The sequence below is a fragment of the Paenisporosarcina macmurdoensis genome (genome assembly GCF_042658845.1).
Taxonomy (GTDB): domain Bacteria; phylum Bacillota; class Bacilli; order Bacillales_A; family Planococcaceae; genus Paenisporosarcina; species Paenisporosarcina macmurdoensis.
In genome coordinates this window covers 1-45634 of the sequence record NZ_JBHSRI010000015.1, presented here as the reverse complement: position 1 = coordinate 45634, position 45634 = coordinate 1, and the positions used below count along the sequence as shown (strand labels likewise).

Below are 45634 nucleotides of genomic sequence, written 5' to 3'. Positions count from 1 at the left end.
ACCACTTGTTTTTTAAACTCGGTTGAAAATGTTCTTCTTTTTTTGGACATAGTAGATTCTCCTCACTGGTTGTGTATTATTCTACTTGCCCTTAATTTCGTTGTCCAACTAATTGTATCCTATCCACTTTTTTTGAGAGGAAATATGCGAAGAACCCCAAACAATACATGCTAACTCTTAGCGAAGGGGTACTCATGTTACTCGCTATAGTAATATTCATTCAATTTAATTTTAGTTTATTTATTTCACAATAATACAGCTTAATGTGGTTCCTAAGTCAGTAAGTCCTATTGAACTCCCATGAAAATTAAAATAGCAAATTAAATTTGGCCCAGTTAAAAAACTGAGCCTTGTAAGATAGACTATTAATTTATGAAATTGACTCAATTTATGACGATATAAAAAATAAAATGATTATGGGGTATTGCCTGTTTACATAGGGTTTAATTCTTCTTTTGAAACAACATGCCATCCATTTGCTTCAAGTTTCTCTATATAGACATCCACTGTGATTTCCTCAAGTTCTTGCACAAGTGGTGTTAGTGAAACAAAGCACTCATTTGAAGCGTAACTGATCGTAACTTTTACAATCTCATATCCATTATGAAACCCGGAATGAAATCCTGGATCATCTATTATGTCTCCTTTAACAGGACGAATATCGGATTCAAATGATTTCATCATCATTTCTTGTCTAGTATTTTCTGCTTTTTCTTGAACTGAGGTAATAAAAATCAACAAATGTATGTTCATATCATGGTCTCCTTCTTTACACACTTTTTTAACAGTATATATGAAGGCTACGGCTACGGCACCATCGTTCATCGACCACCACAATCTGTTCTTAGCGCATGGATACCAGAAACTTGTCCTTTAATTTTAAGGGAAATGGATTCAGTTGAAGTTTGATATTTGAAAGGGGTGTCGTTTTGTTAAAGCAAGCAGTAGGTATTGGATTGGTTTTTGGTGCAGGAATGGGGATAATCATCAGTGTGTTATTTTCTTTAAACCTTGGTTTATCCATAGGGATAGGTTCTGGAGTGGGTCTTATAGTAGGCATTGTCATTGATAATTTCAAAGACTAAAAGTTAAAAAAACCATAAAAAATAGTCATCTAATCGTGCTGCTAATAGGACTAATTGAGTTTTTATGTAGGAGAAGTGATTAAATACTGAACGGCTTAGGACCGACTAGCTGGTCCTTTTTTTCATTAGATAAAAAGGAGTTAGCTGATTAAAGGTGAATGTATAGTACATGAGGAAAACTAATGTCATTAAAGGAGAATTAAAATAGTATGGAAATTCAAGTAAATACGAAATTAAAAATAGCAAAGCCAGTTAACGAGGTATTTGAAGCACTTGTAGATCCTACGAAAATGGCCAATTATTGGTTTTCATCGGGTTCAGGAAGACTGGAGCAAGACAAAACGATTACATGGAGATATGAAGAATACAATGCAGAAGTTGAGTTAACAGTACTAGAAATCCAAGACAATCAGAACATCGTATTCAAATGGGGTGCACCTGGGGACGAACATGTGGTTACGATTACGTTGAACGAATTGGATCATACGACGACTATTATCGAAGTCAACGAAAAAGGTTGGAACGAAAACGATAATGATTTAATAAGTAACTTGTTAGGAAATAAAGAGGGTTGGGTTTATATGTTGACTTGTTTAAAAGGGTATTTAGAAAATGGAATAACTAATTTGAGAGCAGCAATCGTCTTCTAATTGCCAAAAGAATGTCACCAGTATAGTTGTACAACCGAATGGAGTAATGTTCATGCCATTTTTAGCTACTGTCTTTTTAAACGTGATCTTGCCAATCCTGATTCTTTTAGTCATTGGTGCAAGTTTGCAACGGAAATTTAATTTTGATTTAAAGGCGCTATCCAATTTGATTACGTATTGTTTTATGCCAGCAGCTGTTTTTATGAATATTTATGAAACCGATATCGACATTCAAGTTCTTCTGCAAATCATTGGATACTTAGTGATATTCAGTGTCTGTTTAATGATTGTTGGTTCCGTAGTAAGTAAAATTCTGAAACTGGATAAAGGGGAATCGGGTGTATTTAATAATAGTGTAGTGCTGATGAATTCAGGGAATTATGGAATTCCGGTTAGCCAGCTAATATTTCAAGCCAACCCACTGGGTATATCCATTCAAATTATTATGGTGGTCTTTCAAAATATTCTTACCTATACATATGGTTTATACAACTTAATCTCTGCAACCAAGTCCGGACTAGATATATTGAGAGCACTCTTGTTACTGCCAATCATTCATGCAATGATTCTCGGTGCGCTTTTCAATGCATATCATATCACCATGCCAGATTTTATTTGGATTCCAATCAACCAACTGGCCAATGCATTCATCGCTATAGCCCTGATTTTATTGGGTGCACAACTAGCGAAAATCCAATTTAGAACCCTCTTTAACAAGATGATCGTCGTTAGCAGTATCGGCAGATTAATAATCGGTCCAAGCATCGCACTCTTGCTGATTTACATCATGGGGCTAGACGGGGTAGTCGCTCAGTCACTATTCATCGGAAGTTCATTTCCAACTTAAGAAACAGTGCAACACTTGCCTTAGAATATGATGTGTATCCAGATATAGCAGCTCAAACCGTGTTGTTTACGACCGTATTAAGTAGTATTACGGTCACAATTGTCGTGTATGTATCATCGATATTGTTTGTTTGATCAAGCTATGAGATTCCAATGAGATTGTAATTTTTCAAACATGGAGGGGGTTGCATATGAAAACGATAGGTCTAATAGGCGGTATGAGCTGGGAGTCTTCAGCTAAGTATTACCAGCTAATCAACCAAGAAGTAAAAAAGCAATTGGGTGGATTACATTCCGCAAAGTGCATTTTATTTAGCGTGGATTTCGCAGAGACTCAACGTTATCAAGCCGCGGGGGAGTGGGAGAAAGCTGGACATTTATTAGGGGATGCTGCACTATCTTTGGAAAAAGCGGGAGCAGATTTTATTATCATTTGTACCAATACCATGCACAAAGTAATTGAATATGTTGAAGAAAAGATCAACATCCCTATTTTACATATTGCTGATGCCACGGCAAATGAAATTCTAAAGTCAGATGTACGCACGATTGGCTTACTCGGCACTAAATATACAATGGAGCAGGACTTTTACAAATCACGTATAGAATCAAATGGGATTAAGGTTTTAGTACCCAATAGTGAGGATAGACAAATCATAAATCGAGTGATTTTTGAAGAATTGTGTTTAGGAGAAATTCAGCCATCATCACTGGAAAGTTATCAAAAGATTATCAAACGATTAGTTGATGATGGGGCTGAAGGCATTATCTTAGGGTGTACAGAGATTGGGTTATTAGTAAAACAACAGGATTCAGAAGTTCCCTTATTTGATACAACCAACATACATGCTCTTGAAGCCGTAAAGAAGGCATTGGAATAGATCAGTAAAGTTAAATCGAGAGGGGGCTTCCAACTAGGAAGTCCCCTTTTCAATTCCCGACGAAGTAGTAAGTAGTTAATTAATATCGGGTCTTCTTATTTGGTCGATGAATTGATGTACGAGTTTAATTTTTTTTGTATCGATATGTAGTTGGTTGTAAATAAAATATATGTGTTTTCCTTTGTGATGATAACGACTCTGTCTGTAGTGCCATACGGCATTCCAATTCTAATTGCCTTTTTTTCTTCACCGCCATAAGTGTCATCTGTGGTAACTCTTAAAATATCAGTTATTGGAATTGTTATCTTTGATAATAGCCATCTAATCACGATGTCAGATTTAACTTTTTTCACAAATATCTCAAACATAATATCCCTTCCTCCTTCGTATTAGTTAATTCATTTTAACTTGATGAATGGTTTGTAAATAGTTTACGATACATAATCATTTGTCCTATTAGATTATCTAATATTAATACGTGCCAATGAATAAAAAGTTCCAATTATCTGTCAACATAATACTTTGTTAAAGTATCATGTTGTTCATCGTAAATTTGCTCGCCAAATCAAAAGTATTCTTTAATATAATTTTTTTCAAAAGGACTCCATTTTCCATAAAAGAAAAGAGGATTTCTAATTAGTGCCTAATATAAAATAAGCGTAGACAAATAAGTATTTTTTCTACGACTACATTTGAAGTTATAATTGTCTGTTCTGCACATTATGAATGGTTGATTGGAGTGGAAGACGGCAAAAAAGACTGCTCCTGCGGTTACTCGTCCAATATCTTTCCAGCGGGAATAGCATGAGCCGAAGACCCCACAGGCAACAAGTTGTGGTTGCACAACTTGTTTGCGACGAAGCTAGCGTAGCGATGCAGGAGCAGATGTTTTTTGCTCGTCGAAGAGGCTGAGGACATGCCCCGCGGAAAGCGTCCGTTTGGAACGGAAATCAACCTCTACTAATAAGAAAAACGGGGCTGTTCTAGAGTCATATTTATGACTCTAGGACAGCCCCGTTATGACGACCATATTAAGTTCCTTCATCGATTAAATAAGTACTTCAACTATTGTAATAATCGCCAAAGGTAGAATGGAAGCCACAATAAAACCTACTGCGATAGAAGTCGTTACATAAAACAGTAACCGAGAATACGTAATCTGCTTTTTTTGGTAGGCTAAAGTGAACAACTTGATCAGATAATAAACAGTGGAAATCGTGATGAAAATGGTGAAGATACTTGTAAGGAATACTACCATTCTAACCCAACTTTCTTGAAATGGTGGTAACTCTCCAATGGCGAATAGTTATAATTCAAGAGGAAGACTTAATTGCCAAGAAACGCCGAACTTATCATTGATCCATCCGAACTTTGAACTAAAAGAATATGCAGCGAGAGGCATTAAAATTTCTCCACCTTGAGATAATTTTGCGTAAGCCACATCAATTTCTTCTTCAGAATCACATGTAACAAACATAGATATAGATGGGGTAAAGGTAAAATCGTGTTTCACATTGCTATCACTAGCCATAAACTCTTGTCCTTTTATTGAAAACGTTGCGTGTAAAACTGAACCCTCAATACCAGATTCATCTGGTCCATAATGAATCATACTAATAATCTCAGATTGATCAAATAGTGAAGTATACGTAGTCATTGCTTCTTCAGCCGTCCCTTCAAACATTAAAAAGGAATGGATTTTTTGTTTGGTTTGTTCCATTTTTATCTCTCCTCATCTTTAATACCTGTACTATTATGGTTCTACACCAATTAAAAAATTCCTTTATTAATTCAACGGTTCATTTGAACATGTCATCTTTACCTAGTGATTTGAACATAGTTTTGGAAAGCTTCATATGTTAACAAAAAAGGAGTGATTTTTATGCCCTGGCAGAAGAAAATCAGATTCTTAATTGGTCAACCAATTGGAATTTCATTTGCGAATGGTCAAGGAACTTCGGGCATATTATGCAATGCTTATGATGGTCAACTTTACATCTTGGAGTACTTATACCAGTCTCAGTTTGCACTCAAGCATTATGATTATCAAACCATTCAAGATATAAACCCATTTCCTAATTGCCAATAAACTCAAGCACCACTATATTAATTAGGAAATAATCTTCATTTGGTCACCGCCAAAAATAACTGACGGTGAATAGAAAAATGGGATAAGCCATTCTGCTTTTTTCATACCTTCATGATACAATTAAAGCAATTGAAATGGAGGAAGTTAAATGTCTTTACCGGTACAAAAAAACGACCGCATCACGGTTTCTATAGAAGATCTAACGCATGACGGAGCAGGTGTCGCAAAAGTAGACGGTTATCCGTTATTTATTGTGGGCGCACTGCCTGGTGAAACAGCAGAAGTACATGTCTTAAAAACATTGAAATCATATGGTTTTGCCAAATTAATTGAAATTATTACACCATCTGAACACCGTGTAGCACCACCTTGTCACGTGTTTGATGAATGTGGCGGATGCCAAGTCCAACATCTATCTTATGAAGGACAATTGATGTGGAAACAACAACTGGTCAAAAATGCAATGGAACGTATCGCGAAGTTACCGCATGTAACCGTTCATCCTGTAAAAGGAATGGACAACCCTTGGCGTTACCGTAACAAATCTCAAATTCCATTTGGCATTCAAGATGGCCGAGTAGTCGCAGGCTTTTACCAAACCCGTTCACATGAAATTGCAGACACCGATGTTTGTATCATTCAAACGGAAGAAGCTGACGAAATCCTTCGTGAAATGAAAAAAGAATTAGGCCGACTGGGCATTGCTCCATATAACGAAAAAACGAACCAAGGTATGCTGCGTCACGTGGTCATCCGTAAAGGACGCGCAACCGGCGAAGTCATGGTCGTACTAATCACCAAGAAAAAGAAATTCCCACAAGAAGTTGAAGCAGTAGCAGCGATCAAACGAATCTTGCCACAAGTCACTTCAATTGTACAAAACGTTAACGAAGAAAAAACAAATGTGATATTTGGCGAAAAAACCAACACACTTTGGGGCAAAGATGTCATTGAAGATTTAATCGGAGATGTGCGATTTGAAATATCAGCTCGTTCATTCTATCAAGTTAACCCAGAACAAACAGAAGTGTTATACCAACAAGCACTAGACTATGCTCAATTAACCGGGACAGAAACCGTCATTGATGCCTACTGTGGAATCGGAACCATTTCTCTGTTCTTAGCGAAACAAGCGAAGCAAGTCTTAGGAGTAGAAATCGTGCCACAAGCGATTGAAGACGCGAAACGAAACGCTGAAATCAATGGACTACACAACACCTATTTCGAAGCGGGCCCAGCAGAAGTCGTCATACCTAAATGGTACAAAGAGGGCAAAACAGCTGATGTACTAGTAGTAGATCCACCTCGTAAAGGCTGCGACGAAGCATTGCTTCAAACGATACTCGAACAAAAACCGAATCGGATTGTCTATGTATCATGTAACCCAGCAACACTTGCGAGGGATTTACGCATATTAGAAGATGGTGGCTATGAAACGAAAGAAGTTCAACCTGTTGATATGTTCCCACAAACTACGCATTGTGAAGCAGTGGCTTGGTTAGAGTTAAGGAAATAATGAAAAGGAAGTCCAGAATCTATAATGGATTCGAGGACTTCCTTTGTGTTAATGACTTATATTATACTGCCTCAAAAGTACCCGTATTTAATAGACACTTCTCAAAAAAATTAACATTTCCCATTTAGGACGGATTTTCGTTAAACTAAACATGTTTGATGTAACAATAGATATCCGAGTGTAAAAAGTTAGTAAGCATGATATAGGTGAAAAAGAAGTGGAACATTGGGCTTTATATTTTTGAGATGAGAGTTTGAAGTTGTATCCATAGTGAGAGGATTGAGTTTGAAATGACAGATAATTTTTGGCGTGATTTACCACGACCATTTTTTGTGCTTGCACCAATGGAGGATGTGACAGATGTTGTTTTTCGTCATGTAGTAAGTGAAGCGGGTCGACCGGATGTGTTTTTCACAGAGTTTACAAACTCGGATAGCTATTGTCATCCTGAGGGCATGAACAGTGTGCGTGGCCGTTTGATTTTTACAGAAGATGAACAGCCAATGGTGGCACATATTTGGGGGGACAATCCCGAACATTTCCGTCAAATGAGTATTGGCATGGCAGAGCTAGGATTTAAAGGCATCGATATTAATATGGGCTGCCCTGTACCGAATGTGGTATCAAGGGGGAAAGGTAGTGGACTTATTCTGCGTCCAGACGTTTCGGCAGAACTTATTCAAGCAGCAAAAGCGGGCGGACTGCCTGTCAGCGTGAAAACACGACTTGGCTATAAGGATGTAAACGAGTGGGTGGAGTGGCTAACGCATATTTTAAAACAGGATATTGCTAACCTTTCTATTCATTTACGTACAACAAAAGAAATGAGCCAAGTAGATGCGCATTGGGAGCTAATTCCAGAAATCAAAAAATTACGTGACCGTATCGCACCAAATACGCTACTAACAATCAATGGAGACATTCCTGACCGTCAAACTGGGCTGCAACTTGCTGAACAATATGGTATAGATGGAGTTATGATCGGGCGAGGTATTTTTAAAAATCCTTTTGCTTTTGAAAAAGAGCCAAAAGAGCATAGCAGTAAAGAATATCTTGATCTTTTAAGACTGCAGCTTGATCTTCAAGATCAATATGCGGAAGCACTGCCACGGTCAATCACAGGGCTACATCGCTTTTTCAAAATTTATGTCAAAGGATTTCGTGGAGCTGGTGAATTAAGAAATCAATTGATGAACACGAAATCAACAGATGAAGTGCGTGCATTGCTTAATAACTTTGGAAAAGATGTTGATGGGACGGGGACAGTCTGATATAACTTTCAAAATGTTAGATTTTGAACAATAAACTTCCGTATTAAGACGATATTTGAAAGAAATTCAGCATAAATAAGCTCCACATACTGTTGGTTGAGAAGTCTTCCAGTTGTTTTGGACGGAGTAAACACGGTGGGTGGAGGTAAATATGAATAATCCGATTATAATTGTGGGGGCCGGTTTAAGCGGTCTTCGTGCTGCATCTTTGCTTATTTCACAGGGTATCGAGTGTAGGGTACTGGAAGCGCGAGGCCGAATTGGAGGTAGAGTTTTAAGTGAGACTGTCGTGGATAGGCCTGACCTCGGTACGTTTGATTTAGGACCAACATGGTTCTGGCCACAACATGAGCCTAGTATTTCTAGTCTTGTTAGCGAACTCGGTTTACAGACATTCGCACAGCACACTGAAGGAGCAATACTTTTTGAACAGTCTAAGAGTGAGCCTATACAACGACATGTCCTACCGGAAGGAACTGTTGAGAAGTCAGTTCGGATCATTGGAGGTGTTCGGTCACTCATTGATGCCGTATCTGCTACTCTTCCTCCCGGGACAGTTGAATTAGACACACGTGTAACGGCGATTCGTATGGATGAAGAAGGAACGATTACTGTTGATGCAGACCTCGCTGAAGGAAAGAAGGAAAGTATAGGCGCAAGAGCTGTAATCTTAGCATTACCTCCGCGCATCGTTGCGCGTCACATAGCATTCTCGCCTTCGCTCCCTGTTGAGCTTATGACGAGCTTAGTAGACAAGCCCACTTGGATGGCAGGACAAGCTAAGGTAGTTGCGATTTATAATCGACCATTTTGGCGAGAAGATGGACTTTCCGGTCAGGTAACGAGTTGGGCAGGTCCTTTGCAAGAAATCCATGATGCGTCACCCGATACAGGTTCAGGAGCACTCTTTGGTTTCTTTGGGATACCTGCAAAGATGCGCCAAGAGTTAGGGGAGGAACGAGTTCTAAAACTTGTCGTCGATCAGTTGACTAGGCTCTTTGGGCCTTCCGCTGAAAAACCGATTTCCCTCCTGTATAAAGATTGGTCTAGTGATCCCGATACTGCGGTTGATGAAGACGCCGAACCGCTAAGGGAATTTCCAAACTATGGTCAACCGAAAAGTACCAGTGAGTGGAATAAGAAAATCTTTTTTGCTGGCACAGAAACCTCTTCTGAACTTGGAGGACATCTTGAAGGAGCACTTCGGTCAGCTGAGCGTGCGGTATTAGAAGTTTGAATTTGAGTAAGCACGATGTTTAATAAGTTTAACCTGGCAATATACCCATTCATATATCACTGGTGGGAAAGAATTAAAATCAACTTCACATGACAGAAAGTTCTTTTATATTTTAATCTTTATTAATTGTATTACACTGTGATAGGGATATAATTGAATCAGAAAAGGTATGTGACTTCAAAGCAGGAGTGCTTAGATCCTTTCTGCAATTTTAGGGTAAAAGGATGGTAAAAATGAGTAATGTAGAAACTAATACAGACGTCATCTTGATTGGTGCCGGAATTATGAGTGCGACTTTAGGGACACTTCTGAAAGAATTAAACCCGGAATGGAACATTAAAGTGTTTGAGAAGCTCGACAATGCAGGAGAAGAAAGCTCTAACGAATGGAATAATGCCGGAACAGGGCATGCGGCACTGTGTGAGCTAAACTACACAACTGAACAATCAGACGGATCTATAGATATTAGCAAAGCGATAAAAATTAATGAACAGTTTCGGCTGTCAACTCAGTTTTGGGCACATCTAATAAAAAATGGGCTGATAAATAATCCTGAAGATTTTATCATGCCATTGCCTCATATGAGTATGGTTCAAGGGGAACAAAATGTGGAGTTCTTAAAGAAACGTTTTGAAGCCCTATCAAAAAATCCTCTGTTCCAAGGAATGGAATTTTCAGATGACCCAGCAAAACTAATGGAATGGATTCCGCTTATTATGCAAGACCGCCCTGCGGATGAAGTGATAGCGGCAACCAAAATTGACTCTGGAACGGACGTCAACTTCGGTGCTTTAACGCGCATGCTGTTTGACCACTTACAAAATAAGAATGTCAGTATCAACTATAACCGAAATGTTGATAATCTGTACCAGAACGGCGATAGCTCATGGTCATTAAAAGTGCGTAATGTTTATAGCGGTATCGTGGAACACCATCGTGCAAAATTCGTCTTTATCGGAGGCGGAGGCGGAAGTGTCCATTTACTGCAAAAGTCTGGTATTCCTGAAGGGAAACAAATTGGTGGATTCCCAGTAAGCGGGATTTTCATGGTATGTAATAATCCAGCTGTTATTGCTCAAAATAATGCAAAAATATACGGAAAAGCTAAAGTTGGTGCTCCACCAATGTCTGTTCCGCATCTTGATACTCGTTATATCGACAATAAAAGAGCGTTGCTATTTGGACCATTTGCCGGTTTCTCACCGAAGTTCTTAAAAACAGGATCAATGTTCGATCTAGTGACCTCCGTTAAACCGAATAATGTCTTAACCATGTTGGCGGCAGGTGCAAAAGAGATGTCACTGACAAAATATTTGATCCAACAAGTCCTGTTAACGAAAGAACAGCGCCTGGAAGAATTACGAGATTTTATCCCGAATGCCCAGAGCGAGGATTGGGACTTAGTAGTAGCTGGTCAACGTGTACAAGTTATCAAAGATACTCCTGAAGGCAAAGGAACTCTTCAATTTGGAACCGAAGTTGTTAGTGCCGCAGATGGCTCGATTGCTGCCTTACTAGGAGCTTCTCCGGGTGCATCTACTGCTGTTCACGTGATGCTTGAGGTTCTTAATAAATGCTTCCCTCAACATATGGAAGAGTGGGAACCAAAAATTAAAGAAATGATTCCTTCATATGGTGTGTCACTTATGGAAAATCCTGAGCTTCTACAAGAAACTAATACTTCATCAAATGAAATTCTTGGTCTAAGTGAAAAAGAAACGATCAATATGGATTCTTCTGACATAGTTACACCGATTCCAACAGAGATTAATAAAGATGATGAAATTGACAAGACAAAAACTGAATAAAAGATATGCGGAGCTGTCCTAAAAGTCATGATATGACTAAGGGCAGTTCCCTTTTTATTTTAGTGAGTCAATTTCATAACTCATAAAACCGGATGTAAACAAGAAGATTCTAAAACAGAGATTCTGTGATTTCCGTTACGGGCGGACGCTTTCCGCGGGGTGGTCCGTGTGCCTCCTCGTTCGCTTTCGCTCTCTGTGGGGTCACACCTGGACACACTTTTCCCGCTGGAGTCGCCGCCCTTCACTCCAATCAACCATAAGTTCTTCATGGCAGAACAGACAATTAAAACTGGTTGTTCAAACGGAGGCGCAAAAAAAATACTCATATTTCTCAACGGGTTTTCTCTTCTGAAGTATAAACATCGAATTAACAGTACAAGCTCTTTGGAAGGTAAATTAGCACACAAAAAAGGCTTGGAGACGTATGTCTCTAAGTCTTTTACTTATAGGGCATTCTTGAACTAAAGCACTTTTAATTCCTGTTATCTAAATCATCATCTAGAAAAGATTTTTTATCTTCTTCAGTTCCATTCTTTTTTTCAAGAAATTGCCCAACTATTGAACTGTTAATACCACTTCTGACTGCTGCTTCTATAATTCCATAAAGAGCTAATAATGCACCAATAGAAACTACGCTAAATATTACAATAAGCATATTAAATTCCATAAAAATCCCCCTAAAATTCTAATGTTTAATTTCACTAACCTGCCGGGTTAATGAAATAAGAAAAAAGGCTTAACTCCTTATCGAAGTAAAGCAGCTGTTAGTATAAAGTCCGAGGGCTATCAGACATCGTATTAACAAGAATTAAATAAATAATTATATTAGCAGGTAAAAGAATAAATATTAATCTAACTGCAAAAGAAGATATACCGAAATATTCAGCAAGACCACCACAAACTCCAGCTAGAGACTTATCGGATGATGATTTTCTTAATTTGTTTTTCAAGTGAATTCCTCCTATCGTTTATCAATCTCATTATAAGAATTTCATCATTAAAAACCAATATTCCATCTTCAACTTTCCAGCTGCTTTAGTTGAAGATGGAAATAGACTTTTCTCCGTGTTGAAGTAAAGCACCCGTTAGTGGAAGAAGAAGAGGTATTTTAAGTTACCACTTTACTTAAAGTCATTTACCCAAAACCAATATCGACCAGTGTTTATATTATTGTTTGCTATAAATAATATAATAGGAATAATGGCTAAGATAATATATAAAGCGAAAAATGTTGGTGTTTGTAGAATTTCTAATTTTTCAACTATTGTCATACAAATTATTAATGTTCCTGTAAATAAGTTTGGAAAAACTAACCCTTTCTGATAAGGTTGAAACTTTTCCTCACCTAAAAGAATTCTTGTTTTTTGGGGTAAGAAATAGTCACTCTTCATTAGATGGCTAAACCCAAAAATTATCATCAATATTCCAAAAACCATTTAAATCCCCCTTTTTTTATTCAACTAAACTGCTGCGTTGGTTCAATGGAAAAGGATTTACTCCTTCTTGAAGTAAATTGCGTCGTTAGTGAAAAAAGTCTTTATCTATTATTAATACTATTATCTCGTTTAAATTTTTTAGTTAATAAAATACCTAGAAGTATTATGGATATTACCATAACTGTCCATATCATAAAATGTACCCATTGTTCACTCCAAACAAAATAATAGGTAAATAGTAACGTTCCGATAATACTTATAATTTGAAGTATGAGATAGAAAATCCTTTTATCCATAGATATCTCCTCCATTTTTATTTACTGGAATATGTTTAAATATTTCACTAACCTGCCTCCTTAGCCACCCATTCATCGCAAAATCAGCACTGCACTGAAGTTGATGAAAATGTATGTAGGATTTGAATTTTCATGTGAGTTCAATAAGTTCTCTTTTATTTTAACATAAATATCCAATTAACCTTCTTGAAATTAGAACCTATTAGCATCATATTTCTCCACTTATTTTATATTAGGGACTTATTAGATAGCCTCTTTTCGATGCAAAGTCCATAGAAAGTACCTTTCCTAAGTTTTTAAATCTTCCTTCGTAAGGTCAGCATGCTGAATGAACAACGATTTCATTAATCTGGAAAATTAATTTCTGCATATCTTCTGCACAATTCAAGTGAAGTTTTCTTCCCATATTTACAGGAAAACTTAATAATAATGATCCACAAATGGTAGGATATTTATAAACTGTGCGAACGAGAAAGACTGAGTTTAGGTGAATAGAGAGGAGTACATATGAAAATAAATCGATTAATTGCCAATAATATTAACCAATTAGATGCGGTTCTACCTGAAAATCAATCGCTAGGTATTGCAGGTTTATCTGGGTCTGGTAAAACTACTTTTTCTCAAACCATTGGTGAAGAGTCTAAAAAGCGCCTTGTTTCTTTGTTGCCTAAGGCTGAATACCAGTATTTGTTTTCTAATATCATGGAAACGAATTTTAGTGCGATCAAAATGGAGGACATGCCTTTAGTGCTTTTTCTAGGAAAAGCTTCGATTTCTTCTAATCCACGGTCTACCATCGGCACGCATACTGGCATTTTTAAAGAGGTTCGTGTGTGTCTAGCTGAAAATTTTGATCTATCTCCAGAAGTTTTTTCTTTTAATAATGGATTAGGATGGTGTCCGGATTGTAAAGGGCGGGGTACTACAAAGAACGTGGAATGTAAAAAGTGTAAGGGTCAACGATTTAATGAAGAGGTTGAGCAATACACGATTGAATTATTTGAAAAACCATATAGTATTTCTGATATTAATGACTTAAGCATCGAATCCATTTTGTCATTAGCTGAAACATTACATATAAGTGAAGAAAAGCAACATATGCTCCAAAATATTATCAATATGAATATTGGTTATTTATCGATCAATCGAATTATGGGAACTTTGTCAGGTGGGGAATTAACTCGACTTTTCTTGGCAGAATTCATGGCTGCGAGTGAAAACACCGTTATTATTATTGATGAAATCTCCGTTGGTCTTGATCATGAAACATTATTGAAAATTTTAGAACAGATTAAACAATTAGGATATAAGAATCAAATTTGGCTAATTGATCATTCTGATACGGTGCTCGATACAACTGATGAGCAATTGTTCTTTGGACCTGGAAGTGGTAAGTATGGTGGGAAGATCGTGGAAGAATCACCACGTCCAAAACCAATTATCTGGGATCGAAATCAAGCAATACTGACAGAATACTATCAATTTAAGGAACTCTACTGTCGTAATATTCAAATGGCAGAAATTAAGATTCCTAAAAATAGACTAGTCACTTTTACTGGTGAGTCTGGTTGTGGTAAATCTACTCTTGTTAGTGAGTGTATAACCAAAGATTTTTTGAAACGATATCCAAAAGATAAATTAGTTATGGTTGGGCAAGATCGAAACCATTCGATTACCAGCCGGTCGACCGTTGCTACATTTCTTGATATTAAAAAGAAACTGACAAAATATAGTGAGGAGATCGATGATATTTTTCAACGCTCGATTGAAGATATCATTGTTGAACTTCCAAATGAAGATATCGCTCATAAACGCTTGAGTTTATTAATTAAACTTGGACTTGGTTATTTGACGTTAGAAAGAAAAACCCAAACCTTATCAACGGGTGAATTTCAATGTGTTCATTTAGTTTCTGAGTTGTTTTCGAACGCCAAAAATCCACATACACTATTTATTTTTGACGAGCCTTCAAAAGGGTTATCGCAAAATATTTTAAACCAATTTATTGATAGTGTGAGGGTTATTCTAGAGAATGACTCTGTCTCCATCTTGATGATTGAACATAATGACTATATGCTGAGAAGCTCTGATTTCATCGTTGATTTTGGTAAAAGACAACTTGCACCTGTTCAACATCTTGAAGTGGTCAGTCATGAAGATTATTATCGTCAAAAAGATAGTGGAGATAAAGTTGCTCCTTTGCAAATTTCTTCAACACTCAAACAACAAAAGGGTGTTCACTACTTAGAAGAAAATCATCTGAATTATTTTAAAAAGGCAGAAAACGTTTATAAGGGCGGCATTTTAAAAAGTTTATCACCAATGGCTCGTTTGATTTATGGAGAATACGAATCTGACACCATCGCACCCGTGATCGCCATTGATCTCGAAAGACACTTGTATAGTCAATTTACATTTCTCTATGAAATAGGAGGGGTAATCAACCATATTGTGGCTGCTCATCCGACGAATAAAGATACAAGAAGCTTCGATTTCTATTATCAAGAAAACCATTGTCCGTGTTGTTCTGGACGTCGTGTCATAGAGAAATTTGATTTTGATGTTGTCATTCAAGACAAAACAGTACCATTCTGGGAGGGCTTCCTGCATCCAGACGTAATGGAAGTACTAAAATATTATCAATATCCAAAATTACAATTCTTATTTGATGAGATAAAAAATGAGCTTGGTCAAGACATTAGTAAAAGCTATAACGACATGACAGAAGAAGAAATGCAAACCTTCTTATACGGCTATTGGGACAAGTCATTTTACGATAAAGCAGGTAAGGCGAGAAGAACATGGGAAGGCTTTAATTTAATCATTGGGCGTTATATGTTTATTTCGAAATCAATCATTAAAGATCATATGAAAGCATCAAAAGAAATGATTAGCTGTCCAGTTTGCGAAGGAACGATCCTAAATCATCGTAAAAAACTCATATTTGGTAACGTAGACATTCGCGAAATCATTCATCAACCGATAGATCAAGTCATTAAATCAGTTGGGAAATTACCACAACTGGAAAAACTAAAAGCGATTGTTGGCGGAGATATGGCACTAACAGAAGATGTTTCCTTGCTTCCTAGGAAAATACAAGTAGCACTCAAAATGTTTGAACTTCAACAAGCAAGCTTTGTAGGCTATGAAATGGTGTTGCAAAATGTTTATCCATTCTTGGACAATATTCAAGGAGAAATCGAAGCCATAAGTAGCAAAAATCAGATCACAATCTGTGATTTTGCCAATATTACTGAGACGAGAGAAGCCATTATTGAAAAGTATTTCACTAATGGAAAATACAAAAAGCTTACTTATGTTTATGAAGCATTTGGTTACAAAAAAATTGTTACCCTAATCAATAAAGTGAAAGCAAGTCATCCTTGTCCATTCTGTAAAGGGAAGAAAGTTATTTCGGAAGATGGTCTACATGATGGCGTACAAAAATTATCGGTGCCATGTGTGAGTTGTTATGCCAGTGGTATCAATGATGAAGGGCGTAAAGAAATCGTCGAGGGCATCGATGTGCAAACCTGGTTAACAGGTAAAGTAGGTCATGTTGTTGATGAAAGCTTACTTACGGATATGGTTGTAGATATTCCGATGTTCAATCGGATTCGTGAGTTGGACAAAAGAGATATGATGTCTGTTTATCAATGCCTTGAACAAAATAACTAAATTCGAATATTGAAAACAAAAAAAGGAGAAAGCTTAAAATTCAAGCTTTCTCCTTCCTTATATCAAATGGTTGTTCGTTACTACCTATTTAAAATAAGAAATCTTTTTCAGTGCAATAGCAACAGGAATGGCTACCAGGATCCCGACAACATTTTGAACGATGTTTCCAGGAATAGAGGCCATTGGTGCAATCCAGTTATTATATAGAATACCTTCACAAAGGTAATAAACTGCTAACATCACAGGAATAGAGCTGATAGTAGCGATTATATTGAAAGCAATACTGCTACCATTCCGGCCATTGGACCAAGCAATTTTTCCAACTATGTATCCTTGTAAACCGCGAGCTACAATAGTGAAGGGTGCCCACAATGTCCAACCAGCGACTAAGTCGAATAACCCCATCCCAACAGCACCAGCGATGGCTGCTTTTTTAGGACCAAATAAGATGGAGGCAATAAAGAGCATAGCCGTTCCAAGATGAACTAAACCGCCATTTGCCGTAATCGGCAGTTTGATGTTTAATAATAGTGTAGCAACGAATACGAGTGCAATTAACATCGATGTTAGAATTAAATTAAACGTATTAGTGCGTGAACTAGAGTAACTTTGAGTTTTTTGCATAGTCAAAACCATCCTTACTTTTTAAAATCTCTGCTAACATTAGCAAAGAACTGGCATATTTAAAAGTATCAGTTTAGCTTAAAATGTAGGGGTCAGTTTGCTGGTAGAGTCGAGAAGGTCATAATTGGAAGGACTCATCGATGTCCCTTAAGTGTAGAATCATGATCACATACGACACAATGGCTACCATTTATGAGAATTTTGGAGTAATCGTTTTGAACTTATTGATTGAACGCAAAAGGAACGAAAACTAAATGCCAAAAAGGAGACTTAACATGAACAAATTTTCAACCACCACTTTAACCATGACAAGAAATTTTGATGTAGCATCAGAAAGAGTTTTTGATGCCTGGCTGAACCCTGAGATGATGAGAAAGTGGTTCTTTACTTTAGAAGGAACAAATAAGGTGGCACAAAGTAATCCTCATGTGGGAGGTGCTTGGGAAATTATTGACCAACGATATGGAACAGAATATCGTGCGATAGGAGAGTACCTAGAAATTGACCCTTTAAAAAAGTTAGTATTTACTTTCAAAATGCCACAGTTTAGCGACTTAGAAGATACGATTACAGTTGAGTTAAAAGAACGTCAAGCAGCCTGTGAAATGACATTTTCACAACATATCGTCGTTCCCCACGAAAAAAACTGGACAAAAGATGATATCGAAAATGCCATTAAAGAGTCTCACGAGGGATCTGAAGATGGTTGGAATCTAATGTTCATGGGACTTAAGGAATTAGTTGAGACTGGAAAAGTCAGCTATACAGGATAAAAAGAGTAATTTACTGGAGAGTCAGCAAATTCGATTATGGATAAATGAACACTCAGGATTTTGCTGAACGAGATATCTTGTATTTTGGGAGGAAACAACATGGAAGTTTTTGCAGAATTTTTAGCGAAAATTGATAACCCGCAACATCGGGACCGAACGGAAGAAGTTTTAATTTGGATAACGAAGAGATTTCCAAATTTAATGCCGAAAATAGCGTGGAATCAGCCTATGTTTACCGATCACGGCACATATATTATTGGCTTTAGCGTAGCCAAACATCATTTGGCTGTTGCCCCTGAATTGGCAGGAATTACTCATTTCTCCGATGAAATTGTGCAGGCTGGCTATGATCACACCAAGCAATTGGTACTTATCAAGTGGGATAGTCCGGTGGATTACTCATTACTTGAGAAAATGATCGACTTTAATATGTTGGATAAGGCAGACTGTTCAACGTTTTGGCGGAAATAAAAACAATTGTAGTCTAGGTATAGAAATGTTTAACAAGTTACTACAGATCTATATTAGTTGAAGAGAACCTTATCTTAAGTAAGTGAAGTTTTTAAACGAAATCATACAAGTGAGATATTAATCCAACAAACTTATAACTTGAAGATGTTGTTTGAAAAGGAAAGGCAAATGTTTATTTAAGGCAGAGTGGAGTTTATGCAATGATAAATTCTGCTCTGCCAATTTTTGCAGAAACTTTTAAATAATTATTGACGTAGAAAAAATGACCAATCCTTAATATGGAATTGGTCATTTTCCTGTCGATGCCTGCGACCACCACGTTAATTATCTACGAGTCTTTTCAGGCCATAAGTATGTTTGGCACTCAATCCAAAATTGACTATGTTCCTTTCTTCGTCTTAAATATTGTTATAATCAAGAAGTGTCAAAAGCTAGACTGTAGCTTTGGATACTTTTTTTGTATATAAAATGTTCTTACTAGCCAGGGAGTTGAAATTAGAGATGAATAAGAAAGATATAGCAGAGATTCGCAAACACTTTAAGGTAGATGGTGATTTATTGAAAATCGCTGATATTTACAACGTATACATCCAGCAGGAAAGCAGTGAGATCTTTCATGAGGAGAGCCGCTCATTTTCCTTGTTGGACCGTGAGCAGCAAGAGCTGTTTCTTGCTAATTTTAAAAAGGTTTTAGGTGGGAAACTGGATGTGAAGCTGTTTGAGGTGAAGTTTCAGCCTCAGGCAGAAGAACAAACGGACCATACACAACGACTATTATATGAAGGACTTCAGACTGAAGATATAAGTGAATGGAAAGCGCATATGCAGCAGATGGCCTTGAAAATGGTTCAGGACAAACATTATGAAAAAGACATGGTCGTCACATTCATTCGCGGAAATTATAATAAAACGACGAAACGCAATCCCGATGAAACAGAAATAGATGTTCGGGATGAAGTATATACCACGCCTTTTATTCTTTGCAGCATGAATCAAACCGAATTGCCGAAGAGTTCACTGGTGTTTGATTTTGTAGAGAAAGAGTTTAAGTCGAGCTTGGTGACAGATCCGGTCATTAAACTGGCCTCTCCAATTGGTGGATTTCTGTTCCCTAGCTTCACGGACAACGCCGCAGACATCCATCACATCCTATACGCAGCGAGCAAAGCGAATAAACCTGATTTCCAATTTATCGAGAATGTGTTGAACGGCAATGAAATCATGACGGCCGAGGAAGACAAAGCGGTGTTTGAAGAAATTGTAAAAGCAGTTATCGGTGATGAAGTAAATTCGAAAACCCTCGCTAATGTATATGATGAAATCAATAGCATGTTAGTGGTGGATGAAGAGTATGATGACGAAGAAGAGAGTATGCCTACTCTGAATGCGAAAGAAGTTGAACGTGTGCTGAAGGCGAGCGGCGTAAAAGATGTGAGTACGGAAAAAGTGGAGCGTGCCTTTCAACAGGTGGTTGATGACAGAACGTATGAAATGAAAGCAAGTCATATCATTCCGAGTTACGCGTCCAAGTCCATCAAAATCAACACGAAAGTAGCGAATATTTCAATCAGCCCTCAAGACTTGAGATATGTCAAAGAAGTCAATTACAATGGCAAACGCTTTCTGATGATCGAGGTGGAAGAAGACACGATGATCGAAGGATTTAAGCTGCTTCCGGAAGAGCTGTTGGAGTAAGAAAAAGATTTGGTGATTCATGAACCAGCCAATCAATGCTATTTGGTTTGCTAGCTTTTTCCCAAGTTCTTTTATAGTTATATTAAAAAAGTACAGAATAGAACCTTTGATCTAGTTATAGATTGAAGGTTTTTTAAAATTTGCAGCTAATCTTTTTTATATAAATTAAAAACGCTGAAATGGACAAAATACTCTATGAGAAGTAATTTCCTGTATTTCTCAAAACATCTCAATGAGGAGGACAGCTATGCCAAATGTAGAAGTGAAATGTACTGTATCAAATTGTAATTTCCATTCAAAAGGGAATGTTTGTGGGGCTGAAAAAATTGAAATAGATATGGATTACCACGCAAAACAAAAAAATACAGAGTTTGCTTCTGAATTTGATTACAGCACTATTAGTGAAGAAGCAAGTCGTTCCGCAGATACGTGCTGTAAAACGTTCAAACCTAAAGAAGACCATAAGTAATCCTATAATGGGGGTCCAATTAGGTCTAGTATGTGCAGCTGTGTACTAAACATTGAGACTGAAGGGACTAAAGGGAATCTTCTCTTTAGTCCCACTTTTACGGAGTAGTAATAATAAGAAATTAAAAAAGAGACAAGCTTAATGAATTACGATCATTTTCATAACTTCTCTGTTTTAAGACAAGCTATATAAAAAAAGAAAGGTGATCAAATGGATACTAATTTTGGATTAGGGAGTTCTGATCATGAATAAACCTTTTACACCACAACTTGTCTATTTTGAGCCCCATGCACTTGATTACCCTCTTGGAAAAGAACTGAAGAAAAAGTTTGAGGAAATGGGGATTGAAACGCGCTTTACGACATCGCATAATCAAATTCGAGATTTGCCAGGTGAAACGGACGCTCAAAAGTATCGTATCGCAAAATCCACCTTAGTTGTTGGTATTCGAAAAACGCTAAAATTTGATACGTCCAAGCCTTCAGCCGAATATGCAATCCCTCTTGCGACAGGGTGTATGGGGCATTGTCATTATTGTTATTTGCAAACGACGATGGGCAGCAAACCGTATATTCGAACTTACGTAAACGTGGAAGAGATTTTCGAAGCGGCTGATCGCTACATCGAAGAACGTGCACCTGAGATTACGCGTTTCGAAGCTGCCTGTACATCCGATATAGTGGGAATTGACCATTTGACGCATTCATTAAAAAAAGCAATTGAACATATGGGTCAATCAGAATTAGGTAGACTACGTTTTGTGACCAAATTTCATTTTGTCGACCATTTACTGGACGCCAAGCATAATGGCAATACACGGTTCAGATTCAGCATAAACGCTGATTATGTCATTAAAAATTTTGAGCCCGGTACTTCTCCTCTGAATAAAAGAATCGAGGCTGCAGGGAAAGTGGCGAGAGCTGGCTACCCACTAGGTTTTATCATTGCTCCCATATACCTTCATGAAGGCTGGGAGGAAGGATATCACCACATGTTTGAGCGACTTGACGCAGAATTGCCGGAAGATGCAAGAGACGATATTACATTTGAATTCATTCAACACCGCTTTACAAAGCCCGCGAAAAAAGTGATTGAAAAAAATTATCCGAAGACCAAATTGGAGTTAGATGAAGAAAAAAGACGCTACAAATGGGGCAAGTATGGAATTGGTAAGTATATTTATCAAAAGGATGAAGAGGATGAAATAAAGTCATATCTATACGGCTATATGGAAAAGTACTTTCCGAATGCGAAGTTAGAATATTTTACTTGAGTTCTCAAAAAAAGCGTAAGGATCCAGTGGAAACTGGGGCTTTACGCTTTTTGTTGCTGTAAATGTATTTGAGACCTGTCTTTATTTCATAAATATGTATTAAATAGCGGTTTTAGCAAAAGATAAGTACGAATCAATAAGCAATTATCGATACGGTATTTTTGGGATTGCGTCTATATCTTTTCAGCAATCGGAATGATTTATGTATAGTCGTGGTACAAATCTGCTTACGGTAATTACAGATTCAATCTAAATTTAAATGAAGGAGGAGTTTATGTATGAGTGTGCTCTCACGGATCGCGCTAGCTCTAGTTATTATCGGTGCAATTAACTGGGGTTTGATTGGATTATTTCAGTTTGATTTAGTTGCAACGTTATTTGGTGGTCAAGATGCATTCTTGTCTAGGGTGGTTTATGGTCTTGTAGGGATTGGTGGTCTGGTAAGTCTCGGTCTATTATTTAAGCCAAATGAAGAGGTCGACACGGTTACCGACCGACCTACACGTGTCTCCAATTCAAATTTAAGAACAGAATTCGGCAAGGAACCGGATTTTAAGAAAGAGCAGGACGTTAAATTGAAAAAGAAAACCAATGATAGGGATCCTGTAGATTAATTGCAAAGGGGAACATTATCATAAGTAAGTGAGATGGGAAAACAACCACCTAAAAAGCAGAAGTGCTATGGATCAAGAGGTTTCAGGGGAGTTTTAAAAGTAAAATTTCCTGCAAAAGAACAGTTGTAATTTGATTCAATTTACATACAGACAGCATCACCTGATAGATTATTAGGTGGTGCTGTTTGTAATTGAGAGTTGAAGGTATAGATGAGAAGAAATATCCCAAGGACATTTGTACTCATTCCTCTCCATATATAAAAATCAACATCTTGAATCTTCATTTAGTCCGAGTTTCATAGAGAACTCAGCTAGCATCTGCTGATAACGAACATATTCCTCTTCACTAATACCAAGAATTTCAACTATTTTCTCAGGAATATGTTGCGCTTCGAATTCTAACGCAAGTCCCTTAGCAGTTAACTGAATCACAAGATGACGTTCATCATCCGGATTACGAGATTTTTCAATGTAGCCAAGGGTAATAAGTTTATTAATGAGTGGTGTGAGCGTTCCTGAATCTAACTTTATCCGTGTCCCAATTGCTTTCATCGGAATTTGATCCTGTTCCCACATAACGAGCATCACTAAATATTGAGGATAGGTTAAATGAAGCGGTTCAAGAAGCAGCCGATAGCGCTTTGTAATCTCTTTTGAAATCGAATAAAACGGGAAGCAGAGCTGGTTAGATAAGTGTAATGCATTCATCGTGAGTACCTCCTAAAAGCATATGAATTGCTATTTAATTTAAATTGTCTATAATTAAATTGTGCACAACTTAATTATAACATAATTACAAGGAGGAAACATTATGCAAAAATTATTTACATCATCAGCAACAGCTGTAGGAGGTCGCCAAGGTAGTGTGGCTTCTGAAAGTGGAACGTATGAATTAAAACTTGGAATGCCAATGCCGGGCGTTGATATGGCAGGTAAAACAACACCTGAAGAATTATTTGCAGGCGCATATGCAGCATGTTTTGATTCTGCAATGAATATTGCGGCAATGCAGAAACGTATTCAATTAGCAGGATCAGAAATTACTTCTCATGTATCTTTAAATAAAGGTGCAGAAGGCTATGCCATTTCAATCGAAATGAATATTACGATTAAAGGCGTAGATCAGAAAACGGCAGAAATGATCGTTGAAGAAGGTCACAAAGTCTGCCCATTCTCAAATGCGATTCGTAACAATGTTGAAGTAACATTCAACGTTAAGGCAGAATAAGAAAGACAAATTAACGTAACATAAGCCAAATTTTCTAATGGGTTTCTTAAGTGACGTATTAGAACCGTGAATACTTTTTATGAAGGCGTATAATTTGGAAACTCATAATCTAAATGATAAATACTAGATAAGTAACTCATCATCTATTCATTTTATAAGGACGATTTTAAGGGACACAGCTAAAATTAGTATGAAGACAAAATGCAGTCAATTAAATATATTGGAAAAGTTATTCCTTAGCACAAATCATTACCTTCAAAAACTTGACTCCATCTAAAATTGACTGTGTTCCTTTCTTCATCTTAAATATTGTTATAATAAAGAAGTATCCAAAGCTAAACTGTAGCTTTGGATGCTTTTTTTTATACATAACACATATTTTACTAGCCAGGGAGTTGGAATTAGAGATGAATAAGAATGTTCTACCTTAATGAATAGCGTAGTATGTATATTTAAAAAGTTTAAAGGTACTTATTGGTTTCATGGCTATAGTACTTATTCTTTCTGAGAGAGTCGTAATTATACAGATACATCAAAAGTTCTTAATTTACAGAAAATTCACAAAATGAAACCCTTATCGGTGTATTTCTTGGAGTACCGAAGTTAAACTAGAACTAGGTGTTTCTTTAATCTTAATAATATTCATTCATTGCTCACATTTACAGCTTAAAACTTTTCAAACTATCTCTACTTTAGTATAATTCTAATGTAAGAATGACTATCCGTCATTAGAAACACCGGCAATAATATAGATAGAAGATTACTATTTTCATTATCACTAGGAGGGTTTAGGAAATGGAAAACAATGTACATGATAACAATGATGAAAAGCGCCACACAGCGGCAGGAGATGCACAATGTCCAGTAACAGGCGGTCACAAAGATAGTGCGATTACGACTTCGACAAAACCGGGTCGTACGCAAAATAAAGACTGGTGGCCGAATATGATGAATATAAATATTCTGCATCAACATGATAAGAAATCGAATCCTTTAGGGGAAGATTTTGATTACAAAAAGGAATTTGCAAAGTTAGATTATGATGCATTAAAGCAAGATCTTCGCGATCTAATGACAAATAGTCAAGACTGGTGGCCAGCTGACTATGGACACTATGGTCCGTTCTTCATCCGTATGTCATGGCATGCCGCAGGTACTTATCGAAATACAGACGGCCGTGGTGGTGGTTCTACTGGAAATCAACGTTTTGCGCCGCTAAACAGTTGGCCAGATAACGTAAACTTAGATAAGGCACGTCGTTTGCTGTGGCCAATTAAGAAAAAGTATGGAAACAAAATTTCTTGGGCCGATTTGCTGGTGTTAACGGGAAATGTAGCACTTGAGTCGATGGGCTTTAAAACGTTTGGATTTGGAGCAGGTCGTGAAGACATTTGGGCACCAGAAGAGGACGTTTATTGGGGGAATGAAAAAGAGTGGTTAGCAGATAATCGTTATTCTGGTGATCGCGATTTAGAAAACCCTCTAGCTGCGGTTCAGATGGGCTTGATTTATGTGAATCCAGAAGGACCAAATGGTAAACCAGACCCTCTTGCAAGTGCCGTGGATATTCGCGAGACGTTTGCGCGTATGGGGATGAATGATGAAGAGACGGTTGCGTTGATCGCAGGTGGACATACTTTTGGTAAATCACATGGTGCTGGAGATCCTTCTAACGTAGGTGATGATCCAGAAGCATCAGTAATAGAAAACCAAGGAATTGGTTGGAAGAGTACGTATGGTTCAGGAAAAGGTCGAGATACCATTTCAAGTGGTATTGAAGGAGCTTGGACTGCTACCCCAACAACATGGGATAATGGCTATTACGAACAATTGTTTGAATATGACTGGGAATTAACGAAGTCTCCTGCTGGTGCGTATCAATGGACTGCAAAAAACTTACCTGACAGTCATATGGCACCTGATGCAGAAGATGCATCGATTAAAGTGAAAACCATGATGACAACTGCAGACATGGCACTTCGCATGGATCCGGCGTACGAGAAAATTTCTCGACGATATTATGAGAATATGGCTGAATTTTCAGATGCATTTGCTCGCGCATGGTTCAAACTTCTCCACCGTGATATGGGACCAAAAGAGCGTTACTGGGGACCAGAAGTTCCTGAAGAAGTATTAATCTGGCAAGATCCAGTACCGAAAGCAACAAACACGTTAACATTTGAGGAATTAAACGAATTGAAAGCGAAAATTTTGGCAAGCGGATTAACCTCTCAACAGTTAGTGAAAACAGCTTGGGCTTCTGCTAGCACATACCGAGTTTCAGACAAACGTGGTGGTGCAAACGGAGCTCGTATTCGATTCGCTCCTCAACGTAACTGGGAAGTAAATGAGCCAGAAGAGTTAGCAAACGTGCTCAATGTCTTTGAAAACTTGAAAGCAACTACTGGGAATAAAGTAAGTATGGCCGACTTGATTGTGCTTGGAGGAAATGTTGCGCTTGAACAAGCTGTAAAAGCAGCTGGTTTTGATATGACCGTTCCATTCACTCAAGGTCGCGGAGATGCACTCGAAGAACAAACGGATGCAGACAGCTTTGATGTATTGGAGCCAGTTTCAGACGGTTTCCGAAATTATCAAAAGAAAGAATATGCAACAAGCCCAGAAGAAATGTTGCTCGATAAAGCACAATTACTTGGCTTAACAGCGCCAGAAATGACTGCATTAATTGGCGGTATGCGCACATTAGATGCAAATTACCAAGGGGCAAAAGAAGGAATCTCTACGGATGGCGCGTTAACAAATGATTTCTTCGTCAACTTACTAGATATGAACATTGAATGGACGCCAGCAGGTTTCAATAAGTACGAAGGTAAAAACCGTGTGACTGGGGAAGCAGTTCCTACAGCAACACGTTTTGACTTAGTATTCGGCTCTAATTCCATTCTTCGTGCAATTGCCGAAGTTTACGCACAAGATGACAGTAAAGAAAAATTCGTTCGTGATTTCATCCAAGCATGGAACAAAGTGATGAATGCCGATCGTTTTGATTTAGCAAACTAATTGGAAAAATCCTGGTCAGATGCATTACTCTGACTAGGATTTTTTTTGCGGAATAGTTTTGTAGACATCCCGGATATTTCTTGAGCCATCGTACATTACCACTTACTATGCGAGTGGCAACTTCAATTAAAAAGGATTTATGGAGGAACATATCACAAATAACCTAAATATGTTTTGATAATGAGCTGAGTCAATGTTTTGCGACACTTTTTAAAAAAGAAGGCATTGCTATTGAATATGTTGAATATAAGTAATGAATAGATATCAATCCAACAAAAGAGCAGGAAAGTAATTAGATTCTTTGTCTTGCTTGAATTCTACTGGTCAAATCTAATCTTCTAAATAAAGGAGGCAGAATATGAAGCAACTTTACATAAAGCAAAAAGTGTTAAGTCTGAGTGGCAAATTTACGGTAAAAGATGAGCAGGAGAACGACGTTTATTATGTGGAAGGTAGTTTCATGAAAATCCCAAAGACTTTCTCCATTATGAATCCAGCCAGAGGAGAAGTCGCGCTCATTACCAAAAAGATGTTCAGTTTTTTACCAAAGTTTTTTGTTGAGGTGAATGGTCAAGAGGTGTTAACGATTAAGAAGGAGTTATCCTTTCTTAAACCACGCTATACGATTGATGCGGCAGGTATTGATGTACAAGGAAACTGGTGGGAAATGAGTTTCCAAGTGTTACAGCACGGTGAAGTTGTCGGTCAAGTGAGCAAGGAGTGGTTCACTTGGGGGGATAGTTACAAGGTTCAAATTTTGAATGAAGAGATGGAGTCCATCATAATCGCACTCGTTGTCGCAATTGATTGTGTGAAGGCTGATCAAGCCTCTTCATCCTAAGTAATATCGATTTAATGTGAAATATAGAAAATAGAATGCTATAGGGTTTAGAAATTAAAGCATTCGGTACTTTACTTGCAATATTGGGTGGATTTTTATGGGTGGTAGCTCATATTTCTTACCTAAACCTAAAAAGTAAAAATCCTTCTAATAAATCTATTTGTACTATTCTCCAAGTTAATGTTTTCTTTTCTTATACCACAAGTTAGATTGTGAAATGTCACACATAAAGTAAAAGGTGCTTTAGTCAAATGGAGCTACGTCTTATAAGACGTTGCTCCTTCTACGTTTAAAAGTACTTCTGATAATACTCTTTCCTTAACCTTCCGCTTAATTGAGCGTATATCCTGGTGGTCTCACTTTTCTCATGTCCCATCAGACTTTGTATTACTTCAATAGGAGCTCCATTATTCAACAAATGAGTTGCATAGCTGTGCCTAAGTTGATGTGGATGAATCTCTTTATTGATTTCAGCACGATTTGAGATTCGCTTTATGATGTATCGCATTTGGGCGACACTCATTTTATGTGGCTGCCTTGCTGTCACAAAGATGGCAGTATTATTGTCATCACGGCTTTCGATATAGCGTTTAAGCCATATCTCGCATCGTATATTAAAATAAACTTCCCTTTCCTTATCACCTTTCCCTCTTACGATCGCGGATTGATTGGACCAATTAATATGGTTCTTTTCTAATGCAACTATTTCTCCAATTCGACAACCTGTAGAAAACATGAATTCGAAAATCGCTTTTTCCATTGGGGAATGACAGGATTCACGCAGATGTTCAATCTCTCGTTCTGTTAAATACTTTGGTATCCTCTTACCTATCTTGGGCTCTTTAATTTTGGAAGTTGGATTCTTATTCAGGTAACCCTCTTCATGAGACCAACGAAAAAACGATTTCATAAAGCGGATACGATGTGCAAGACTGGCTGGTTTTAAATTCTTGCCCGATATTGCAAGGTATTCTTTCAGTTGATTTGTATCCAGCAACTCCATCTCTACATCCTTAAAGTAACCAATTAATAGCAAAGACTGTAACTGATAAGCCTTCAATGTTTGCGGTGAAAAACCCTCTATACGTTTATCAGCTTCAAACGAAGCCCAAGCTTTTGACAGTAACAATTCCATACCTCCCAAAAAAGTAAGATTAAAGGAATTATTGCCAACTTTATAGAATTAAAGACATAATGAGAAGTTTTACTAACGGTGCAGGTTAGAAAAAAAGGTACTTACATATTAATAACCAGTTGTTGATGAACAGAGTAAAGAAGGATAGGATAAAAATGAAATTCAGACCGTGTATAGACATTCAATAGTGACAAATTATATTTGTAGGGTGATAAATCGATGGTAGGAATAAGTATAGCAACGAAGTGGGAATATGAAGCGTCAATGGAATATTTCGGCATAAAAGATAATGAACGTTTCGGTTATCCTTATGGCGAGTATTTCATAAGAACAATTGATGATACCGAACTTATTTTTTATAGTACAGGTGTAAGAAAAGTAAATGGTGTCGGTGGTAATCAGTATATGATTTCTAAATTTAATTTAACTAAAGTAATCGTTGCTGGAACTTGTGCAGGAATAGATGATAAGTTCAGTAATTTAGATATTTTTTTACCCGATAAAGCCGTTCAATATGATTGCACAGTAAAAGAAATCGAGCCTCTTATTAAACAATCCTTCATAGTAGATATTGATTTATCCAAATATGGAAATGATTTTTATACTGGAACAATTGGCACCGCTGATAAAGCCGTAGTTATGTGGAAGGACTATTTAGAACTTATAGAAAACGAAATAACAATAGCCGATACAGAAGCGAGTGCAATTGCTTATATCTGTAAGAAGAATGATGTTGAATGCATTATTATTAAAGGGATATCTGATTTTCCAACAGATGAAAGAAACTCTGATAAATTCGAATCGAACATTGAACAAATTAATGTTTATTTAGAAAACACACCCAAAGTTATGAACAAAATATTTGGCGAATATTTAAAAAGATTTATTTAAATAAATTTAAAGTTAATAGAAAGATTATAATTGTTGATGAAACTTGTCTTTTATTGAACTATCGTTCTACGTTAGTTCAAATCCATTATTTTTTGTGCTTAAGGTAAATATATTGTAAGACCATTACACATATCCCCATTATAATAAAGGCAGGAAAGTTGGGGCGGAATAACTTACTTGCAGATAAAAATGGTGAATGGACAAAAAAGATAACTCAACTCTTATTAAGCTAAAGGGTGCGTTGATCCTAGAAGGGTTAACGCATTTTTTGTTGAACTTATTTTACTAACGCGGCAGGTTAGTTCAATAATGGTCTGGATTATTGTGGTAAAGTTGGATTGTGGAGGGGGATAATATGTCAAAGTATATTAGTATATTTTTCTTAACTTTAATGGTTAGTGTAATTTTCTTTTTTCTATTTTCTAATGTGTTTGATGGCGGTGATTATGCCGAAACAGCGATTTATACATTCGGTACAATAATTGTTATACTTCTATCATTTTTAATTTCACTTATGTACTACTTAATAAATTTATTGAATTTATTAAAAAGGAAATTTTAACCTGACTTTTCACTAACGGGTGCGTTGATCCAAGAAGGATTAACGCATTTTTTGTTGAACTTATTGTACTAACGCAGCAGGTTAGTTCAATAAAAAGAATTTAATTCTATGGATTTTTAAGACTGGGGGAACAAATTTGAAAAAGAATTTTTTTATTTCAGTATTTACCATAGTTGTATTAGTAGGAAGTCTTTTTCTCTACCTAAAAACGCATCCGCCGTTGTCATATTCTGGAATTACTAATTACACAGAAGATGAAAAAAAGAGAGTTATTGAAATAGAAAACACTGGTTTTGTAAATTTAGAACTTAATGCTGTTCTTGTAAATGGAAGAGATAAAGGAAAAGTAGAACTTGGAGTTAGTCGTTCTAATCACATTATTATGGGGAGTGGTTTGGATGAAGACCCAGCCATTACATTTCATTCAATCGATGAATTCCCTATAAAACCACAATCAAATTCAGAAGATAGAACTGAGAAAATTAATAAAGATGAATTACAATCGATAAAGTTTTATGGAATCCGAATTTTTGGTCATGAAGAACCGAAAGTAATCACGATAAAATACAAATATTTAGGAATGCCTTTTTCATTAGAAGTGGATACGGTAAAGAAATAAACTCTTATTGAACTAACGCAGCAGTTTAGTGAACAAGGGTTACAAATTATATAATTAAAAAGTAAAAGAAATAAAAAAAGATGGGGTGTGTACAGATGAAAATTGCAAAGATAACACTATTCGTTGTTAGCATCTTAGCATTAGGAGTCTTCCTACTAGTTAACCAAATGACTCCAAATCCAGGAACTTCGTCTGGTAACGGTAATCCAGCTTTGTTGATTGCTTGGATTTTAATTCCACTACTTATCTTTATGGTAATATTATGGGTTCGAATTTTTCGAGTGCATTCGATTAGCACCACTATTTTTATCATCAGCATTTTCGGTATTCTCGTTCACTTAACTGTTGCCTTTTTTTATCAGAAAAATGCATTGAATGAATATCGCCAAGTTATACAAGATGCATTAATCAAGAAATACAGTGTTGCAGATGAGGAATATATTCAAAGAATTACTTCAGGATTGAGTTTTCATGTGAACAACCAGTTTTTTAATATATACACTTATTTTATGTTTCTAACCTTTTCGATTTTTGTTGCTATTATATATATTTTTTGGGACGATTGGGAAAAAAAGAAAGAATCCGTAAGTAAGTGATTATGTTTAACTAACAGGTGCTTTAGCTTAAGATCATTCGGCTGCTTAGGTAGCCCTTTTTCACACTAACGCAGCAGGTTAGTTTAACAAGATTCAATTAATAATTTTGCCAAAAAATATTATTAAAGAAAAATAAGGTAAGACAAAACAACGGTTGAAAAGGAGTAGTGTATGAATAAATCAGTGATTGGTTGGAGCTTAACTGTGATTTTGGGTATTTCATTTATTGTATTATCGGTATATACAAGTAATTTGAAAGAAGAATTAATCGGGTTGGAAGATAAGAGTTATTCCACTTTTTATTTTGATATGACCAGAGAAATTAAAATTATGGAAAATATTTTAGTTTTTGAGAAGGAAATTATAGAAGGAAATGGAGATTTAGAATCATTTAAACAATTATTCGATTTATCTAGTTACAGTGTGTTAGAACGCCCTTCTTTCCCTTTAAAGATGAGTGAAACGGAAGTAATTGAGTTTAATAAAAAGCGATTGATGATTATGGAAAATATTTTAAATTTCCAAAATGCGAAATCAAAAGATGATAGGAAAACCGCAATTGTCGAGTTTGAACAAGGCTTAAAAGACTATAAGAAAACCTATGATGCGTGGCTTGAACTGGAAAATAAATGTTCAGATATGGGTGGCTTTTGTACAAGGAGGGATTGAGAGGTTAAAAATGAGGAATAAAAGCTTAGAGGTGGAAGACAACACACTTGAAACACTATTACTACGTATAATCTTATTGATCTAATGGGTGCTTTAATTCAATTAGAGGTTAAGCCTTTTGCTTGTTAAACTAACGACGCAGGTTAATTGAATTAGGTTTGAAAGGATGTTGTGTATTATGAAAAACAAAGAAAACAGCAAACGTAATATTATTCAGTGGATTGCATTTGCAATAGTAATACTTACACCCACTACAAGAATAGTATTAGAAATTACAGGAATAGCTCAAAATTTTGCTTATAGCACACTAAACACTCTAACTTGGACAGGGTATACGATAAGTATTGTCTTAATTTTAGTCTCTTACATATTTCCAAAGAAAACTAACAATGCAAGGTAGGGGAAATAAAAGTAAATTACTATCCTTTATTCCAGTAAAGGGTGCTTTACTTCAATTACGGGTAAAGCCTTGTGCTTGTTAAACTAACGCGGCAGTTTAGTTCAAGAATGATTGCTAAATCAATTTCGAAAAATCCGGGATACGGCACGGATTTTTTATTTTATACTTTTTTGAAACCTTTTTTAAAAAAGTTCCGTCAATAGGTTGATTATGGAAGGGGGAATGGTGTTTGATATGGATATTGAGAAAGATTCAATACAATTTAAAAAAATTATGAAGGAAAATGGAGAATATTTGATTCGATTAGCTTTTTCTTATGTTAAGAACTGGTCTACTGCCGAAGACATTGTACAAGAGGTATTCGTCACTTATTATCAAAAATCGGACCAGTTCGAAAAAAGATCTTCGATTAGAACATATTTAGCTAAGATAACCGTAAACAAGTGTCATGATTATTTGCGAAATTGGAAGAACAAGATTCCGTTTTACACTAATTTACTTATGAGACAGTCATTATCTAACCAGGATTCTCCGGAGAAATTAGTGATTAACAAAGATAAGAATGATAGGTTGATACAGGAAATTTTAGATATGTCTATAAAGTATCGAGAGGTTATCCTACTCTTTTATTATCAGGAGTTTACTATCCTTGAAATCAGCAACATACTCAACATTTCTGAGAATACCATTAAAACTCGATTATCAAGGGCGAAGGCTATTCTTAAGAGTAAATTGGATGGAATCGAATGGGAGGTGATCCTGCGTGAACAATCTTAAAAAGAGATTTGACAAGTATGTTGGCGAAGCTCCACGGTTTACCGTTTCTTTAGAGAATAGAATAATGAAGGAAGTGTCTACATTGAAAAAGAGGAATAATAGGGACAAATTGTCTATTAACCTTAAATTAAGTTTATTCTTTGTAGTTCTCATAGGTGTAGCTACCGTCTTTATTATGTCTGTCGTTACAAATTCCGATTCACTAAATCACGCGAATCCAATAACTGGTCCGGATCCAAAATCAGTAATTCAAAAAGTTCTGGAGCTGCAATTTAATGGGATAGACAAAAATTTGAACGAATTCTTAGAGCCTAAGTATAGGATTGTCAAGGATGGAAAAGAAGAACTCCCTGAATTTGAAAAATATATAGATGAGACGTATGGGCCTTACTTTACTGAGGACGGACTTGAAGTTTTCATTAACACATCCGGGACTACGTACCCAATCCTTGCTTACGAATTCGGTTATCAGTTGAGCTTAAAAGATGTCATTATAGAACAAGACGAAACTATCCCGAATCGCTACAACTTTACTGCAAAGGTTGGTTATCAGAAAGATGGTAGTAAAGAAGAAATTGCAGAAGTGAATGGTATTATTCTCTTCTCTACAAAGGAAGAAGGTAAGATAGGTAAATTTCAATATGGGGATGATAGTGGCCTGGCAAGTATTTTAAACGAGTCAGTCGGAGATAAGGAAACTATAACGTTTACAGAGGGTATTGTTTTTGACACCCTTTGTTTTAGTAGTAGGGAAGTAGTTGCAGATTCAAATGTTGAATCGAAAAATGGTTGTACATCAGATATGGAACAAATCTTGGGTATATTAAGTAGGCTAGACAAGCTCTCAACCAAAGATCCTTCGTCTGAAGAAGAAATCGAAAGAATGGAAGCAATAGCAAATATAAGTAATTATCAAATCTATTTAGGTCAAGGTAAAAATTTCGACAATAATGTTTATACGATAACTGTTTATGAAGACGGAATAATTCAATATGACGATGAAGGATTACCGGGAATTCCTCAAGGAGATATAACTATAGATGCTCATACTGACAAATATAATGAAATAAAGATTTCACTTGAAGAATTTGCAGAATGATTTTTCATAAATGCACAAAGGGGTTTGATTCTTTAAAGGATTTAGCCCTTTTTTTGTTGAATACTTTAAGTAAAGGGGATGAGAATATGAAAAACGTTTATCGGATAAAAGGTCTTATTCTCGGCATTATACTTTCTTTCATTACAGCATTACTGTTTATGCTATTAGGACAAATTTGGGCTGGTGGAATAACCTCATTGTGGGGTGAAAGTTGGTTGTATTTCTCTGTAATCATTCCTTTTACAATTACGTATGCAGTTTTAGGTAGATATTTTCACAATAGGAATGAATTACCTAACATAAAATGGGTTAATGTGGAATGAAAAATTTCTTAATTACAATAATTGGGGCACTCATTTTCCCATTTTTCATGGTACTAATGATGTATTTAGTGAACCCTGTTAATGAATTTATGTATGCTTTTGGAATAATAACTGGGGCACCACTTGTATTAGTATTTGGACTAATAGCCGTTAAAACGACCAAATGGATAGTTGAAAAAAATAAAATAGAAAATTTGATGAAAAAGAAAAGTATTAAGATGATTTCACTTTTTACTAGTGGAGCCTTTGGTGGTTTATTTTTTACTTTTTTCTATGGATGGATATCTGGTGTAGATATGTGGAGAGTCTTAGATACCTTTGTGATTATTGGTTGTGTTAGTTACGGTTTTAGTGCTTCGTTAATATGGTTAGGTGTCGAAAAAGTGATTTCGTTTATTCCCAAGAAAACCAGAAATTATTAAAATAAATTGTTGTTTAACTAACCGGTGCTTTACTTCAATTAGAGGTAAAGTCTTTTGCTTGTTGAACTAACGCAGCAGGTTAGTTGAACAAGATAAATTAGCAAATGGAAAGAGAGATGTCTTAATTTATGGGGAAATTTTTAAACATCTTTGTGTTTATAATGTACTTTTATGTTTTTTATACGTTGTCTGAGGAGTACTTAGGTTGGATTACGAGTCCTGATCACAATTTACTGTTACAGCTTATGTATCCACTTAGTATTGTTATGGTTGCAATCATTGCTACTGTGATATCAATTAAATACATAAAGAGAAATCAAAAATGATTATATACAAAAACATCTTTAACTAACGGTGCAGTTTAGTGGAAGAAGGACATAGAAAGGAGATGAATTGTTATTGAATACAAAATTAGACCACATAGATATCCAATTGTTATGACCATCATTTTTGTCCTATTTATGAATGTAGTGTTGGATTACTTTGACGGTTCTTCATCTCTGTTACTATTAGGTTTTATAGTAGCCGTCGTATTTGCTCTTATACGATTTAGATTTAACATCCACGACGAGCACTTGGTTTATGAGATTTTAATATTCAATCAATCCATTGTAAAACAGAGGATTTCCCCTGAAGATATAAGTCAACTTAAGTTCACACGAGTCGGTTGGGCTAAGAAAGCTGCCAAAATAAACGTAAATAAAGGAATTAACGTTAGATTAGCTGTTCTCGAACCACCAAAAGCATATGACCATTTAATTGAGTTCGCAAAGAAACACGATATAACAATAGTTAAAACAAAGGACTATTTAATTTTAGAAAGAATGAAGTAAGTTTTATTGAACTAACGAGGATGACTGATAACCAGGTTCAACAACCACTTTATTGTTTGCCGAACTGATCAATATGAAAGCTGTTAGACGAAGTAGCTGCAAAATAATTGAAAGTGGTGGAAGCTTTGTGGTTTGAATGGAATGATTTTCTTAGTTATTTATGTGTTTCCATAATTTTTGTTTTAATTAGGAATTTTTTTGAAAAAGAAAAAAACGAAAAATATTTTTCTTTAACATCACTTTACGAAGTATTATTTTTGTCAGTACTTTTTTATATATCAGATTTGCTGTTCTTATAAATACAAACAACTGCCTTAACAAGGCAACTTTTTCTTATTGAGTAATGAACGTGCCTACTTCCCAATCCGGGTGCTTGTTCAACTAACGCAGCAGGTTAGTTGAATAAGAAATGATATAATAACCCCCAATAAAAGCATCTTAAAGGTGGCTATTCAAATGGAAAATTGGATTGAATTATCCGAATTAGAATATAAAGAGGTATGGGATAGGATATATGATGAATTTAATTTTGAACCAAGCATATCAAACTTCCCATCTTTTGAAGTTCCAAATCCATTCATCACATACGATATATCCCCATATTTAAATTGGTCCGGAGATTCAGGTACTTATGATGAGATTTATAATGACCTAGAAGATAAGTCATTGCTTGTTTTTCAAGAACTCACACAGAAGAATGAATATATGTATGCGGTAGATTGGCAGCATCCAGGTTATTGGATAAACCCCCGTTTGGAGTTTCCGAAAAGTGAGTTTGATGAATGGACTGTACCTGTTTTTCCTAACGGTGATTATTACTTTTTTATTCACAAGAATTTTGAATGGGGATTTTTAGGACACCCTTGGGAAAAGACCATCACTATTTTTGGAAAAGAATTGATAAAAGCTTTTGAAACACATCAACCGAGAATGTTTCAAAAGATATTACGTCAAGGATAATTTAAACCTTGGTAAACTAACGAGAGCTTAGTTGAAGATCAGGTAGCTGCGATACAGCCTTTTTCTTGTTCAACTAAAGCAGCAGTTTAGTTGAAGATTCGTTTTCTGAAATAATCAATTTTCTTCAAATATTACAATCATACTAACAAATGAAACAATTACAAAACCTAAAAAAGCTAAAAGAAAAAATTTAATCAGTGTTTCACTCGATTTCTGCTATTATATGCATGAAATCAATCTAAACGAATAAGAAAAGCTTCAATTATGCATTAATTTGAGTTCGTTAATATTTGTTTGCTTATTTTTTTCTTCTTAAACTACTCCTGTGAACGGTATCATAATTAATTACGGTTTTTTGATTAATGAGTACCAAGTCAATTATTTAAGACTTGGTACTTTTTGAGTTCGCTAATAAATTGTGGGTTCGATTCCTATCACTTCTAACCTTACAACAACTGTAAGTGTTAATTAATATATTTTTCTTTTATGGTATAAGTATAGAAAAATATAGGAGGGAGAATAGAATATGAAAGTTTCAGATAAACTACTTCAAGTTCAGGAAGTACATAAGACATATGGCAAAGGACAAAGTGAAACCGCTGCATTAAAGGGGGTTACATTTGATGTTCTTCCGGGGGAGTTTCTTGGTATTATGGGTGCAAGTGGGTCAGGCAAGACCACATTGCTTAATTGTATTGCAACCATGCTTAAACCAACATCTGGTCAAATTTTGTTGGATGGTCAGAGTATTTCTTCATTTAAAGGATCCCAGCTGGCAAAATATAGAGGAAGTAAAATTGGATACCTATTTCAAGGTTTCGAGTTATTAGATAACTTAACTTCTAGAGAAAATATTATTTTGCCCTTGTCTATACATGGGGAGAATCCTAAAAAACAAGAGGCTCAGCTTCAAAAATTAGCGAAGCAATTTGAGATTGAGGATCTGTTGAATAAATTTTCATCTCAAATGTCAGGAGGGCAGAAGCAGAGAGTTGCAGCGGCAAGAGCATTAATTTCAAATCCAAGCATTGTATTAGCAGATGAGCCAACGGGTGCTTTGGATACGAAAAATGCAAAAATCTTGATGGAGAAACTATCTTCGATTAATCATACAGATGGGGCTACCATTTTGATGGTTACTCATAATGCCAATGCAGCAAGCTTTTGCTCAAGAATCTTATTTATTCAAGATGGTGTGATATTCCATGAGCTTCGCAAGAAAGTACCGGGAGAAACTCAGAATTCCTTCTATGAACGTATCTTAACTGTCTTGGCACAGTTAGGAGGAGGTAGCAACAATGTTCTTTGATTTCATTAAGCGAAATAGTCGAAAAACACGAAAAGAGAATGGAGTTTATTTTGCATCACTTATTATTTCAATTATAACTTTTTATGTCATCCTTTCACTTGGTGAACAAGACGTTATGTTGTACCTAAAGACCGTTGAAAGTGATGCGGTAGCTAGGCTTTTGCTAATGATTCCTATACTCTATGCCGTTTCGCTATTCTTCGTATTTTTCTTAGTGTATTTTGCAAATAAGTATCAATTACAACTTCGTAATCATGAATTCGGATTGTATTTAATGATGGGTATGAAGCGAAGCAAGCTGTTTGCAATGATTATGGGTGAAACATTGTGGAATGGCTTAGTTGCTTTGATTATTGGAATTCCAGTTTCCTTATTTTTAACTGAATTAATAAGTCTGGCAACTTCTAGACTTATTGGAATGGGTATTATCGGTCATCAATTTAGTATCTCTTGGGTTGGCCTTGGTTTAACGGTAGTTGGCTTTATTATAGTTCAACTAGTAGCTATGTTTATTCTTAGCTTGCAAATGAGCAGGAAGGAACCTGTTGATTTGCTAAATGATAAGAAAGAAGAAACGCAACGGGTCCTTTCACCTGTGAGGAGCATAGTTAGTATACTAACCGGAGCAGTATTGCTGCTTGGTACAATTTTTCTTTCCATATCTTATGGATTGGCAATCTTATATTTACGTAGCTTTGATTATAGGATATTTGCATTAATAATTATTATAGGAATCGCTGGAACTTTCATGCTGTTTCGTGGATTGGGCAGTTTAATTGGTGCGTGGATAAAACATAAAAGTAGTTCTTCTACCGGATTATTTGTATTTACAGGAAGACAACTTCAAGAAAATGTTTTAAACCAATGGGGTTCACTTGCTATATCATCACTGTTAATTCTTATGGCAATGGTTAGTTTTACATATGGAATATCTACTGCTCTAAATAATAGTGATACATCCAGCAGGACTGCAGACTTTACTTTTAGAGGGTCGGAAAATGAAATTGTTTCTATGATGACATCGGATAAATTGGAGCCTTATGTTAAAGAGTATTATGCTATGAAATTGGACCATTTTCGTCCTTCCGATATAGAGAATTCTGGAAATGAAGTTTTAAGTACTTTTTCTTGGTCAGGTTTATTAAAATCCGTCTCCAGAGAAGTTAATTCGCAAGAAAAAGAAAATTTATTAAGTTATTTATCCGCAGAGGGTGGGCCTTATTTAATTTCTCTTTCTAGTTATAATAAATTGCTTAATTCAATCAACAAATCTCCTATCAAATTAGGAAACAATGAAGTTGCAATGTATTCTGATGAAGAATTTTATTACTCTCATGATATATTAATGAGGGTGTTGCAGTCTAATCCGATAGTTAAAATGGGCGAAAAACAATACAAATTAAAATCAAATCTATATACGAGCAACATAGTGGCAGACAAGGCTATCACTCTTTCATATGCATTAATTGTACCCGATGATATCTATGATAACTTCACTGTAAATTCTCGGGATTCATACCTCTGGAATATGGTCCTAAATGATGATTTTGTTCAGGAAAAAGGTTTAATGCAAGCCATGTATGAAGTAGATGAATTACTCAATACATCTGACTTAGACTATGAAAGTTATCTCTCAAGCATGGGGAGGCAGCTGTTTTATACAGTGGCAGGAAGTTACACTACATTCTATCTAGGTATAGTGTTCCTAATTATTGCAAATACGGTGTTGGGATTAAAATTCCTTATGCAGCAAAAGAGTACGAAACATAGATATTCCACAGTAGCTATGCTAGGAGCAAGTGTTGAATCTCTATGTTCATCAGCAAGGATACAAATCTGGTTATACTTTGGTTTAGTTATCTCGGTAGCATTGATCAGTTCTATTTTTGGTATTTGGGCCATGTTGGATGCTTTCCCAAATTCAATAAACATAGATAACGGTACTAGTACAATAGTGATTTCTCTAATTTTATTTATAGTTTTTGAACTATATTATATTTGGATGATTCAGCGAAAGAGTGATGAAGAAATTAAGAAATTAAAAGAGATAGGATAGGGGGTGAGTGCGTGGAAAAGATAGTCATTGTTGAGGACGATGTTTTTCTACGTGAAGAGCTGCAAAATATTTTAGAGAAAAAGGGATACTCTGTAGAGTGTATCTCTTCTTTCAATACCCCCGTGGAAGATATTGTATCAGCTTCTCCTTCGTTAATTTTATTAGATCTAAATTTACCAAATCTATCTGGATTTGATATTTGCCGTGCATTAAAGAATAGGGGAATTGGTCCCATTTTAGTGCTGACTTCACGTAATCAACTTAGTGACGAGTTGTATGCATTAGGTTTAGGTGCAGATGATTATTTAACGAAACCCTGCCATCCTAAGCGATTGATTGCAAGGGTTCAAAAGTTGCTTCACCTATATAAAAATATGCATGTTCTATTAGATGCTGGTGATTTTCAGATAGATGAGCTGGCAAATATATTGTATGTTGGTAAGAATTCCATTTCATTATCGGAGAATGAAGGAATTATTATTAAGACTTTGGTAAAAGCTTCACCCTCAGTAGTAAAAAAGGAAGAACTTTTTCATCTGCTATGGGGCAGTAGCTACTATGTGGATGAGAACATCCTACAGGTGAATATGAGTAGAGTGCGAAAAATTCTTGATGGGGTTGGATTATCTAATCGAATCAAAACTATCAGAGGAATTGGCTACCAGCTAATAGGAGCTGATTACCTATGAAGCCTACTGATTGGCTAAATATTCTAAAGGAATCAAGTCATTGGATAATACTTCTATGTATAAGTGATGCCTTTTTTATTTTTCTGGCATGGATAGCGTATCCAGAAACATTTAGACTCCTAATTGGTATCATGATTACTTTTTCCTTTACTAGTATTGTGCTTGGTATGATTCTTGTTTGGAGAAGGCATGAAAAACATGACAGAGCTTTCTATGATTTTTTTAGAGAACCATCGCAAGAGCATGAGAGTGAATTGCTTAAATCTATTGGTGAATTGCATAAAGCAAAGGTGAATTACTTAGCTAATAAATTACGTAGATTAAATGACCAATTAGATGAGACCAGGCTGCAAACAATGGATTATGAAGAATTTATCGAAAGTTGGGTTCATGAGATAAAGGCACCTATTTCTTTAGTAACTTTGGTCTTGGAAAACCGTAAGGAAGAAATGTCGGAACTGGTGTATCAACGAATCGAGCATGCAAGAATTAACATCAATGATGATGTTGAACAGATACTATTCTATGCAAGATTACAGGCATCCCATGTTGACTATCACTTAGAGAAAATTTTGCTCAGTCACTGCTGTGAAGATACACTATTTGAACTTCAGGCAATGCTGGATGAAAAAGAAGTTAAAGTTGTTTCTCAGATGGAAGATGTTCCAATTGTGTCAGATAAAAAAGCACTCCAGTTTATTTGCACGCAAGTATTTGTTAATGCAATTAAATATTCAAATGAAGAAATTGACAGTTTTATCTGGTTGAAAACTGGCTATGACAGCGTAAAGGATCGATATTATTTAAGAATATCTGATAATGGTGTTGGGGTCCTAAATTCTGATTTCCCTTTCATTTTTGATAAAGGATTTACAGGAGACAATCCTAATAAAAAACAGTCTACAGGCATAGGTTTGTATCTTGTAAAGAAATTATGTGATGAATTGCAGATTGAAATAGAAGTTGAGTCTAAGTATGGAAAGGAATTTGTAATTGAACTCCTATTTCCGAAAATTGATAATCAATAGACATTAATTATTCAACTTTACATACCATGTAAACTTAGTCTTAAACTCCCATGAATGGAATGCTATTGTAAAACGGTGTACATAAGGAAATAAAGTGACCTTGGCAAAAGAAGAAATTTATTTCAATGAATATTAAACTATACAACTTGGAAAAAGACTTGTTTATACAATGAATGGACATTGGAATATTTAAAGGGGTATAACCTTCTGTAAGATATTCCTTATTGAGCTAACGGGTGCTTTAGTTGAACAACAGGAGATCGTCTTAGACGGTCTTTTTTATTTGATTAGAGGTTAAGATTAATTTTAAATATATATTTAAATTTTTTGAAATTTTGAAACTTAATCAGTATCTCACTCGTTTTAGTGATACATAAATGAGGTGGGAAAATGGAGTTAACCAATATGAAAAATGAAGTTTATTCAGATTCGCAAGAGATATGGTTGGAAGAAATAATGACTGAATACGGAGATAAAATGATTAGGGTAGCTTACAGTTACATAAAAGACTGGGGCATTTCACAGGAAATTGTTCAAGAAGTCTTTATTACATGTTATAAAAACTACAGTCAATATTCTAAAGTAGAAAACTTCAAAGCCATGATATATAAAATAACGATTAACCGTAGCAAAGATGTCTTGAGGAGTCATTTTGTAAAAAAAGTTATTGTAGGAACAGATTTTTTTACTTCTCAGAAATCACCAGAGCTTTCTCCTGAAAACCTAGTTTTAAAAAATGATGAAAAAACTTTAATAGCAGAGAGTATCCTATCTTTACCACTCAAATATAGAGAAACAATTCACCTGTTTTATTATGAAAACCTTTCGATATTAGAAATAAGTCAAATATTAAAGGTTAATCAAAACACGTTAAAAAGCAGGTTAAAAAGAAGCAGAAAAATGTTAGGAAATATACTAGAAGGGAGTGAGACATATGAAAGATAAATTAGACGATGTAAGATCTATATTGGAAGATGGGGTTTATAAGGGGCATCAGTTTACAGAAGAAAGTAAAAGAAAAGTTCGAAAAAGTATTAAGAAAAAAAATACTACTTGGTTTCCCACCGTCTTAACAGTAGCAGTTGCTTGTGGATTTGTCGGATTTGGTTTTTTCTTTGTTACTCAGGAATTGGGTTTATTTGAAAAAGAATCCTTGCAAGCCTCTGTAGAAAACAAAAATAATGAGCCAACTATTATTGAACCTTTAGATTTGAATGGAGATTTATCTGAGGACTTACCATTAATAGTCAATGATGACTTACTTGAAAATCTTAGCTTGCCCATTGATATACAAAATGTGATTCCTACAATTTCATCTAAACCTCAAATATCTGCACGGACGGTAAGTGACGGCTACCAAATATCATTGACTTACTATGGAGATAAATTTGAAGTGAACATGATTGAAAATGTCGATCTTCCTAAAAATATTGATGAGTATAAAAGGACCAGGAACAAAATATGGGCCGACGAAGAAACTCTATTGATAAATGGTCATGATGCTTTTTATTCGGTTGATCAAAAGGAGATGCATCTTTTCACAAAAGAGAAATACTTCATTTTACATGGAGTTGAAAAAGAGCAGCTGCTTACGCTTGCCAGTTTGATTGATACCAAAAAACCTGTTCAGGAAATTGAATTAAAAGAATATGAAGAAGTAATTATGTATAATGCTGAGTTATCTGATATTAAACAAAAGGTATATCTGAAAACTGATTTTAATGAAAATTCGGAATTCCTTAAAGATATTGATACCCCTTTAATAACAGTACAAAAAAATGATTCAGCCTTTGCAATTCGACACCATTTTGCCTCTCCTACAGATTCTTCTGAATTAATGGTAGAACAACACTATAGTGAGAATGGAAATACCCATATTATCCAACAAATAAATCGAGATTATACATTAGAAAAAGAAGTTGAAATGAGTGATCGAAAACTATATTTGTTCAGCAACGGCCTCCATCATGTAGGATATTTCACATATCAGAACAATCTTTTTGAGGTCAGAACCATGAATTCCATTCCTTTGGAGCATCTACAAGAGATACTAAGTGGAATAAAACTAGCTGATTAAAATGTAAATTGGAGTAAGAAGATTTTCCGGCGAAAGCATGTGTAACAACTACAACACTCCTTGTTCCACTAACGGGTGCTTGAGCTGAAGAAGCAACCTCATAGTCACTCATTAATTTCTTTAACCCGATTGATGTGTTTATACTTTTTTACCTATGAAAACAAGCTGAGACCAATTCATATGCGAATTTGGGCTAAGTGTATTTTTATTGTATGACCGTTATGTCAAAATATAATTTTGATGAATATTCACTAATGCCTTTCCGGAAGGCATTTTCTCTAAAGATATTGACGATTGTTTACAGATAGCTAAACAGATTGTTAATTTAAATGATAAAAATCAATAATTAAAATAATCAACTTGGAACATCACCTTATTGAACTAACGGGTGCGTTGATCTAAGAAGGATTAACGCATTTTTTGTTGAACTTATTGTACTAACGCGGCAGGTTAGTTGAACAAGAAAAGTGAATGGAATAGAAAAAATAATATATTTGAGGTGTTCTAATGAGCCAAGCATCACCACAATATCATGCTTTTATAAAAGAGATATTGGAGCATCAAAAAGTATGGGCAATAAAAGATGAACAAGGTTTTCCTTCGCCAACAAATCCAAGTGGTGAAACAACAATGCCATTCTGGTCGTTACAATCAAGAGCTGAAAAAATTATAAAAAATGTTCCTGTATATAGTACATTTCAACTACATGAAATCACATTAGATGATTTCCTTAACAGATGGTTAACTGGTCTTGAAGAAGATGGATTATGTGTTGGGGTAAATTGGAGTGGAAAAAGAGCAATAGGCTATGATTTAAAACCAAAAGAAGTACTTGAACGAATTAAATATGAACGAGAAATAGAGTGATATTAAACTAACGGGTGCTTGAGTTGAAGTTCAGTGAGCTTATTGAACTAACTGGGCAGGTTAGTTGAACAAGATAAATTAGCAAATGGAAAGAGAGATGTCTTAATTTATGGGGAAATTTTTAAACATCTTTGTGTTTATAATGTACTTTTATGTTTTTTATACGTTGTCTGAGGAGTACTTAGGTTGGATTACGAGTCCTGATCACAATTTACTGTTACAGCTTATGTATCCACTTAGTATTGTTATGGTTGCAATCATTGCTACTGTGATATCAATTAAATACATAAAGAGAAATCAAAAATGATCATATACAAAAACATCTTTAACTAACGAAGTAGGTTAGTTCAAGAAGATAAAATCATTCATTTACCATAAAAAGGTGGAAATAAAAATGAATATTGATATAAATAAATCATTAGATGAATTAGAAGGGACAACTTGGGGAGAGCCAGATTTTCAATCAAGTTTAACACTTAGGTGTCACGAATTAAGAAAAAAGAAATTGAAAGACTTCTCT

46 protein-coding genes and 1 pseudogene are annotated in these 45634 nt (G+C 35.7%); 37 read left to right on the top strand and 10 right to left on the bottom strand.

Annotated features, from left to right (window positions below; translation table 11 throughout):
* Nucleotides 1-432: 432 nt before the first annotated feature.
* Nucleotides 433-753 (bottom strand): hypothetical protein, encoded by a 321-nt coding sequence (locus ACFPYN_RS09710; RefSeq protein ID WP_377733834.1) that lies wholly within the window; start codon nucleotides 751-753, stop codon nucleotides 433-435.
* 176 nt (nucleotides 754-929) lie between these two features.
* Here ACFPYN_RS09710 and ACFPYN_RS09705 point away from each other — a divergent pair, with 176 nt between their 5' ends.
* The 4 genes and pseudogenes from ACFPYN_RS09705 to ACFPYN_RS09690 all read left to right on the top strand — a co-directional run bounded on the left by ACFPYN_RS09705 (nucleotide 930) and on the right by ACFPYN_RS09690 (nucleotide 3462).
* Entirely contained in the window at nucleotides 930-1085 is a 156-nt protein-coding gene (locus tag ACFPYN_RS09705) for a hypothetical protein (protein WP_377733833.1), read from the top strand.
* 209 nt (nucleotides 1086-1294) lie between these two features.
* On the top strand, nucleotides 1295-1735 hold the full coding sequence (locus ACFPYN_RS09700) for an SRPBCC family protein (protein WP_377733832.1): 441 nt from the start codon (nucleotides 1295-1297) through the stop codon (nucleotides 1733-1735).
* A 52-nt stretch (nucleotides 1736-1787) separates the two neighbouring features.
* Nucleotides 1788-2716 (top strand): annotated as a pseudogene (locus ACFPYN_RS09695) (AEC family transporter).
* A 56-nt stretch (nucleotides 2717-2772) separates the two neighbouring features.
* Nucleotides 2773-3462, top strand: a complete 690-nt coding sequence (locus ACFPYN_RS09690) for an aspartate/glutamate racemase family protein (RefSeq protein ID WP_377733830.1) — start codon at nucleotides 2773-2775, stop codon at nucleotides 3460-3462.
* A gap of 95 nt (nucleotides 3463-3557) precedes the next feature.
* On the opposite strand, the gene ACFPYN_RS09685 is transcribed toward ACFPYN_RS09690, so the two are convergent.
* From ACFPYN_RS09685 to ACFPYN_RS09675, 3 genes are all read right to left on the bottom strand, one after another.
* Entirely contained in the window at nucleotides 3558-3830 is a 273-nt protein-coding gene (locus tag ACFPYN_RS09685) for a SunI/YnzG family protein (RefSeq protein ID WP_377733829.1), read from the bottom strand.
* A 680-nt stretch (nucleotides 3831-4510) separates the two neighbouring features.
* Nucleotides 4511-4720: a hypothetical protein gene (locus ACFPYN_RS09680; protein WP_377733827.1), complete on the bottom strand. Its 210-nt coding sequence runs from the start codon at nucleotides 4718-4720 to the stop codon at nucleotides 4511-4513.
* A 48-nt stretch (nucleotides 4721-4768) separates the two neighbouring features.
* Nucleotides 4769-5182: a VOC family protein gene (locus tag ACFPYN_RS09675; RefSeq protein ID WP_377733825.1), complete on the bottom strand. Its 414-nt coding sequence runs from the start codon at nucleotides 5180-5182 to the stop codon at nucleotides 4769-4771.
* A gap of 162 nt (nucleotides 5183-5344) precedes the next feature.
* Here ACFPYN_RS09675 and ACFPYN_RS09670 point away from each other — a divergent pair, with 162 nt between their 5' ends.
* The 5 genes from ACFPYN_RS09670 (at nucleotide 5345) to ACFPYN_RS09650 (ending at nucleotide 11383) form a co-directional block, all read left to right on the top strand.
* Entirely contained in the window at nucleotides 5345-5551 is a 207-nt protein-coding gene (locus ACFPYN_RS09670; RefSeq protein WP_377733824.1) for a hypothetical protein, read from the top strand.
* A 148-nt stretch (nucleotides 5552-5699) separates the two neighbouring features.
* Nucleotides 5700-7067 (top strand): 23S rRNA (uracil(1939)-C(5))-methyltransferase RlmD, encoded by a 1368-nt coding sequence (rlmD, locus tag ACFPYN_RS09665; protein ID WP_377733823.1) that lies wholly within the window; start codon nucleotides 5700-5702, stop codon nucleotides 7065-7067.
* 290 nt (nucleotides 7068-7357) lie between these two features.
* Nucleotides 7358-8338, top strand: coding sequence for a tRNA dihydrouridine synthase (locus tag ACFPYN_RS09660; protein ID WP_377733822.1), 981 nt, complete (start codon nucleotides 7358-7360; stop codon nucleotides 8336-8338).
* A gap of 151 nt (nucleotides 8339-8489) precedes the next feature.
* Complete coding sequence (locus ACFPYN_RS09655) at nucleotides 8490-9575, top strand: flavin monoamine oxidase family protein (protein ID WP_377733820.1); 1086 nt, start codon at nucleotides 8490-8492, stop codon at nucleotides 9573-9575.
* A gap of 233 nt (nucleotides 9576-9808) precedes the next feature.
* A complete protein-coding gene (locus ACFPYN_RS09650) occupies nucleotides 9809-11383 on the top strand; it encodes a malate:quinone oxidoreductase (RefSeq protein WP_377733819.1) in 1575 nt (524 codons plus the stop codon).
* A gap of 472 nt (nucleotides 11384-11855) precedes the next feature.
* On the opposite strand, the gene ACFPYN_RS09645 is transcribed toward ACFPYN_RS09650, so the two are convergent.
* The 3 genes from ACFPYN_RS09645 to ACFPYN_RS09635 form a co-directional block, all read right to left on the bottom strand.
* Nucleotides 11856-12050, bottom strand: coding sequence for a hypothetical protein (locus tag ACFPYN_RS09645; protein WP_377733818.1), 195 nt, complete (start codon nucleotides 12048-12050; stop codon nucleotides 11856-11858).
* A 97-nt stretch (nucleotides 12051-12147) separates the two neighbouring features.
* Nucleotides 12148-12333: a PspC domain-containing protein gene (locus ACFPYN_RS09640; protein WP_377733816.1), complete on the bottom strand. Its 186-nt coding sequence runs from the start codon at nucleotides 12331-12333 to the stop codon at nucleotides 12148-12150.
* Nucleotides 12334-12504: 171 nt separating this feature from the next.
* On the bottom strand, nucleotides 12505-12819 hold the full coding sequence (locus tag ACFPYN_RS09635; protein WP_377733815.1) for a hypothetical protein: 315 nt from the start codon (nucleotides 12817-12819) through the stop codon (nucleotides 12505-12507).
* Nucleotides 12820-13622: 803 nt separating this feature from the next.
* Between ACFPYN_RS09635 and ACFPYN_RS09630 the strand changes: the two genes are divergently transcribed.
* Nucleotides 13623-16793: an ATP-binding cassette domain-containing protein gene (locus ACFPYN_RS09630; protein WP_377733814.1), complete on the top strand. Its 3171-nt coding sequence runs from the start codon at nucleotides 13623-13625 to the stop codon at nucleotides 16791-16793.
* An 84-nt stretch (nucleotides 16794-16877) separates the two neighbouring features.
* On the opposite strand, the gene ACFPYN_RS09625 is transcribed toward ACFPYN_RS09630, so the two are convergent.
* Nucleotides 16878-17417, bottom strand: coding sequence for an ECF transporter S component (locus ACFPYN_RS09625; protein ID WP_377733812.1), 540 nt, complete (start codon nucleotides 17415-17417; stop codon nucleotides 16878-16880).
* A gap of 275 nt (nucleotides 17418-17692) precedes the next feature.
* Between ACFPYN_RS09625 and ACFPYN_RS09620 the strand changes: the two genes are divergently transcribed.
* The 6 genes from ACFPYN_RS09620 to ACFPYN_RS09595 all read left to right on the top strand — a co-directional run bounded on the left by ACFPYN_RS09620 (nucleotide 17693) and on the right by ACFPYN_RS09595 (nucleotide 22712).
* Nucleotides 17693-18190, top strand: coding sequence for an SRPBCC family protein (locus tag ACFPYN_RS09620; protein ID WP_377733811.1), 498 nt, complete (start codon nucleotides 17693-17695; stop codon nucleotides 18188-18190).
* A gap of 99 nt (nucleotides 18191-18289) precedes the next feature.
* Nucleotides 18290-18661, top strand: a complete 372-nt coding sequence (locus tag ACFPYN_RS09615; RefSeq protein WP_377733810.1) for an iron chaperone — start codon at nucleotides 18290-18292, stop codon at nucleotides 18659-18661.
* A gap of 501 nt (nucleotides 18662-19162) precedes the next feature.
* The gene (locus ACFPYN_RS09610) at nucleotides 19163-20356 is read left to right on the top strand and encodes a DUF4317 domain-containing protein (RefSeq protein ID WP_377733809.1); all 1194 of its coding nucleotides are present in this window, start codon (nucleotides 19163-19165) and stop codon (nucleotides 20354-20356) included.
* A gap of 247 nt (nucleotides 20357-20603) precedes the next feature.
* On the top strand, nucleotides 20604-20825 hold the full coding sequence (locus ACFPYN_RS09605) for a DUF1540 domain-containing protein (RefSeq protein ID WP_377733808.1): 222 nt from the start codon (nucleotides 20604-20606) through the stop codon (nucleotides 20823-20825).
* Nucleotides 20826-21069: 244 nt separating this feature from the next.
* Nucleotides 21070-22098 (top strand): spore photoproduct lyase, encoded by a 1029-nt coding sequence (gene splB, locus ACFPYN_RS09600; protein WP_377733806.1) that lies wholly within the window; start codon nucleotides 21070-21072, stop codon nucleotides 22096-22098.
* A 278-nt stretch (nucleotides 22099-22376) separates the two neighbouring features.
* The gene (locus ACFPYN_RS09595) at nucleotides 22377-22712 is read left to right on the top strand and encodes a DUF378 domain-containing protein (RefSeq protein WP_377733805.1); all 336 of its coding nucleotides are present in this window, start codon (nucleotides 22377-22379) and stop codon (nucleotides 22710-22712) included.
* 264 nt (nucleotides 22713-22976) lie between these two features.
* Here the strand turns inward: ACFPYN_RS09595 and ACFPYN_RS09590 are convergent, their stop codons facing one another.
* Complete coding sequence (locus ACFPYN_RS09590) at nucleotides 22977-23420, bottom strand: MarR family winged helix-turn-helix transcriptional regulator (RefSeq protein WP_377733803.1); 444 nt, start codon at nucleotides 23418-23420, stop codon at nucleotides 22977-22979.
* A gap of 103 nt (nucleotides 23421-23523) precedes the next feature.
* On the opposite strand from ACFPYN_RS09590, the gene ACFPYN_RS09585 reads away from it, so the two are divergent.
* The 3 genes from ACFPYN_RS09585 to ACFPYN_RS09575 all read left to right on the top strand — a co-directional run bounded on the left by ACFPYN_RS09585 (nucleotide 23524) and on the right by ACFPYN_RS09575 (nucleotide 27802).
* Nucleotides 23524-23940: an Ohr family peroxiredoxin gene (locus ACFPYN_RS09585; protein ID WP_377733802.1), complete on the top strand. Its 417-nt coding sequence runs from the start codon at nucleotides 23524-23526 to the stop codon at nucleotides 23938-23940.
* A gap of 795 nt (nucleotides 23941-24735) precedes the next feature.
* Entirely contained in the window at nucleotides 24736-26961 is a 2226-nt protein-coding gene (gene katG / locus ACFPYN_RS09580; protein WP_377733800.1) for a catalase/peroxidase HPI, read from the top strand.
* 358 nt (nucleotides 26962-27319) lie between these two features.
* Nucleotides 27320-27802 carry an LURP-one-related/scramblase family protein gene (locus tag ACFPYN_RS09575; RefSeq protein WP_377733799.1) on the top strand — a complete coding sequence of 161 codons (483 nt, stop codon included), beginning with the start codon at nucleotides 27320-27322 and terminating at the stop codon, nucleotides 27800-27802.
* A 289-nt stretch (nucleotides 27803-28091) separates the two neighbouring features.
* On the opposite strand, the gene xerA is transcribed toward ACFPYN_RS09575, so the two are convergent.
* Nucleotides 28092-28931 (bottom strand): site-specific tyrosine recombinase/integron integrase, encoded by an 840-nt coding sequence (gene xerA, locus ACFPYN_RS09570; protein WP_377733798.1) that lies wholly within the window; start codon nucleotides 28929-28931, stop codon nucleotides 28092-28094.
* 225 nt (nucleotides 28932-29156) lie between these two features.
* On the opposite strand from xerA, the gene ACFPYN_RS09565 reads away from it, so the two are divergent.
* From ACFPYN_RS09565 to ACFPYN_RS09480, 18 genes are all read left to right on the top strand, one after another.
* Complete coding sequence (locus tag ACFPYN_RS09565) at nucleotides 29157-29828, top strand: 5'-methylthioadenosine/S-adenosylhomocysteine nucleosidase family protein (RefSeq protein WP_377733797.1); 672 nt, start codon at nucleotides 29157-29159, stop codon at nucleotides 29826-29828.
* A gap of 698 nt (nucleotides 29829-30526) precedes the next feature.
* Complete coding sequence (locus ACFPYN_RS09560; protein WP_377733796.1) at nucleotides 30527-31009, top strand: hypothetical protein; 483 nt, start codon at nucleotides 30527-30529, stop codon at nucleotides 31007-31009.
* A 95-nt stretch (nucleotides 31010-31104) separates the two neighbouring features.
* Nucleotides 31105-31605: a hypothetical protein gene (locus ACFPYN_RS09555; protein ID WP_377733795.1), complete on the top strand. Its 501-nt coding sequence runs from the start codon at nucleotides 31105-31107 to the stop codon at nucleotides 31603-31605.
* A gap of 171 nt (nucleotides 31606-31776) precedes the next feature.
* Nucleotides 31777-32274: a hypothetical protein gene (locus tag ACFPYN_RS09550; protein ID WP_377733793.1), complete on the top strand. Its 498-nt coding sequence runs from the start codon at nucleotides 31777-31779 to the stop codon at nucleotides 32272-32274.
* A gap of 178 nt (nucleotides 32275-32452) precedes the next feature.
* Complete coding sequence (locus ACFPYN_RS09545) at nucleotides 32453-32674, top strand: hypothetical protein (RefSeq protein WP_377733792.1); 222 nt, start codon at nucleotides 32453-32455, stop codon at nucleotides 32672-32674.
* 234 nt (nucleotides 32675-32908) lie between these two features.
* Nucleotides 32909-33451, top strand: coding sequence for a sigma-70 family RNA polymerase sigma factor (locus ACFPYN_RS09540; protein ID WP_377733791.1), 543 nt, complete (start codon nucleotides 32909-32911; stop codon nucleotides 33449-33451).
* Complete coding sequence (locus tag ACFPYN_RS09535; protein WP_377733790.1) at nucleotides 33438-34550, top strand: hypothetical protein; 1113 nt, start codon at nucleotides 33438-33440, stop codon at nucleotides 34548-34550. Before ACFPYN_RS09540 ends, ACFPYN_RS09535 begins: the two co-directional genes overlap by 14 nt.
* 86 nt (nucleotides 34551-34636) lie before the next feature.
* Complete coding sequence (locus ACFPYN_RS09530; RefSeq protein WP_377733788.1) at nucleotides 34637-34873, top strand: hypothetical protein; 237 nt, start codon at nucleotides 34637-34639, stop codon at nucleotides 34871-34873.
* Complete coding sequence (locus tag ACFPYN_RS09525; protein ID WP_377733787.1) at nucleotides 34870-35295, top strand: hypothetical protein; 426 nt, start codon at nucleotides 34870-34872, stop codon at nucleotides 35293-35295. The genes ACFPYN_RS09530 and ACFPYN_RS09525 overlap by 4 nt, the downstream gene beginning before the upstream one ends.
* Before the next feature lie 437 nt (nucleotides 35296-35732).
* The gene (locus tag ACFPYN_RS09520) at nucleotides 35733-36128 is read left to right on the top strand and encodes a hypothetical protein (RefSeq protein ID WP_377733786.1); all 396 of its coding nucleotides are present in this window, start codon (nucleotides 35733-35735) and stop codon (nucleotides 36126-36128) included.
* 456 nt (nucleotides 36129-36584) lie between these two features.
* The gene (locus tag ACFPYN_RS09515; protein WP_377733785.1) at nucleotides 36585-37088 is read left to right on the top strand and encodes a DUF2716 domain-containing protein; all 504 of its coding nucleotides are present in this window, start codon (nucleotides 36585-36587) and stop codon (nucleotides 37086-37088) included.
* Between the two features lie 526 nt (nucleotides 37089-37614).
* On the top strand, nucleotides 37615-38397 hold the full coding sequence (locus tag ACFPYN_RS09510; protein ID WP_377733784.1) for an ABC transporter ATP-binding protein: 783 nt from the start codon (nucleotides 37615-37617) through the stop codon (nucleotides 38395-38397).
* Nucleotides 38387-40453, top strand: a complete 2067-nt coding sequence (locus ACFPYN_RS09505; RefSeq protein WP_377733783.1) for an FtsX-like permease family protein — start codon at nucleotides 38387-38389, stop codon at nucleotides 40451-40453. Before ACFPYN_RS09510 ends, ACFPYN_RS09505 begins: the two co-directional genes overlap by 11 nt.
* A gap of 11 nt (nucleotides 40454-40464) precedes the next feature.
* Nucleotides 40465-41142, top strand: coding sequence for a response regulator transcription factor (locus tag ACFPYN_RS09500; protein ID WP_377733782.1), 678 nt, complete (start codon nucleotides 40465-40467; stop codon nucleotides 41140-41142).
* Nucleotides 41139-42170: a sensor histidine kinase gene (locus ACFPYN_RS09495; RefSeq protein ID WP_377733781.1), complete on the top strand. Its 1032-nt coding sequence runs from the start codon at nucleotides 41139-41141 to the stop codon at nucleotides 42168-42170. Before ACFPYN_RS09500 ends, ACFPYN_RS09495 begins: the two co-directional genes overlap by 4 nt.
* A gap of 405 nt (nucleotides 42171-42575) precedes the next feature.
* Nucleotides 42576-43115 carry a sigma-70 family RNA polymerase sigma factor gene (locus ACFPYN_RS09490; RefSeq protein WP_377733780.1) on the top strand — a complete coding sequence of 180 codons (540 nt, stop codon included), beginning with the start codon at nucleotides 42576-42578 and terminating at the stop codon, nucleotides 43113-43115.
* Nucleotides 43105-44247: a hypothetical protein gene (locus ACFPYN_RS09485; RefSeq protein WP_377733779.1), complete on the top strand. Its 1143-nt coding sequence runs from the start codon at nucleotides 43105-43107 to the stop codon at nucleotides 44245-44247. Before ACFPYN_RS09490 ends, ACFPYN_RS09485 begins: the two co-directional genes overlap by 11 nt.
* Nucleotides 44248-44754: 507 nt before the next feature.
* Nucleotides 44755-45114, top strand: a complete 360-nt coding sequence (locus ACFPYN_RS09480; RefSeq protein WP_377733778.1) for a DUF2750 domain-containing protein — start codon at nucleotides 44755-44757, stop codon at nucleotides 45112-45114.
* Nucleotides 45115-45634 lie beyond the last annotated feature (520 nt).

Bases quoted from the DNA above. Each gene is read 5' to 3' on its own strand.
- ACFPYN_RS09710 (WP_377733834.1), bottom strand. From the start codon at position 753: ATGAACATACATTTGTTGATTTTTATTACCTCAGTTCAAGAAAAAGCA.
- ACFPYN_RS09700 (WP_377733832.1), top strand. From the start codon at position 1,295: ATGGAAATTCAAGTAAATACGAAATTAAAAATAGCAAAGCCAGTTAAC.
- ACFPYN_RS09690 (WP_377733830.1), top strand. From the start codon at position 2,773: ATGAAAACGATAGGTCTAATAGGCGGTATGAGCTGGGAGTCTTCAGCT.
- ACFPYN_RS09685 (WP_377733829.1), bottom strand. From the start codon at position 3,830: ATGTTTGAGATATTTGTGAAAAAAGTTAAATCTGACATCGTGATTAGA.
- ACFPYN_RS09680 (WP_377733827.1), bottom strand. From the start codon at position 4,720: ATGGTAGTATTCCTTACAAGTATCTTCACCATTTTCATCACGATTTCC.
- ACFPYN_RS09675 (WP_377733825.1), bottom strand. From the start codon at position 5,182: ATGGAACAAACCAAACAAAAAATCCATTCCTTTTTAATGTTTGAAGGG.
- ACFPYN_RS09670 (WP_377733824.1), top strand. From the start codon at position 5,345: ATGCCCTGGCAGAAGAAAATCAGATTCTTAATTGGTCAACCAATTGGA.
- rlmD (WP_377733823.1), top strand. From the start codon at position 5,700: ATGTCTTTACCGGTACAAAAAAACGACCGCATCACGGTTTCTATAGAA.
- ACFPYN_RS09660 (WP_377733822.1), top strand. From the start codon at position 7,358: ATGACAGATAATTTTTGGCGTGATTTACCACGACCATTTTTTGTGCTT.
- ACFPYN_RS09655 (WP_377733820.1), top strand. From the start codon at position 8,490: ATGAATAATCCGATTATAATTGTGGGGGCCGGTTTAAGCGGTCTTCGT.
- ACFPYN_RS09650 (WP_377733819.1), top strand. From the start codon at position 9,809: ATGAGTAATGTAGAAACTAATACAGACGTCATCTTGATTGGTGCCGGA.
- ACFPYN_RS09645 (WP_377733818.1), bottom strand. From the start codon at position 12,050: ATGGAATTTAATATGCTTATTGTAATATTTAGCGTAGTTTCTATTGGT.
- ACFPYN_RS09635 (WP_377733815.1), bottom strand. From the start codon at position 12,819: ATGGTTTTTGGAATATTGATGATAATTTTTGGGTTTAGCCATCTAATG.
- ACFPYN_RS09630 (WP_377733814.1), top strand. From the start codon at position 13,623: ATGAAAATAAATCGATTAATTGCCAATAATATTAACCAATTAGATGCG.
- ACFPYN_RS09625 (WP_377733812.1), bottom strand. From the start codon at position 17,417: ATGCAAAAAACTCAAAGTTACTCTAGTTCACGCACTAATACGTTTAAT.
- ACFPYN_RS09620 (WP_377733811.1), top strand. From the start codon at position 17,693: ATGAACAAATTTTCAACCACCACTTTAACCATGACAAGAAATTTTGAT.
- ACFPYN_RS09615 (WP_377733810.1), top strand. From the start codon at position 18,290: ATGGAAGTTTTTGCAGAATTTTTAGCGAAAATTGATAACCCGCAACAT.
- ACFPYN_RS09610 (WP_377733809.1), top strand. From the start codon at position 19,163: ATGAATAAGAAAGATATAGCAGAGATTCGCAAACACTTTAAGGTAGAT.
- ACFPYN_RS09605 (WP_377733808.1), top strand. From the start codon at position 20,604: ATGCCAAATGTAGAAGTGAAATGTACTGTATCAAATTGTAATTTCCAT.
- splB (WP_377733806.1), top strand. From the start codon at position 21,070: ATGAATAAACCTTTTACACCACAACTTGTCTATTTTGAGCCCCATGCA.
- ACFPYN_RS09595 (WP_377733805.1), top strand. From the start codon at position 22,377: ATGAGTGTGCTCTCACGGATCGCGCTAGCTCTAGTTATTATCGGTGCA.
- ACFPYN_RS09590 (WP_377733803.1), bottom strand. From the start codon at position 23,420: ATGAATGCATTACACTTATCTAACCAGCTCTGCTTCCCGTTTTATTCG.
- ACFPYN_RS09585 (WP_377733802.1), top strand. From the start codon at position 23,524: ATGCAAAAATTATTTACATCATCAGCAACAGCTGTAGGAGGTCGCCAA.
- katG (WP_377733800.1), top strand. From the start codon at position 24,736: ATGGAAAACAATGTACATGATAACAATGATGAAAAGCGCCACACAGCG.
- ACFPYN_RS09575 (WP_377733799.1), top strand. From the start codon at position 27,320: ATGAAGCAACTTTACATAAAGCAAAAAGTGTTAAGTCTGAGTGGCAAA.
- ACFPYN_RS09565 (WP_377733797.1), top strand. From the start codon at position 29,157: ATGGTAGGAATAAGTATAGCAACGAAGTGGGAATATGAAGCGTCAATG.
- ACFPYN_RS09555 (WP_377733795.1), top strand. From the start codon at position 31,105: ATGAAAATTGCAAAGATAACACTATTCGTTGTTAGCATCTTAGCATTA.
- ACFPYN_RS09550 (WP_377733793.1), top strand. From the start codon at position 31,777: ATGAATAAATCAGTGATTGGTTGGAGCTTAACTGTGATTTTGGGTATT.
- ACFPYN_RS09545 (WP_377733792.1), top strand. From the start codon at position 32,453: ATGAAAAACAAAGAAAACAGCAAACGTAATATTATTCAGTGGATTGCA.
- ACFPYN_RS09540 (WP_377733791.1), top strand. From the start codon at position 32,909: ATGGATATTGAGAAAGATTCAATACAATTTAAAAAAATTATGAAGGAA.
- ACFPYN_RS09530 (WP_377733788.1), top strand. From the start codon at position 34,637: ATGAAAAACGTTTATCGGATAAAAGGTCTTATTCTCGGCATTATACTT.
- ACFPYN_RS09525 (WP_377733787.1), top strand. From the start codon at position 34,870: ATGAAAAATTTCTTAATTACAATAATTGGGGCACTCATTTTCCCATTT.
- ACFPYN_RS09520 (WP_377733786.1), top strand. From the start codon at position 35,733: ATGACCATCATTTTTGTCCTATTTATGAATGTAGTGTTGGATTACTTT.
- ACFPYN_RS09515 (WP_377733785.1), top strand. From the start codon at position 36,585: ATGGAAAATTGGATTGAATTATCCGAATTAGAATATAAAGAGGTATGG.
- ACFPYN_RS09510 (WP_377733784.1), top strand. From the start codon at position 37,615: ATGAAAGTTTCAGATAAACTACTTCAAGTTCAGGAAGTACATAAGACA.
- ACFPYN_RS09505 (WP_377733783.1), top strand. From the start codon at position 38,387: ATGTTCTTTGATTTCATTAAGCGAAATAGTCGAAAAACACGAAAAGAG.
- ACFPYN_RS09495 (WP_377733781.1), top strand. From the start codon at position 41,139: ATGAAGCCTACTGATTGGCTAAATATTCTAAAGGAATCAAGTCATTGG.
- ACFPYN_RS09490 (WP_377733780.1), top strand. From the start codon at position 42,576: ATGAAAAATGAAGTTTATTCAGATTCGCAAGAGATATGGTTGGAAGAA.
- ACFPYN_RS09485 (WP_377733779.1), top strand. From the start codon at position 43,105: ATGAAAGATAAATTAGACGATGTAAGATCTATATTGGAAGATGGGGTT.
- ACFPYN_RS09480 (WP_377733778.1), top strand. From the start codon at position 44,755: ATGAGCCAAGCATCACCACAATATCATGCTTTTATAAAAGAGATATTG.